This window comes from Marinobacterium rhizophilum DSM 18822 (assembly GCF_000378045.1).
GTDB classification, from domain to species: Bacteria; Pseudomonadota; Gammaproteobacteria; order Pseudomonadales; family Balneatricaceae; genus Marinobacterium_A; species Marinobacterium_A rhizophilum.
In genome coordinates this window covers 1-41,646 of the sequence record NZ_KB899120.1, presented here as the reverse complement: position 1 = coordinate 41,646, position 41,646 = coordinate 1, and the positions used below count along the sequence as shown (strand labels likewise).

Sequence of the window (41,646 nt, the reverse complement as noted above, 5' to 3'; positions counted from 1 at the left end):
CCCGCAATGCAGGCAGAGCCAGGGAGAACGGAGGAATTGAGATTGGAGGGGAGGATTCACCCAGCCTGGCTTCCGTTGCTCAGCTGACGATTTGCTTTATTGACGATCAAAACCCGGCACCGATCATCCATAGGTGCCTTAGCAGGCTGTTGAAAAGCTACCTGCGGTTGCTATCGCGGCGTTAAAAATCGGCTCACAGGCTTTGCCTGAACGCACTGTAGTGCGGCCCCGTAGGGGTGAGCGAAGCGAATAATTCGGTCATTTATAGACCATAAACTCCCTCGTTTCGCCGATTTTTGCCCGGGCGGCGCACCGCTTGCGCTAGCTGCCTCGCTAACGCTTTTCAAAAGCCTGCTCATCATGCCCAAGATCAGACACCTTGTCACCCCTGCAGGGCCGGATGAAGCACCACCGCCCCATTACCACCAATACGCCAGAACGGCTCTTGTATCCCCCTTATGAAGCCGGCGAGCACCGCGATTATGCTCCGATTAGACCCGAAGGGGCGAGACAGGGACTGTTGAGCCGCCGATTAGGGACATGGATGTCCCGCCCTTCACCTTGAAGGCAGTTCGTCCGGCGCGCAGTGGCGCCGAAGGCCGGCTGATGGGTGGCGCGCTTCCTTTGCACACTTCACCTTGTAGAAAGTCCTTGCCGCGCAACAAGGAAAGTAGGTCGCCGAGAGGCGAAATACAGCCTCTGAGAACCACGACAAATTTCCCACCTGCATCAAAGGTTCAAGGCCCATGATTCAAGAAGCGGTAGCGTCCACAGGTATCGCGCCATCCGTCATTCGTTATGGCCGCGAACTATTACCAACGCCAGCACCGAGCAGGTGCCCTCAAGCACGATCGGCGTCCCCGCCATCCGGATACTCAACCCGGTACAGCAGTGCATAAAGCACCGGTACTACTCCCAGCGTCATTGCGGTGGAGAGCAACAGGCCAGCCATAATGGCGATGGTCATCGGTTCCCACATCTCGCCGCCGCCGAGATAGAGCGGCACCAGACCCAGAATCGTCGTCGCCGTGGTCAGCAGAATGGGACGGGCGCGCTGCACCGCCGCCGAGACGATCGCCTGATGCGGCGTAACGCCGTTATCCTGCTCGATCTTGATCCGATCCAGCAGGACGATGGCGTTGTTGATGACGATCCCGGCAAGGGAGATGATGCCAAGGAAGGTCATGAAGCCGAAGAAGGAGTGGCTAAGCAACAGCCCGGCCGATACGCCGATCAGCCCCAGCGGAATGGTCAGCAGCACAATAAAGGTATGGCGCAGGGAGTTGGACTGGGCCACCAGCAAAACGAGGATGATCAACGCCGCTACGGGCAGCTTGTCGACGATCGACTGGTTCGCCTTCGCCGAGGATTCATTCTCGCCCCCCAGTTCGTAGCGTATGGCCGACCCCCAGTCCGCGCGCCTCTCCTCAAGCCAAGGTGTTAACTCGGCGAACTGTTCCGCGGCCGTCACGCCGGGTTGAAGCTGCGCGCCGACGGTGACAGTACGCACACCATTGCGCCGATAGATTCTGGCGGGCTGCCAAGCCACATCGATATCGGCGACCTGGGTCAGCGGCACGGATTTCCCGATACTCTGCACATATACAGACAGTGCTTCCACCTTGCCGATATCCTGCTCGGTGGCGGCGCGGGACCTGAGTACCACCGGAATCGAATCCTCGCCTTCGCGGTACTCGGTCAACTCGAGTCCACTCAAACCCGCCTGTAACGAGATGGCGATATCCTGGCTGGTCACACCGGCGCGCAGCGCACGCGGCTGATCGATACGGATATCCAGTTTCTTGATGCGTTGCCCCCAGTCATCGTCGATGCTGTCCAGCCCACCAATCTCGAGCATCCGCTTTTTCAGCGTGTCAACGGCGCCGGACAGCACCATCATATCCTCTCCAGACAACCTCACCTCAACCGGGTTCTCGATGGCCGGCCCGTTATCTATGCGTTTGACCTTGAGACTAAGGTCGGGGAAGTGCTCGAAGGCGTAGCGCTTAACCGCCGGCATCAGGCGATCCACCTGCTCTGGCGAGCTGACATTGACGATTATCAGTGCGTAACTCGGGTTCGCGGGTTTCGGATTGTGGGAGAGTATAAACTTGGGCCCGGCGTTACCGATGTAACTGATCCAGTTGGTGGCGCCCTCCTCGTCTGTACCGTTACCGGCAAGCCCGGCCCGTACGTAGTGCTCTATTTCAGACACCACCTGCTCGGTGCGGCCTATATCGGTTCCCGTCGGCAGCTCCATCTCCACCTTGAAATAGAGCCTGTCCGAGGGCGGAAAAAACTGGTTGGGGATATAGCTAAAACCCAACATCGCACACGCAAACAGCAGCAGCGTTGCCAATAGTGTCAGCAACCGGTGTTTGAGCATCCACAGCAGCCCCTGCCGGTATCGGCGGTACAGAGCGCTATCGAAGGTTTCGACTTTCGGGGGCACCTTCATGCAGTAGACGCAGAGCATCGGAATGATAGTCAGCGATATGACCCAGGAGCTCAACAGGGTGATTGTCACCACCTTGAATAACGATGCCGTGAACTCGCCGACGTTGGATTCGGCCAGATAGATCGGCAAAAAGGCGGCAGCCGTTGTCAGCGAGGCGGTCAACAGCGGAACCTGCAACTCCGCTGCCGAATCCACCGCCGCATCCAGTGCTCGCTTGCCCTGTTCCATCTGCACCATGATGCCTTCGGACATAACGATACCGTTGTCCACCAGCATCCCTAACGCAATGATCAGTGCCGCCAATGAGATCTGATCCAGGCCGATATCGAATAACGACATCACAATGATCGCCGCCAACATGGCCAGGGGGATCAAGCTCGAAACGATCAGCCCGGTACGCAGCCCCAGGCTGACGAGCATCACCAGCGTAACGACCGCCACCGCCTGCAGCAGGTTGATCACGAAGCCTCTGACCTTCTGATCCACCTCATCCGGCACGAAGTTGACGACATCGAATTCGATTCCATAGGGGTATGCAGGGCGCAGTTGCGCCAGCGACTCACGCACCTGCTGCCCCAGTTCAATGTTATTGCCTCCCTCGCGCATGGCAATACCGAGCGCCAGTGCCTGCGTACCACTGGAGTGAACGACCGACTGGGGTGGGTCGATATAGCCGCGGTGCAGATCGGCAATGTCCTCCAGGTAGATCAGTTGCTCACTCCCGGAGATACGCAGAATGGTTCTGCCGATATCGGCAACAGTCTCAAAATTACCGCTCGGTTCCAGCGCTATGCGCTCCCGGCCCAGCCTGATCGAACCACCGGGTATGACGATATTGCGCGCAGCCAATGCCTGCGACAGCTGGTAAGGGGAGATCCCCAGCTCGGACAGGCGCGCATTATCGAACTCGACGAAGATCCGCTCCTCCTGAGCGCCATATATCTCCACCTTCGCCGCATCGGGCAACTGTTGCAGCTTGTCCCTGACCTGTTCAGCCACCCGCTCCACTTCGGCATAACTAAAGCCCTCGCCGGTCACCGTGAGTACGATGCCGAACACATCGCCAAACTCATCGTTGACATAGGGGCCGATCACGCCGTCCGGCATATCGGCGCGCACATCATCCACCTTACGACGCAACTGATCCCAGATCGGCCGCATATCCTTGTAGCTTTCACTGATATTCACCGTAATGATCGACACGCCCGTACGCGATTCACTCTTAACAAAGTCGAGTTCGGGAATCTCCTTCACCACATCCTCCAGGCGGGCGGAGATCAGCTGCTCCACGCGCTGGGGGCTGGCACCGGGAAACTGGGTGGTAATCTGCGCCGTACGGATGATAAAGCCTGGATCATAGGCACGTGGCATCTGCAGGAAGATCTGAACTCCCGCGAACAGGATGCACAGGGTGATGACGAGCGTCAGGCGATTGTTCCTGATCGCAGCGAGCGTGATATTCAACGGCTCTCCCCCGGCAACAGGCGGACTTCCAGGCCCGGGGTCATTTTGCTCATACCGGCGATCACCAGCCGGTCACCTACGGCCAGTCCTGAAACCACCGCCAGCCCAAGACCAGTCAACTGGCCAGTTACCACCTCGCGGCGCTCGACGATGCCTTTCCCAGCCTCGGTTTCCCTGACCACAAACGCATAGCGTCCTCTGCCATCCTCGAGCACCGCCAGCGAAGGTACGTAGAGCACCTCGGCTGCCTGAAGCAGGCGCTCATCCGGTCGTGCCCGCACGGTAACCGACATCCCCGGCAGCAGGTTGTAGTCAGCGACCGACGGCAGAGACAGAGTGACCCCATAGGTATTGGTGCTTCGATCCGCCTGGGTCGAAACCTCCCTCACTGAGAGTGCAAAGCGTCGCTGCGGGATCTGGTCGAACTGTGCATAAAGCTCCGGCTCGGCTCCCCTCTGCGCTCGAATCATTACGCTTTCTGGAATATCGACATGGATACTCATTTCAGCGGTATCTTGCAGGGTGAACACCGCTTGCCGGGCCGACACCTCCTCATAGTTCTCGACATAGCGTTCGGCGATTCTGCCGGAAAAAGGCGCCCTCAACGAGGTGTATTCGATATTTTGCCGGCCAGCATCCAGCGCAGCCCTTGCAGACTCATACTGGGCTTTGAGCTTATCGAAGTCGGTACGCGCGATCAGGCCCTTGGCAACCAGCGTCTCCCCGCGCTTGAAATCAGCGCTCGCCTGATCGAACTCTGCCTGTCTGGCTTTGAATTCAATCTCGTAATCGGTCGCATCAAGCTGGGCAAGCAATTGCTCGGCTGCAACCGACTCGCCCTCTTTCACCAGGATACGCTCGAGCCTGCCGGCGACGCGAAAGCCGATATCTGCTGCTCTCGCCGCTTCAACGACACCGGCGAACTCTTTCCAGGCCCCCTCCTCAGGCAACGCCAGGGTCTGTGTTTTAACGGGGCGCAAAGGCTTCTGCTCGACAGGCTCGGCCCTCTCCTCACACCCTGATAGCGGCAATGCAACGATGATCAGAAAACAGATCGATAGTATCCCCGGCTTCGTCATGCTTCTAACACCCCGTTTAAAAGTGATGGTCCCTCTACAATCCTGACAGCCGCCGGCCAACGATTCATAACGCGCTATATCGAGAGCGCTCACCGGAGATAATGGGGGCAGGTCAGGTCTTGCCTTTTGCCTCGCGGATAATCCGGCTTACCCGCGAATAGTGCGGACCGAAGAACCCACCTATTGCGTTCATACTGTATCCGCCGCTTGCATAGGCATTAATGATAGCTTTGTTGCGCGATGACGCGACACAGACGCAGTACTCCAGGGGGTTCGCCAGCGGCCGCCGCTGTACCGATGGAGTACCGATGGGAGTGCCGATGAGATCTCAAGCAATTCGACTGCCGACCGGACCATTTCCGCCCGAACGGGACTGAGCCCGATATAGCGAATGACTTCAGGGTCACCAATCCACCGGCAAAGCCTTGATTTATCAACCTTGCTGGCAAATAGAGTCCCTCCCAAATTTGCCCGTCACCCCACAAAAACAGGCGCAAGTGCCCGGACGTGCTGCGCTCTTGCGGGAGCAGGTGTGGGGTTCACATTGGCCTGCGGCCAATGATGAAACATCCCTGTTTCATGTCTTAACCCGCCGGGTTAATAACTTCCCGATAGACAATAACTATCGATCCTTTCGGATTTTTATATTGGCAGCGGGGGAATGCGGCAGCCTATACCCTAAGTTACCGATAACAAGCACAAAGAATTGACGTAATACACTCGGTACTTGTTGTCGTTCCCACAACACAACAAAAGGGAAACGAAAAATGAAATCCAAGACGCCGAAAAAGCTGCTGACGATGGCCGTGCTCTGTGCGATAGGTGCCATGTCTTACGCGGCCGGTACCGAAACCATGCCGGACAATGACTACTGGTGGCCCAACCGCCTGAGCATCGAGCCGCTGCGCGACGCGTCCGTCTCGGCAGACCCACGGGGCCCCGGTTTCGATTACGCGCAGGCTTTTGCTGAGCTGGATGTCGAGGCACTGAAACAAGACATGAGAACGCTGATGCGAACCTCCCAGGACTGGTGGCCGGCGGACTTCGGGCACTACGGGCCCTTTTTCATTCGCCTGTCGTGGCACGCCGCCGGTACTTACCGCACGGTCGATGGCCGCGGCGGCGCCGACGGTGGTATGCAACGTTTCGCGCCCCTCAACAGCTGGCCCGATAACGCCAGCCTGGACAAGGCCCGTCGACTGCTGCAGCCGATCAAGCAGAAATACGGCAATGCCCTGTCCTGGGCCGACCTGATGGTGCTGGCCGGCACCCTGGGCATGGAAGACATGGGCTTTCCGATCATCGGTTTCGCCTTTGGCCGCGACGACGAGTGGCAACCCCAGGAGATGAACTGGGGTCCGGAAGGCAAATGGCTGACCGACCAGCGTCATAGCGGTGACCGGCAACTGGATGCCCCGTTCGGCGCGACCGAAATGGGCCTTATCTACGTCAATCCCGAAGGACCGCACGGCAATCCGGACCCGCTCGCTGCCGCAGAGGCCATTCGCCAGGCCTTTGGCCGCATGGCGATGAACGATGAGGAAACCGTAGCGCTGATTGCCGGGGGTCACACCTTCGGCAAGGCCCATGGCGCACACAAGGTGTCCGAGTGCGTGGGCGCGGAACCGGAAGCGGCCACGCTGGAGAAGCAGGGTCTGGGCTGGCGCAACAAGTGCGGTAGCGGCAAGGGCGCCGACACCGTCACCAGTGGCCTGGAAGGTGCCTGGACCATCAGCCCGGCGCACTGGACCCAGAATTACCTGCAGAACCTCTACGAGTTCGAGTGGGAGCTGACCACCAGCCCGGCGGGCGCCAAGCAGTGGGTACCCAAAGACGGCGCCGGGGCCGATACGGTGCCGGACGCCCACGACGCAGACGCGCGCCACGCGCCGATCATGCTGACTACCGACCTGGCGCTGAAAGAAGACCCGGCCTATCGCGAGATTACACAGCGCTGGCTTGAGAACCCGAACGAGTTCGAAACGGCTTTCGCCAGAGCCTGGTTCAAACTTACCCACCGCGATATGGGACCCACGTCGCGCTACCTGGGTACCTGGGCACCCGACGAACACTTTATCTGGCAGGATCCGGTGCCGGAACCCAACAGTCAGCCAATCACCGAGCAGGACATCGCCACGCTCAAAGCCACCGTGCTGGAATCGGACCTGAGCATCCCGGACCTGGTGAAAACCGCCTGGGCCTCCGCGGCGTCATTCAGGGTGACCGATATGCGCGGCGGGGCAAACGGAGCACGCATTCGCCTGGCGCCGCAGAAAGACTGGGCCGTCAACCAGCCCGAGGCACTGGCACAGGTGCTGAAGGTGCTCGAAGGCATTCAGAGCGACTTCAATAAGAACGTACCCGAAAAACAGGTCTCGCTCGCCGACCTGATCGTGCTCGGCGGTGCCGCCGCCATCGAAAAAGCCGCCGCGGACGCGGGCTACCGCATCACCGTACCGTTCCATCCCGGCCGGACCGATGCCACCCAGGAGATGACCGACGTCGACTCCTTTACCTGGCTCGAGCCCAAAGCCGATGGTTTTCGCAACTACCTGGAAGACGGTTACCCGAGACCGCCCGCCGAGGCACTGGTGGAGCGTGCAGCACTGCTCGATCTGACCGTGCCGGAAATGACCGTGCTGATCGGCGGCATGCGCGTACTGGACGCCAACGCAGACGGCAGCAAGCACGGCGTTTTCACCGATCGCCCCGGACAGCTCCATAACGACTTTTTCGTGCACTTGGTCGATATGTCGACCGAGTGGCGCAAGTCCGACAAGGTCGACGGTATTTACGAAGGCATGGACCGCGCCAGCGGCAATGTCAAATGGACCGCCACGCCGGTGGACCTGATCTTCGGCTCCAATTCCGAGCTACGCGCGATCGCGGAATACTACGCCTCGAGCGACAGCAACGAGCAGTTCGTGCAGGACTTCGTTAACGCCTGGAGCAAAGTGATGACGGCGGACCGCTTCGACCTGAACTGAATCGCACCGCAAGGGAAACGCCCTTGCTTCGATTTATGCTGAGCACCAGACCGGCGCACAACAGCAAAGGCCGCATCGGATGACGCGGCCTTTTATGTCTCAGCCTGCAACCCGCCTGACGGGTGGTCGGGACGCCCCGGTATCAAGATCACGACACCGCCAGCGCGGCGCGCCTGGCAAGCACCCGGCTGATGGCGGCGATGCCGAGGGCAACCACCATCAGCAGGCCTGCAACAGCGAAAGTCACCTGCATGCCGTCGGCGATGGCCTGCGGGTGGGCGGTGGTGATGTCGGTGGTCATCGAGGCGAATGCGAACAGCGCTCCCATGACGGCGGCACCGGTGATCAGGCCAACATTGCGCGACAGGCTCAGCAGGCCGGAGATAACGCCACGTTGGTCTGCGCCGACATCCAGCATCACCGCCGTGTTGTTGGCCGCCTGGAACAGTTGATAGCCGGGGGTCAGGATGGCAATGGCAGCCAGATAACCCGCAACGCCGAACAGTGCCGGCAGCGCGGACAGCGCAAAGGCGCCGGTCGCCATGGCGACGAGTCCGGCGATGGCCATGATGGGGGCACCCAGGCGGTCGACCAGGCGCCCGGCCGGCACACCGCTGAATGCCGAGATTATCGGACCGATCGACATGACAATGCCCACCAGCGCCTCGCTGAGCCCGAGCGATCGCGACAGGTAGAAAGGCCCGACCACCAGCGTCGCCATCATCACCGTCGCGACCAGCCCGTTCATCACCAGGCTCGCGCTCAGCAGGGCATTGCGCAATGCCGCCAGCGGAATCAGTGGGGATGCCGCCCTCGCCTGCGCCATGATAAAGAGCCCCCCGCCCAGGCCTGCTGCCAGCAACAAGGCCAGGTTGAGCCCATCGAAAGTGCCGCCGCCAACCGTTACGGCCAGCGCATAGGCGCCAAGCGTGAGGCCGAGCAGCAGCGTGCCCAACGCATCGAAGCCCGAGCGCCCGGCCTCGCCCTTGCGCCTGGAAACCGGCAGGTAGCGATACGCCAGCAGGACATTTAGGATGCCCAGCGGCACCATGATCAGAAAGATGGCGTGCCAGCCGGGCCCGGCCAGCAGGATGCCCCCCAGCGACGGTCCAAGCGCGGTGCCGATCGCCGACATGGTGCCGAGCAGGCCCATGGCGCTGCCGGTCCTTTCCTTGCTTGTGGTCTCGCGCACCAGCGCCACGGTCAGCGCCATCAGGATGGCGGCGCCCAGGCCCTGCAGCCCGCGGGCAACAATCAGCAGCCAGAGCGTGGGGGCCACACCGCACAGAAGCGAGGCCACCGTGAACAGGATAATGCCGGCCAGCAGCACCCGCCGGTGGCCCAGGATATCACCCAGGCGCCCGACACTGACGATCATGACGGTGATGGCAAGCAGGTAGGCAATGATGACCCACTGGACCTGCTGGAACGAGGCCGAGAAGGCCCCGGCCAGGGTCGGCAGGGCGATATTGGCGATGCTTATGCCCAGGGAAGCCAGCAGCATCGACAGGGCAAGGCTGCCCAGCGCCCACCTGCCGGGCGCTGTCGGCTCGCCGTTTGCCGTTGGCTCCGCGCCTGCTTCTGTCATGGCTCGCTTCATGCTGGAATCCGCCTTCTGGCTGCTGTCGACATTGAACTCCCTGTACTATATCCGTTCACTCAATATTGCGGCACACGCACGGCTTACACTTAATAAGTGCACAGAACGCCATGTCAGATTCCCCGCTGGGTGCTATGGTTGGCGGATGCAGACTCCCGATTTCAACTTGCTTGTCACCCTGGATGCGCTGCTCTCGGAAGGGAGTGTGGCGCGCGCCGCTCAACGCCTGCGGCTCAGCCCGTCGGCCATGAGCAGGGCGCTGGCACGGTTGCGCCAGGCGACGGGCGATCCGCTGCTGGTCAGGGCCGGGCGCGGCCTGGTGCCTACGCCACGGGCGCTGGAACTGCGCGAACGGGTGAGCCAACTGGTCGACGAGGTACAGGCCGTGCTGCGCCCGCAGGAAGCGCTCGATCCAGAACGGCTGGTGCGCACATTCACCCTGCGCACCGGTGAAGGCTTTGTGGAAACCTTCGGGCCGAACCTCATAGCCCGCGTCAGCGCAGAAGCACCCAAGGTGCGGCTGCGATTTGTGCCCAAACCCGACCGGGACAGCACGCCACTGCGCGATGGTACCGTGGACCTGGAAATCGGTGTTGTGGGCAGAACCATGGGGCCGGAGATCCGGACCCTGGGCCTGTTCCGGGATCGTTTCATCGGTGTCGTGCACAGGGGGCACCCGCTGAGCACCGGCAAGATCACGGCCGCCCGCTATGCGGCCGGCAGGCATATCGCCATCTCGCGGCGGGGAATCGACCGGGGGCCGGTGGATGAGGCCCTGGAATCGCTGGGACTGGAGCGCACGATCGTCACCATGGTTGGCGGCTTTTCAGCGGCGCTCGCACTGGCCCGAACCTCGGACCTGATTGCGACAGTGCCCGAAAAAACCACCGCCGCCCTGCGTGATGACATGCACAGTTTTGCGCTGCCCTTTGCACCACCGCAAGTCACCGTGTCACTGCTCTGGCACCCACGAATGCATGCGGACCCGGCGCATCGCTGGCTGCGCGGCTGCGTTCGCGAGGCATGCGCGCAGCAACTTGCGACGGCATCGACGGAGCAGGATATCAACTAAGACGGGGGAGGCGCCCAGGTAGCACTGCAATATCGCCGCACCATAACAGGCGCGCCGCCCGCTGACCTGCATCTATAAATGAACGCCCGCCAGGGAACCTACTCTCGAAATCCGGGTACTAACCGCTTGAAATTTGTCGACTTAACACCAGATAGGGCCTAGGGGCCGAAGAACAGCCGGGACTCATATACAGGCCCCATCCGCTCTCAGCAGGGAATCGCCACGACCATGACACCACTTCGCCAGTTTCAAACCCTTCAACAATGGATGCAATCCCAGATTATCGGCCAGCACAGCCTCATCGAGCGACTGCTGATCACCCTGCTGGCCGACGGCCACCTGCTGGTGGAAGGCGCGCCGGGGCTCGCCAAGACCAAGGCCATCAAGACGCTGTCACTGGCACTTCACGCCGACTTCCACCGCGTGCAGTTCACCCCCGACCTGCTGCCCGCCGATATCACCGGCAGCGACATCTACCGCCCCGAGACCCACAGTTTCGAATTTCAGCCGGGGCCGCTGTTCCATAACCTGGTGCTGGCCGACGAGATCAACCGCGCGCCGGCCAAGGTGCAGTCGGCGCTGCTGGAAGCCATGGCCGAACGGCAGATCAGTATCGGCCAGCAGAGCTATCCGCTGCCCGACCTGTTCCTGGTCATGGCGACGCAGAACCCCATCGAGCAGGAAGGCACCTACCCGCTGCCCGAAGCCCAGCTCGACCGCTTCCTGATGCAGGTCAACGTGGGCTACCCGGACCGTGAATCGGAGCTCGCGATCCTGCGCCTGGCGCGCCAGGAGGCCAGCACCGAGGTGGCAGAACCCCCGGCCCGCCTGAGTCAGGCAAGCCTGTTCGCCGCCCGCGCCGAGGTTCAGTCCCTGCACCTGGCCGAAGCGGTGGAGCGCTACATCGTCGAGCTGGTGATGGCCAGCCGCGACCCGCAACACCATGCCCCGGAGCTGGCACGCTGGATCGACTACGGCGCCAGCCCGCGCGCCACCATCGCACTGGAACGCTGCGCCCGCGCCCATGCCTGGCTGCAGGGGCACGATTACGTCAGCCCCGACGACGTGCAGGCAATCGCCCATGATGTGCTGCGCCACCGCCTGCTGCTGAGTTTCGAGGCCGAAGCCAACGGCCAGAGCAGCGACGCGGTCATCTCGCGCCTGCTGGACCAGGTACCGGTAGCCTGAGCGGAGCCGCAGCATGAATCGCCCACTCAACCCAGACGCCAGCGACCAGTTCCCGCTCGAGGGCGCCTACACCCGGCTCGACCAGTTGGTGGCGCTGCACCGCTTCGCCGCCCGCCTGAGCCTGAACGCCCGGCGCCGAAGCGGCAGCACGCTGGCCGGCGAATGGCGCACCCACCAGCGTGGCCGCGGCATCGACTTCGACCAGGTACGCGCCTACCAGTCCGGTGACGACATCCGCAGCATCGACTGGCGGGTCACCGCCCGGCGCCAGGCACCGCACACGCGGGTCTACCGCGAGGAGCGCGAACGGCCGGTGCTGCTGGCCGCCGACCTGCGCTCGCCGATGTTCTTCGGCAGCCGCCACTGCTTCAAGGCGGTGCTGGCCAGCGCCTTGATCGGCACCCTCGGCTGGATCGCCCTGGCCGGACGCGACCGCGTCGGCGGACTGGTGTTCGGCGACCAGGAGCACCGCGATGTGCGTCCGCGCCGCAGCCGCCACAGCGTGCTGGAGCTGCTGCAGCAACTGGATGCCTTCAGCCGTCGCCTGTCCACACCCTGCCCCGCCGAGGCGCCCGCGCCCCTGAGCCAGCTGCTCGACAAGCTACTGCATACCAGCCACCCCGGCACCGCCGTCTATATCGCCAGCGACTTCCACGACCTGGACGACGCCAGCGAACAGCGTCTTTACCAGCTCGCCCGCCACAGCGACCTGACCCTGTTCCTGATCAGCGATCCGCTGGAATACGAACTGCCCGACAGCGACGATCTGTGGATCGGCAACGGCCGCCAGCGTGCTGCGGTGAGGGACCTGCACCGCCCCGGCGAGCGGCTGGCACAGCGGGACCAGCGCCTGCGCGAGCTCTGCACCCGGCTGGCCATCCCGCTGCATCACCTCAGTACCGAACAGTCACCGCTGACACTGCTGCAACAACTCTATGGCCAGCGCAGCGGCGCACGGGGGCGCGCATGACCACCCCCTCCCCGCTAGGCCCTGCCACCGTACCGATGCCGGCCAGCCCGCCGTCGCTGGAACAGCTGCACGATCTGCAGCTGCCGTCCGAGGTCGGATTCTGGCCGCCGGCGCCGGGCTGGTGGCTGCTCGCCGCCCTGCTGCTGGGCGGGCTGGTCTGGGCCGGCCGCCTGCTGTGGCGGCGCCGACAGCGCAACCGCTACCGGCGCGCCGCCCTGGCGCTGCTGAGCGAATACCAGCGCCAGCTGCAACAGGACCAGGACCGGCAGCGCTACCTGACCCAGGTCGCCCAGCTGCTGCGCCGTACCGCGCTTAGCGCCTATCCGCAGCAGGCCCTGGCCGGGCTCACCGATAACGCCTGGCGCCAGTTTCTGATCGACAGCAGCGGCCTGGATGCCTTTAACAGCAGCACCGGCGACGCCTTGCTGCGCGGCCCCTACCAGGCTGCGATCGAATTCGACACCAATGCCGTTCTGCAGCTGGCTCGCGACTGGATTTTGCAGCATAAACGGAGGTGGCCATGCTGACCCTGGACTGGCCCTGGCTGCTGTTGCTGGCCCCGCTGCCCTGGCTGATCTACCGCTTCGCCCGCCCGGCACGGCGCCAGCAGGCGGCGCTGCAGGTTCCCTTTTTTGACCAGCTACAGCGCAGCGATGGCAAAGCACCCGCAGGCATTGCGCGCCACCTGCGTGCCCGCCTGGCACTGCTGAGCCTGATCTGGCTGGCGCTGCTGCTGGCTGCAGCGCGCCCGCAGTGGGTCGGCGACCCGCTGCCGGTGGCCCCCAGCGGGCGCGACCTGCTGCTGGCGGTGGATATTTCCGGCAGCATGGGCACCGAAGACATGCCGGTGGATGGCGAGCTGCTTGACCGCCTCACGGTAGTCAAGCAGGTACTGGCCCAGTTCGTCGAGAGACGCCAGGGCGATCGCCTGGGCCTGATCCTGTTCGGCACCCGCGCCTATATCCAGGTGCCGCTGACCTTTGACAGCCACGCCTTGGTGCAGCTGCTCGATGAATCGCGCATCGGCTTTGCCGGCGAAAAGACCGCCATCGGCGACGCCATTGGCCTGGCGATCAAGCGTCTGACCGACCGTGCGCAGCAGAGCCGGGTACTGATTCTGCTCACCGACGGCGCCAACACCGCAGGCCAGGTGCAACCGCTGGAAGCGGCGCAGGTGGCGGCCAAAGAAGGCATCCGCATTCACACCCTGGGGATCGGCGCCGACGAAATGCTGGTGCAAAGCCTGTTCGGCACTCGGCGGGTCAACCCGTCCGCCGACCTCGATGAAAAGCTGCTGACCCAGGTGGCCGAGACCACCGGCGGGCATTACTTCCGCGCCCGCGACCCCGAGCAGCTGGCCCAGGTGTACGCCGAGCTCGACCGGCTGGAACCGAGCGAGCAGGAACAGCAACGGGTACGCCCGCAAGAGGCACTGTTTTACTGGCCGCTGGGGCTGGCACTGATACTGTCGCTGCTGTGGGCGCTGATGCGCGTTTATGAACGGCGACCGGCCGTTGCCGTGCGGGAGGCACGCCAATGATCGACGCCTTTCACTTCCTGCGTCCGCTGTGGCTGCTACTGCTGATTCCCGCCGCCCTGCTGGGTTATCGATTGTGGCAACAGCAGGCTCAAGTCAGCGGCTGGCAGCGGCTGATCCCTGCCAGCCTGCTGCAGCCGCTGCTGGAACAGCAGCCCTGCCAGCGGCGCCGCGCCCCCGTGCTGGGCCTCGGCGCCGCCTGGCTTCTGGGTACCCTGGCGCTGGCCGGGCCCACCTGGCAACAGCTGCCGCAGCCGGTGTACCAGCCGCAAGCCGCACTGGTGGTGATCCTCGACCTGTCCCCGTCCATGCTGGCACAGGACCTCAAGCCCTCGCGCCTGATGCAGGCGCGCCTGCGCCTGATCGACCTGCTGCGGGCCCGCCACGAAGGGCTCACCGCACTGGTGGTCTACGCCGGCGATGCCCATGTCGTCAGCCCGCTGAGCCAGGACCGCCAGACCCTGCTGGCCCTGGCGCCGACCCTGTCACCGGCCATCATGCCGGTGCGCGGCAGCCAGGTGGAAGCCGCGGTGGAACGTGCGCTGGCGCTGCTCAACGAGAGCGGCCATTCGGACGGCCAGCTGCTGCTGATTACCGACGGGGTCACACCCGCGGCCGCCGATGCGGTGGCGGCGCAGTTGCAGGCCAGCGGCCAGCGGCTGTCGATCCTCGGGGTCGGTACCGCCGAGGGGGCACCGATCCCCACCGACGACGGCAGCTTTGCCCGCGACCGCGCAGGAAACATGATCCTGGCCAGGCTCGACGCTCAAGCGCTGATCCGCCTGGCCCGCGACAGTGGCGGCATCTACCGGGCGCTGAGTGCCAGCGGCGACGAACTCGATGACTTCCGAGCCCAGTTTGCCGAGGCGCGCATCGATAACGTCCTGGCCGAGCAGCCGCCGCTGGGGCAGTCGTTCGCCCAGTGGCACGAGGCCGGCCCCTGGCTGGTACTGCTTCTGCTGCCGGTGGCCGCCCTCGCCTTTCGCCGCGGCTGGCTGCTGAGCCTGCTGCTGGTCAGCCTGATCACCCCGGGTATCGCGCCCCGACCGGCGAACGCCGCCGAAAACATCACCCAAAGTACCGCCGAAAGCACCACCGCAACGGACAGCACCACATCCACCGCGCCGGCGGCAGACGCGAGTATTGCCGGGCTATCCGGCAATCTGTGGCGCAACCTTTGGCAGACGCCTAATCAGCAGGGGGCTGCTCACTACAAGGCGCAGCAGTTCGAACAGGCCGCCGGCCAGTTCCGCGACCCCGCCTGGCGAGGCAGCGCCCGCTACCGCAGTGGCGATTTCAGCGGCGCCAGCGAGAGCTTTCGCGAAGCCATTGCGCAGCAGGACAACGCCCGCAATCACTACAACCTCGGCAACGCCCTGGCCAAGGGCGGTCAGCTCAAGGAGGCGCTGGACGCCTATGATCAGGCCCTGCAGCGCGACCCGCAGCTGGCCGATGCCAGGGCCAACCGCGACCTGGTGGCGCAGCTGCTGAAACAGCAGCAACAGCAACAGCAACAGCAACAGAAGAACTCCCAATCCGGCCAGGGCAATTCCCAGGATAAGCGCCAGGACCAGAACCAGGACCCAAAAGAGAACCCGAACGGCACTCAGCAGCAGGACGCCAATCCGTCGCAAGGCGCCAATCCCTCACAAGGCAAAAGGCCACAGCAGGCTGACAGTCAGCCGCAGGACGGGGACCGAAATTCGGCCCCGGGATCGCCCTCAGACTCAGCAGCCAACAAGCCGCACCCGGCAAACAAGGCACCGTCCAAAGCGGACCCGAACAGCGCCGATCAGCCCGACGAGGCAACCACCGTCAGCGATGCCGACAAGGATGCCGGTAGGGATGAAAAGCAGCCGCCGGACGACGGCCAGAACGCGCTGGCGGCGAACGGCGATCCGTCACCGGAGCGATCACAGCAGCTCGAACGCTGGCTGCGTCAGCTGCCGGATGATCCCGGCGGGCTGCTGCGGCGCAAGTTTGAATACGAATATCAGCAGAAGCTGGAGGCCTATCGCCAGGGCCGCTGGACACCACCCGAGGAAACCCGATGGTAAGCATCACCCCGCTGTCACGGACCGCACTCCTGACCCTGTTATTCGGCCTGCTGCTGGCGCTGAACAGCGCCCTGCTGCGCGCCGATACGCTGAGCGCCAGCGTTGACCGCACCCAGCTGGCGCTGGATGAAACCCTGACCCTGAGCCTGCGCTTCGATTCCCGCGACACCCGCGCCGAACCCGATATCAGTGCCGTGGAGCCGTTCTTCGACGTGCTGGGTCGCAGCCAGAGTCGCCAGCTGCGCTCCATCAACGGCGAGACCAGCGCCTTTACCCAGTGGCAGTACAGCCTGGCGCCCAAGCAAAAGGGCCTGATCCAAATCCCGGCCTTTGAACTGCAAGGGGCACGCAGCGAGCCACTGCAGGTGCGAGTGACCGCGCCCCAGGTCAGCGCCAACGCCAAGGGCGGTGACTACTTCCTGGAGCGTGACCTACAGCCCCAGACCCTGTATCCGGGCCAGCAACTGCGGGTACGGGTGCGGCTCAATACCGCGGTCGCCTTGTCGGAACTGCAGATCACCCCGCTGACCGTCGACGGCGCCCGGCTGGTCGAGCTGGAGGATCGCCAGTACCAGCGTACCCTCAACGGCCGCCCCTACCTGGTGTACGAGAAGAACTATGCCCTGTTTGCCCGGCAACCGGGCGCCCTGCAGCTGCCGGCCCAGATGCTCACGACGGTCAAGGGCGGATCGCGCTCGGTGTTCGACCTCAACCGCGGCCAGGCGGTGCGGCTGCGCACCGAGGCGCAACAGATCGAGGTCAAGGCGCCACCAGCCAACGCCGGCGATGACTGGCTGCCCGCCGACAGCCTCAAGCTCAAGCAGTGGCTCGAAAGCGGCACGACCAGCGTCTATGCCGGTGAACCGGTCACCCTCAACCTGCGCCTGGAAACCGAAGGCGCCGATCCGGCGCGGCTGCCGGGCCTGACGCCACCAGCGCTCGATGGCGTGCGGGTGTACCCGGAGCCGGTCTACGATCAACAGCAGGCCGGCGCCGATGGCCTGCATATCAGCCGCAGCCAGCGCGTTGGCCTGGTCCCCACCCAGCCCGGCACCCTGACCCTGCCGGCAAGCCGGGTACGCTGGTGGAACAGCCAAAGCGGCGAGTTCAGCGAAGCCACCAGCGAGCCGATCACCCTCACCGTCCTGCCGCCGCGCCAGGGCAGCCAGCCGGCGCCCACCGCCCAGACTCCTGCTACCGCACCAGTACAGGCACCGGCTGTCACAACCGCGACCACAACTGCCGCCGTGACTGACGCTGAAACAGCAGCGGCAGCCCCCACGGCCAGCACGCAGAACAATGCGGACCTGTCCCCCGGGCTGCTGTCCCCTTGGCTGCTATGGAGCAACCTGGCCTGGGCCGGGCTCTGCGGCCTGCTGGCCCTGGGCTGGTGGCGCGCCCGCCAGCGCCCACGCCCGCCAAAGTTGCCCGCCGCCGAAAGGCACGACACACCCAACCGGCAGATCGCCGAACGCCAGGTACAGCAAGCCTGCCGGCAGGGGAATCCTGCCCAGATCCGCCGAGCGATCCTCGACTGGGCCGACGCCTGCCGGCTCACCGGCACCCAGCCACCGAGCCTGGCGCGCATCGCCGCGCTGGGCGATGCCGCCCTGCAGGCTGAACTTGCCGCGCTGGACCGCGCGCTTTTCGCACCCGAAGCGGCGTTAAAAGCCGCGCCTACGGTCAAGTCGAACACGCCGCCCGACGCCGGGTTACAGGACAGACCCGCGGTCAATGCCGAGCGGTTGTTAACCAGCTTAAAGGCGCTCGAGAGCTGTGCTGGTCGAGCACAACCCTCCCCACCGCTGGCCGAGCTCTATCCGCACTAGCGGGTAACGCCCGTCCGGGCCCGCATTAACCGGGGCATGCCAGGCGTGCTTTACGGTTTGGCTGCGCCTTCACCCGGTGCTGATTTGCGAATTTTTAGCCTTCGCTTGAGCGTTTTGGCTTAAAAGATACTTTGTCATACAACATGCTAGCGCTATCATGTGAAACCGCAGCTAGGCCCAGCCCCGGTTCTGCACTTAATTTTTCAGAGGCAAGGTCCATGCTGATCGAGTTTTTCTCCAGCCTTACACCGGTGCTGGTCTGCACCAGTCTTGGCTGGATCCTGAGCAAGCGTACCCGGCTGCTGGACAGCCCGGACCTAGGCCAGCTGGTGATGGTCATCGGCCTGCCGAGCCTGCTGCTCAATTCATTGCTGAGGATGGAGGCCGACATCGGCGTGCTGTCCGACATTGCACTGGCGACTGCCAGCATGCTCATTATTGCGGCGCTCATGGCCGCTCTGGCACTGCGCATCAGCGGACAACCGATGCGATTTCTGCTGCCGGTACTGGTCAACCCCAATACCGGTAACCTTGGCATTCCGGTGGTGTTTGCCCTGCTGGGACCTGAAGCGCTGCCCTACGCCGTGCTGACGTCCACCATCGTGGGGCTGAGCAACTTTACCTTCGGCGCCTGGCTGATGTCCGGCAAACTGAACCCCCGCGCCCTGCTCACCAATGGCTCGATCATCGCCTTGCTCGTGGGCGTGATCCTGTTGCTGACGGGCACGACCGTACCCGCGCCGATGCTCAATACGCTGGACATGCTGGCCGGCATCACCCTGCCGATCATGCTGCTGTTGCTGGGCCGCTCACTCGGTTCAATCAGCATCCGCAACCTGAGCGACCTGAAGCTGGTGGGATGCATCAGCGCCGGCCGGGTACTCATTGGCCTTATCGCGGCCTGGTTGGCCATACTGTTGCTGCCACTGCCCGACATGCTCGAAAAATCCCTGCTGATTCAGTCCTGCATGCCGGTGGCTGTACTCAGCTACATGATGACCACCCAGTACCAGGGCCCCAAAGACCAGGTGGCAGCAATCATCATGCTATCGACGCCGATATCGTTACTGGCGATTATGCTGCTGTCGGTGTTTTACCTCTGATCGGGGTCCTGGCAGTGCGCTGTTCGCCGGGTGGCTTTCTGATCTGGCGGCAGGCGCCTGAGCAATGACAAAGCTCAATTGCCGGGCGTAAATCTGCTAGCATGCCTGCCCAGTCAGCAACGGCGCACAGAGGATGAAGCGGCCATGGAAAAAAGCATATTGATTACCGGCTGTTCAAGCGGTATCGGCCACCACGTGGCACTGGGACTGCGCCAGCGTGGCTACCGAGTACTGGCAACAGCGCGCAAGCCCGAGGACGTGGAGCATCTCGAGCAACAGGGTTTCGAAGCCTGCAGGCTGGATCTTGATGATTCCGATTCGATCCGGCAAGCCGTTGAATGGGCCACCCGCCAAACCGGCGGCACCCTCTTCGCACTGTTCAACAATGGCGCATTCGGCCAGCCCGGTGCGATCGAGGACCTGAGCCGCGACGTGCTGCGGGAGCAGTTCGAAACCAACCTGTTCGGAACCCATGAACTGACCTGTCGCGTGCTGCCGATCATGCGCCAGCAAGGTTACGGCCGCATCATCCAGCACAGCTCGGTGCTGGGCCTGATCGCGCTGAAGTACCGCGGTGCCTACAATGCGTCGAAATTCGCCCTGGAAGGCCTGACCGACACCCTGCGCCTGGAGCTCAGGGGAAGCGGCATTCAGGTTTCACTGATCGATACGGGGCCCGTCCTGAGCCGCTTCAGGGAAAACGCCTACCTCAAGTTCAAGCAGAACATTGATACCCAGAACAGTGCTCACCGTCGAACGTACGCGGCGGTCGAGCGCCGCCTGGCCGCCGAAGGACCGCATAAGAAGGATCCGTTCACCAAACGGCCTGAAGCGGTACTGGTACAGGTCATCAAGGCACTGGAAGCACCACGCGCCCGCCCCCGTTACTATGTCACCACCCCGACCTGGATATTCGGCATCCTCAAACGCCTGCTTTCGAGCCGCGCACTGGACCAGGTACTGAATGCCGTGTCGAATCGCGAAAACAGGTAAGGACGCACTGGCCAGGTAGGCCGCGGGCCGGCAGCACAACCAATAGCTCAGACAGTACAAGCAGCCGGCTAACACCCAGCCGAGCCGCCTGAATGGCTGCGCACAGCAGCCCTTTCAGGCGGGTATGTGCGCCTCCCCCCCAGGATCACCCCGATAACCCCCGCCCTGCGATTGGAATTGACCGCCGGCGCTGATCGCATAAGTTAAGATGTTGAAATCGCAACATAGTAGATAACGGTATAAAGTATATTGTCTCTGCCATACAGTGCAGCGCCAGCAGCCCGGCTGAGCCGATGCTGTTATTCAGGCGGCGAGTGGTGGCAAAGACATGCTGCGGGGTGGACACTGACGGCGTGCAGGCAGCCGCCGGCCGAATACAGTGCGTAATCCGGCAGGCGGGATACTTTGTATCGCCGTTTGTAAGAGCCCGGATTCCTACAGATTTCCGGCACTGCGCCGGCTGACGATGTATGTGTCAGCCGGGTTAACATCAGACCTTGCTGACCAGCCCCCGACTGTCAAACACAGCCTCTATCTCGTCCAGACTGGTGGGATCATCGATGGTTGAGGGTACGCTGTAATCCTGCCCGTCGGCGATCTGGCGCAGCAGCTTACGCAATATTTTGCCCGAGCGGGTCTTGGGCAGGCGCTGCACCACCACGGCGCGCTTGAAACAGGCCACGGCGCCGATAGCTTCACGCACCCTGGCCACCAGCTCGGCTTCAAGCTGGGCTTCGTCCAGCTCCACACCGTCCTTGAGCAGCACCAGCCCCACCGGCTGCTGACCCTTGAGGTCATCATGCACACCAATCACGGCACATTCCGCCACCGCCGGATGTGCCGCGACAACCTCTTCCATCTCGCCGGTCGACAAGCGGTGCCCGGCGACATTGATCACATCATCGGTGCGCCCCATGATAAACACGTAGCCGTCTTCATCCTTGTAACCGCCATCACCGGACGAATAATAGCCCGGATAGTCCGACAGATAGCCTGAGCGAAAACGCTCAAAGTCACCCCAGATGGTCGGCAGGCAGCCAGGCGGCAACGGCAGCTTGAGCGCCAGTATGCCCTGTTCTCCGGCCGGCAGTTCTTCACCGGCAGGGCCGAGGATGCGCACGTTATAGCCCGGCACCGGCACGGTGGATGAACCGGGCTTGGGGGGCAGCACTTCAAGCCCCGTGGGATTGGCACAGATGGCCCAGCCCGTCTCGGTTTGCCACCAGTGATCCACCACCGGCAGACCGGTGACCTCCCGGGTCCATTCATAGGTGGGCGGATCCAGCCGCTCACCCGCCATGAAGATGGTTTTCAGGCAGGACAGATCATACTGGCCCAGCAAGGCGCCCTCGGGATCTTCCTTCTTGATGGCCCGAAAGGCAGTCGGTGCGGCAAACAGTGCCTTAACGCGGTGTTCGGCACAGACGCGCCAGAAGGCACCCGCATCCGGTGTACGCACCGGCTTGCCCTCATACACCAGCGTTGTGCAGCCGGCCAACAGGGGGGCATACACGATATAGGAGTGGCCGACCACCCAGCCCACATCCGACGCCGCCCAGAAAACCTCGCCGGGGCTCATGTTGTAAATGGCCTGCATCGAGTAGTTCAGCGCCACGGCGTGCCCGCCATTATCCCTGACCACCCCCTTGGGCTTGCCGGTGGTGCCGGAGGTATAGAGAATATAAAGCGGATCCGTCGCCCTGACCGGTACGCAATCGGCAGGCTGCGCCTGCGCCATGGCGGTATGCCAGTCCAGATCGCGCCCTGGAACAAGCTCGGCAGTGGCCTCGGGCCGCTGCAGCACAACACAGGCATCGGGGGCGTGCTGGGCACGTCGCAGTGCGTCATCCAGCAGCGGCTTGTACTGAATGACCTTGGCAATTTCGATACCGCAGGACGCGGTGACAATCACGCGCGGGCTGGCATCATCAATACGCACGGCGAGCTCCGGGGCTGCAAAACCGCCGAACACCACCGAATGCACAGCCCCCAGACGTGCCACTGCCAACATGGCGATCACCGCTTCGGCAATCATCGGCATGTAGATCAGCACCCGGTCGCCCTTGACGACCCCCTGCGCGCTGAGCACGCCGGCAAAACGCGCAACCTCGTCACGCAGCTCGCGATACGTGAATATCTTTTTGCTTTGGGTTACCGGCGAGTCATAAATCAGCGCGGCCTGCTCACCGCGGCCCTGTTCAATGTGCACATCCAGCGCCAGGTAAGCGGTATTCAGTTCGCCGTCGACAAACCAGCGATCGACGCCGTTTTCATCCCTGGAAAGTATCTCTTGCGGCGCCTTGAACCAGTGCAGCGCTGCGGCCTTTTCACCCCAAAACGCCTGCGGATTGTCGATCGATCGTGCGTATTCCGCCTGATATGTCATGCTGCAGCCCCTTTATTGTTATCCGCCTGTGGCCGTTAACAGCCAACCAGATTGTTGACACTTAACGAAAAACTCACAGCAAGCTTAATCAAAAAAGGGCAATTGTTAACCTAGACAAAAGGCTAAAACGGCGTAATACGTGATTTAAAGCAGGAATCATGCGATCAGCGACGCTTGAACCACCACAGCATTGTCGACAGTTTGTGGCAACGCGCGTTAGCTGACGGAATATTCGACACAGAGGGGAAAGCCGGCGCTGTGCAGCCTAAGCAGCCATGGCGGCACAGCAGGTCGCGGGTCGCCGCAAAAAAGTCGGCGGTTAAAGGGTGGAGGTTTGCGTCAATCGATGCAGCTCGACAATATCTTCATTGCCCGCCATGGCATCGACAATCTCGCGCTGTTCCTGGATCACGTCCTGCAGCACCGCATCGGTGGTCAGCGGATTGGCCAGCACGACCCGAAACACCGTAATCAGCTGATGCCCGTAGCAATCCGGCGTCAGCCGGGTGCGAGAGACAAAGGCCTTGCCGTGTTCGCGCTGGGTTTTCTGGATCATTCGGGTAATGCGGTTAAGCACATCGTTGATCTGCCGGCACTGCTCGGCATCGGCGTCACGCAGTGCGTCCTGCACTGCCGCCGGCACCCAGCGGTAGGTCAAAATATTGAGTTCGGGTTCTGAAACCAGTTCGAAGTCATCCAGCGCGTCGATACGGTCGGCGAACCGGCGTGCCAGGTCGATGCCGTTGTCGATCAGCAATGCATAGCCCCGCCGACCAATAATTTTCAGCGCCGAGTGCACCAGCATCGCCATCCCCGGACGCGAGCCTTCCAGGGTCGCGCTGCCCAAATCCTTGGAGCCCTTGCGGATAATGTACTGGGCATGGTGCTCGATACTGGCGAGTGCCGACGGGTCGCGGAACAGCACCAGCCCGACCCCCATGGGCACATAGAGCTGCTTGTGCGCATCGATGGTTACGGAGTCAGCCCGTTCGATGCCCTTCAGGCGCCCGCGATAGCGGTCGGAAAACAGTGTCGGCCCGCCCCAGGCGCCGTCCACATGGAAGTGAATGCCATGCTCCTCGGCGATATCGGCAAGCACATCCAGAGGATCAATATTGCCGGTCTCGGTGGTGCCGGCGATACCCACCAGCGCAAAGGGCCGAATATTTTGCTGCTTCAATTGTTCCAGCTTTGCCCGCAGGGCATCCGGGCGAATTCGGTTGTGACCGTCCGTTTCCACGGTCACGATCTGGTCGCGCCCGATGCCCAGCACATCGGCGGCCTTGGACAGGGAATAGTGGCCACGCTCGGAGACCAGCACGGCCATCCCTTCACAGCCATAGTGGCGCATGGCGGCAAATACGCCGCTGCGCGTGATGCCCGCAAAGTCGCCGTCGGGCCCGAATGCCCGGTTGCGGGCCGCCCAGAGCGCGGTAATGTTGGCGACGGTGCCGCCGGAACAAAAGGCCCCCAGGTGCCGATGGCTGTCGTGAAGCCAGTGGTCGTAGAAGTCATTCGGCTGTGCGTACACCAGGCGGTGCAACATGCCCAGCACCTGACGCTCCAGCGGCGTAAAGGCCTTGGATGTTTCGGTTTTTACCAGGTTCTGGTTCAGGGCGATCATGATCTTGGACAGCGGAATCATGAAATAGGGCAAGGCCGAGGTCATGTGGCCCACAAAGCTTGGCGACGAGGTATGAACGGACTGGGCAACCACCTTGTCGAGCAGGAACTGGGCCTGCTCTGACACGTAGACCGCGTCTTCGGGGATCTTGGTATCGTTGAAATCCCGCTCGATTTTGACCAGATCGGTCTCTTCGGCAACGATATTATCCTGCAGAAAACCGGCGAGGTTGGCCGAGATATCATTCTCCAGGCGGCTCAGTGTCGAGCCGGGCGCTTCGGGAACGGTAAAAATCCGCAGCAGGTTTTCCATGCTGACTTCCACGGCCGTCGATTTTTTATTCATGGATTGTCGTTACCTTTTGCCAAACCTGAACTGCCGCGCCGGGCGAGCCAATTCTACTGTTTTTCCGATCAGGACAAATCCTGGCCTGCGCCTTCCCCGCCGGGTCATCGGCAGCAAACCACCCTGCTCTATCCGCGCAGCCCGCCTCGGCGGGCCAGACAATCCTGAATGAATGCCGGGCGTTTGTGCGGTGCACATAATACTCGACTCATCGCCAGGAAAGAAATCTGAAACAAATCGGCCCTCGCAGCCTGTCGGGTTTGGCCGATCATAGCGAGGGAAAGACCGATTTGCGGCAGTTTTTGAGCTCTTTTGAGGCGAATAGTGGTTCTATTTAACAAAAAAGATTACATAAAATGACCAAATTCGGCTTTTCCGCAGTAGATCAGTGGTAAGCCCGACAGGCTGCTACATGCGACCCTTGACTGCGCCTGCGCGACCTCGTATCAGTTTTTTTCAACTGTTCATGAGCAGCCCTCAGGAAAAGAGACAAGCTTTTGATTTACAATAGCGCTCTTCGTAATGGATCCACAGAGTATCGGGGCCTAACAGGTGACAGACGCAAACACTTTCAAGACACTGCAGGACACGCTCAAAAAACGCATCATGATCATTGATGGCGGCATGGGCACCATGATCCAGCAGTACAAGCTTGAAGAGCAGGACTATCGCGGCAGTCGCTTTGCCGACTGGCATACCGACGTCAAGGGCAACAACGACCTGCTGGTCCTGACCCAGCCGGAACTGATTGCGGACATCTACCGCGGCTACCTGGATGCCGGCGCCGATATCCTTGAAACCAATACCTTCAACGCCACCACCATCGCCATGGCCGACTACGACATGGAGTCGATCAGCCATGAGATTAACCGTACCGCCGCGCAGCTTGCCCGCCAGGTGTGCGATGAAGCCCAGGCCAAGACACCCGGCCGGCCGCGTTATGTGGCCGGCGTGCTAGGCCCGACCAACCGCACCTGCTCGATTTCGCCGGACGTGAACGACCCCGGTTTTCGCAACGTCAGTTTCGATGAGCTGGTCGACGCCTACGTCGAGTCCACCGATGGCCTGGTGCAGGGTGGCGCCGATATCATCCTGATCGAAACCATTTTCGATACGCTCAATGCGAAGGCGGCAATCTTCGCGGTCGAGAAGTACTTCGACGACAACGGCGTGCGCCTGCCGGTAATGATTTCCGGCACCATTACCGATGCGTCGGGCCGTACCCTGTCCGGCCAGACCACCGAAGCGTTCTGGAACTCCATTCGCCATGCGCGGCCGATTTCCGTGGGCCTCAACTGCGCCCTGGGGCCCAAGGAGCTGCGCCAGTACGTGGAGGAGCTCTCCCGTATCGCCGATACCTTTGTTTCGGTACACCCCAACGCCGGCCTGCCCAACGCCTTTGGCGAATACGACGAAACCCCGGAAGAAATGGCCGAGGAAATCGGCGAGTGGGCCCGCTCGGGCTTCCTCAACCTGGTGGGCGGCTGCTGCGGCACCACACCGGAGCATATCCGCGCCATTCGCGAGGCGGTCGAGCACGAGGATCCGCGCGAGATTCCGGACATCAAGCCCGAATGCCGCCTGGCGGGCCTGGAGCCGATGAACATCGGTACCGACACCCTGTTCGTCAACGTCGGTGAGCGTACCAACGTCACCGGATCTGCGGTGTTCAAGCGCCTGATCAAGGAAGGCGATTACGAAACGGCCCTCGATGTGGCCCGCCAGCAGGTGGAAAACGGCGCCCAGATCATCGACATCAACATGGATGAGGGCATGCTGGATGCGAAGGCCGCCATGGAGCGCTTCCTCAAGCTGATCGCTTCGGAGCCGGACATTTCCCGCGTGCCGATCATGATCGACTCCTCCAAGTGGGATGTGCTCGAAGCTGGCCTCAAGTGCCTGCAGGGCAAGGGCGTGGTCAACTCCATCTCGATGAAGGAAGGCGAAGAAAACTTTATCGCCCAGGCCCAGCTGGTGCGCCGCTACGGCGCCGCCGTGATCGTGATGGCCTTTGATGAAACCGGCCAGGCCGACACCTTTGAGCGCAAGCGCGATATCTGCGAGCGCTCCTACCGCATCCTGGTGGACAAGGTCGGCTTTGACCCCGAAGACATCATCTTCGACCCCAACATCTTCGCCGTGGCCACCGGTATCGACGAGCACAACAACTACGCCGTGGACTTTATCGAGGCCACCGGCTGGATCAAGCAGAACCTGCCCCACGCCAAGATATCCGGTGGCGTATCCAACGTGTCCTTCTCGTTCCGCGGCAATAACCCGGTGCGCGAAGCCATTCACTGCGTCTTCCTGTACCACGCCATTCAGCAGGGTATGGACATGGGTATCGTCAACGCCGGCCAGCTGGCGATCTACGACGACCTGCCCGAAGAGCTGCGCGAACGGGTCGAGGATGTCATCCTCAACCGCCGCGCCGATGGCACCGAGCGCCTGCTGGAAATCGCCGAGAAATACCGCGGCGACGGCGCTGCCGCCGAAGCGCCCGAAGCGCAGGAATGGCGCTCCTGGGATGTGAATCGCCGTCTCAGCCATGCGCTGGTCAAGGGCATCACCGAGTTCATCGACGACGATGTCGAGGAATGCCGCCTGAATTACGACCGCCCCATCGAGGTCATCGAAGGCCCGCTGATGGATGGCATGGGCGTGGTCGGCGACCTGTTCGGCGCCGGCAAGATGTTCCTGCCCCAGGTGGTGAAATCCGCCCGCGTGATGAAAAAGGCCGTGGCCTACCTGATGCCCTTTATCGAGGCCAGCAAGGCGGACAACGTCAGCAGCTCGGCCGGCAAGGTGGTGATGGCAACGGTGAAGGGCGACGTGCACGACATCGGCAAGAACATCGTCGGCGTGGTCTTGCAGTGCAACAACTTCGAGATTATCGACCTCGGCGTAATGGTCTCGTCGGAGAAAATTCTGCAGACCGCCCGGGACGAGAACGCCGACCTGATCGGCCTGTCCGGCCTGATTACGCCGTCGCTGGATGAAATGGTGCATGTCGCCAAGGAAATGGAGCGCCAGGGCTTCTCCATTCCACTGCTGATCGGCGGTGCCACCACCTCCAAGGCGCACACCGCGGTGAAGATCGAGAAAGGCTACAAGCGCGACCAGGTTGTCCATGTCACCAACGCCTCGCGCGCCGTGGGCGTGGCCTCTGCCCTGCTGTCCGACAGCCGCAAGGCCGACTACGTGAAGGAAGTGCAGGCAGAGTACGAGGCGATTCGCGAGCGCCACGCCGCGCGCCAGAACGACAAGCGCCGCGTGTCGCTGCCGGCCGCCCGGGCCAACAAGTTCGCCATCGACTGGGATGCCTACACACCGCCGGTACCCAAGACGCTGGGTATCCAGGTGTTTGAAGACTACGATCTGGCGGAGCTGGTCGACTACATCGACTGGACACCCTTCTTCCAGGCCTGGGAACTGGCCGGCCGCTTCCCGCGCATCCTCGATGACGAGGTAGTCGGCGAAGAAGCCCGTCGCCTGTTCGCCGATGCCCAGGCCATGCTCAAGCGCCTGGTGGACGAAAAGCGCCTGCAGGCCCGGGCCGTGTTCGGCCTCTTCCCGGCCAACAGCGTCGGCGATGACGATATCGAGCTCTACACCGACGACAGCCGCACCGAAGTGCTGATGACCCTGCACCACCTGCGCCAGCAGACCGAAAAGGTCGCCGGCAAGGCGCACATGTGCCTGACCGACTTTATTGCGCCCAAGTCCAGCGGCAAGAAGGATTACTACGGCGCCTTCGCCGTGAGTACCGGCTTTGGCGTCGATGAACTGGTGGCGCACTACGAAGCGGATCACGATGACTACCACAGCATCATGGTCAAGGCCCTGGCCGACCGTCTGGCCGAAGCCTTCGCAGAACGCCTGCACAAGCGTGTGCGTCAGGAGTACTGGGGCTATGCGCCGGACGAGGCACTGGACAACGAAGCCCTGATCCGCGAGAAGTACCAGGGCATTCGTCCGGCACCGGGCTACCCGGCCTGCCCGGATCACACCGAAAAGGCGCTGCTGTGGAAGCTGCTGGACGTGGAAAAAGCCACCGGCATCACCATTACCGAGTCCTACGCCATGCTGCCCACCGCCGCCGTAAGCGGCTGGTACTTCAGCCATCCGCAGGCGCAGTATTTCGGCGTGGCCAAGATCGGCGAAGACCAGGTGTCGGATTACGCCCACCGGACCGGCATGGAGCAGAGCGTTGCCGAACGCTGGCTGTCACCGAACCTGGGTTACGAGCCGGACGAGAACTGATCCGGCCGGGCACGCCCTATACCAATGGCGCGGGCAGTAGCCGGGCTCTTCGAGCCTGGCTACTGCGCCCCCCACCGCCTGATGGCCGCCTGATAGACGCGCACCGCAAAACCATCGCAATCAGGTTCTGGCTTTCAGCCAGTTAACCAGACCACCCGCCCTAAGCTGATCGCACTGACGCTGCGACAGCTGATGCGCAAGCTCAACCACCTGCCCCCTGCCTTTGATACAGGCCTGCAGGCGCCTGCCCGGTGCCAGATCATGCAAGGCTTCCAGCACCATCACATCCCCCTGCGCCAGCTGGTCATAGTCGTGCGGGTCACACAAGGTCAGCGGCAGGACGCCGTAATTGACCAGGTTCTGCCAGTGAATGCGGGCGAAGGATTTTGCAATCACCAGCCGCAATCCCAGGAAGCGTGGCGCGATGGCGGCATGCTCGCGGCTTGAACCCTGTCCGTAATTTTCCCCGACCAGCAGTGCATGCCCGCCCTGCTCCCTGAGTATTCCTGCCTCCTCGACATAGGCCGGCGCCAGCTGCTCGAACACGAACTCGGCGATTTTCGGAATATTGCTTCTAAACGGCAGCACACGGGCGCCGGCCGGCATGATCTCGTCGGTGGAAACATCGTCGCCAAGCTTCAGCAGCACGGGCAGTTCGAGGCGCTGCGGCAGCGGGGCGAGTTCAGGCAGCGAGGCGATATTGGGTCCCTTGACCAGCTCTACCGGCGGACCGCCCTCGCTGGGGGGAACAAACAGGGTACTGTCGAGCTCCGCACCACTGGGCGGATCAATGTGCGGGTAATCCATATTGAGATCGCGCGGATCGGTAATGCACCCCTGCAGCGCAGAGGCCGCGGCGGTTTCAGGGCTGCATAACCAGACCTTGTCGTCGGCCGTACCGGAACGGCCTGCAAAGTTGCGCGGGGTCGTCCGCAAGCTGTTCTGACCGGTTGCCGGTGCCTGCCCCATGCCAATACAGCCGTTACACCCGGCCTGGTGCAGCCTGGCGCCGGCGGCAATCAGGTCCGCCAGATCGCCGCTTCGAATCAGGCGCTGCAGCAGCTGGCGTGACGTCGGGTTAATGTCGAAGGAGACCTCATCCGCCACCGTACGGCCGCGCACGATGGCCGCCGCGATGGCAAAGTCGCGAAACCCAGGGTTGGCCGACGAACCGATGTAGGCCTGATAAATCGGCTCTCCCGCGACCTCGGCCACCGGTACCACGTTGCCGGGGCTCGAGGGTCTGGCAATCAGCGGCTCAAGCGCGCCGAGCTCGATCAGCTCATGGTGATCGTAGTCACATCCCTTGTCTGCCTGCAGGTCACGCCACACCTGGCCCCGCCCTTCGCTGTCGAGAAAGCGCCGCACTTCGCCATCCGAGGGAAAGACGCTACTGGTGGCACCGAGCTCTGCCCCCATATTGGCAATCACATGCCGGTCCATCGCACTCAGGCCGGCCAGCCCGGGACCGTGATACTCGATGATGCGATTGACGCCGCCGGCAACACCGTGGCGGCGCAACAGCTCCAGGATCACATCCTTGGCGCTGACCCAGTCGGGCAGCGAACCGCGCAGTTCGATCCCCCACACCTCGGGCATCGCCAGATAGACCGGCTCACCGGCCATGGCCGTGGCAACATCAGCCCCACCGGCACCGAGCGCCAGCATGGCCACGGCACCACAGGCCGGCGTATGGCTGTCCGAGCCGATAAGGGCCTCCCCCGGCACGGCGAAGTTCAGCATATGCAGCGGGTGGCTGATACCATTGCCAGGGCGGCTGTACCACAGACCGAAACGCCGGGCGGCACTGAGCAAAAAACGGTGGTCGTCGGGGTTCTTGTTGTCTTCCTGAATCAGGTTGTGATCGACATACTGCACCGACAGCGACGTCTTCACCCGGTCCAGCTGCATCGCCTCCAGCGTCAGCATCACCAGCGTGCCGGTCGCATCCTGGCACAGCGTCTGGTCAAAGCGCAGGCCGATCGCCTCACCCGGCTCTGCCCGTCCATCCACCAGGTGTGCCTGTAGAAGTTTCTGTGCAAGATTCTGTTTCATCAGGGGCCTCCGGAGTCTGACTGCCCACAGGCCGAACACGGCGTTGCCACCCAATCGGCCTGATCCGTTGCAAGACACAACATTAGGCACTCATCGCCGCACAGGGTTTCCCTCGCGTCAACGGGGTCGCGAGAACAACAGGACCGGGATACAAGGCACCTGCCTATACTGAACGCCGCACAAACCAGCATGTCCACGCACCTGCGCCCACTCTTTTGAGTGAAAGGGCATGTGGCGTGATGTGCGAATAGGCAGGGAAGCTATTTTCACACCGGGTTAATAATCAGAAGGGAGGACTGGCCGGCGCTGAGCTGACATTAAAGCTTAACGGGCTGTTAAAACAGCGGAGGCGAGGCTGTTGAACATCACCACAATTCGCCGAAACGATCGCGGTGACACAGGTACAAGCGCAGATCGAACTCCAGCTGGTGGTAATCCGGCTCCATGTAACAGCAGAGCTTGTAAAACGCTTTGTCGTGATCCTTCTCGCGCAGGTGCGCCAGCTCATGAACCAGGATCATTCGCAAAAATGCCTCCGGCACCTTACGGAACAGGGAGGAGACTCGAATCTCGTTTTTCGACTTCAGCTTGCTACCCTGCACCCTCGACACATAGGTGTGCAGGCCCAGCGCATTGTTGATGACGTGAATCTTGTCGTCGTAGATCACCTTGCTGATCGGCGCGGAACTGCGCATAAACCGGCTCTTGATCTCCTGGGCATATGCATACAAAGCCCTCTCCGAGCCCAGCTCATGCGCCTGCGGATACTTCTTCAGCAGCCAGGCACCGGCCTTGTTGGTATCCAGCAACGCCTGGGCCTGCTGCTGTACCTGCGGACTGTAACAACTGAGGTAGTTGGATGTTTTGGACTGGCTCATGGGTAATGCACAACCGTACTGAACAGGGACGCTAGGAGGCTGTCCGAGAATGCTGGCCGTAGCGAGAGCCGACTGATTTGAGCGGTTTTTTGTCGTGTTTTAAGGCGAATAGTGGTTCTATTTAACACTTGGAACGAAGTGGAAAGAACCGCTTTAGCGGGGTCGCAGACCGAGGAGCCTGCGACGAGTAATAAACAGCACAAAAAACAGCCAAGCTCAGGTGGTTCGCAGTAGGTCGAGTGTTGTCGGACAGCCTCCTAGGTACAGTATACCCATTCCGGCTACGCCTTTCCCATGGCTCGCGAGCGTCTTGGGGCAAGTGCCTTTGCCGTCACACGCTCAAGATGCTCAACGAAGTCCGTGTTACCCAAAGGTCTGCCGATACTCGCATGCAGCTTGTTTGCCGGAGTGTCCTCTTCACGATCAGACGAAAGCTTAGCGGCCCACAAGCCCACGCGATCATGCATCGTAGGCTGAATCGCGCGAACATGTTTACTGTCCACGCAATTTCGCTTGCACGGTGGAGTTTGAAATCGAATATCATCGAAGTGCCCACTCGGGAACACCTCGTTTCGTCCATTTAGCGAACCCCATCTCTATGGCGGGTCCTGGCTCGCTATAACGACCGGATGAACTCTAATAATAGCTGGCACTAAAACAGGGAGGTTTACATTTTCTCCCACGTAAAACTGCCGGTATGCCATAACAGCATCGCTAGCAAATTCCTTGTCATCCGACATGGCTTGGGCAGACTCAGTGAGTCTTCTATTTTCGTAGTCGACACTCACCTGACGTTTGACGTGGGGACGGCTCCCCTTATGACGCCAGAGAGCACTGGCATTATTGGGCGATCAGGCCTGAAAGGTCGATACAGAGACTGTATCGACGCCGATTCCCAGTACTGAAAAGCAAAAGACAAGGCCTTACCCCGCGCCGCGGAGGCGGCATCTATACTGTAATTTGCCTATTACCCCTTTGTTCGATTGGCCGGGTACGTGCCGGCGGGACACCCTAAAGACTGTAATCGGGGATTAAACATATGAGCACCGGACTATCCGATGCATTGCATATTCTGGTACAACGGCAGTGCACGCCCAATCCGGCGCTCGCTATCCTGAAGCTGGATCCTGACCGTCCATTTCCCGAGGTCCTCAGTGAGGAACAATGTGAGCGCGTGACCTTTGTGCTCAATATCCATTCAGACCTCGACACAATCTTTGACGACCCCGAGGATGCGTACTGTTACTTTGTTTCGGCAAACTGGATTCGGACATCTAATCATCTTCGGTCCGATGAAAAAGGCATGACGCTCAGATGACCAGCCCATTTCGGCGCCGTCACGAACAGCACATTGCATCACGTCGCCGTAGAGCGAACTCGATGCCCCCACGAGACGACACAAAGGCGGCCGCTATTGCTGCCCGTATCAATGAGCTCTCCCACGCAGCGCGCCCGGTTTGGTTCATGCTGCTTGGTTACTTTGCCTTTGCCATTATCACGCTTCTCGGGGTCGAGGACGCGGACTTCTTTATCGACAGCCGACAAACGCAGCTCCCAATCGTCAACGTCTCCATTCCTACGTCCAGCTTCTTCCTGTTCGCACCTGCTCTGGGTACCGCCCTCTTTGTCTATTTTCACTTCCAGCTTTTAAAGCTTTGGGAAGCGCTCTCAGTGCCTGACGCCAGAATTGATGGCAAGCCGCTGACGGAGCACGTAACTCCCTGGCTCATCAATGACTTCGGATTGTGGTTGCGATCCGATGGCAGCACAGGTGACCGTGCGCTCAGCTGGCTTTCAAACATCATTGTCTTCACATTGGTGTTCGTGGCATGGCCCGCGGCGCTGATCGTCTTCTGGTTTCGCTCTTTCCCTGCGCACGACGAGCGCACGTCACTCGTAATAGGCGCAGCCCTGGTAATTGCGCTTACGGCGCTCTTTCAGAGCATTCTCTCGGCCTTTTCGAACTTGCGGCTGCACCGGGCCTATGGTGGCGGCAGGTGGCATCTCGTCGAGGTCATACTGATCACCGCCCTGGCACTTCCAATCGGTACGATCTCCTGGGTCGCTACCGAGGATAGCAGGGAGGTTTGGCCGATCAGCCTGTTCGACCGTGTGGCGCCCTCATGGATGGCAGCTATCCGCGATAGTTTTACACTTTGGCCCACCGATCTGGCGGAAGTGGACATCGTGCTCCGCTCCGCTGGCTTCCTTGAATACGACGTCCACCGCAGCAATTTCCGCGTCGAGTGGTGCCGTCGACAAGGCTTGTTAATGGAGATCTGTGGGCCCTATGTTGCGCGGGACGCTGCAACGCCACTCCATGTGGTCGATGCACGCAAGAAATGGTGCCTTAAGTGGGAGTTGCCTGACGATTGCAAAACTTACCTGAACATACTTAATAGCGATTTCGACGGCGCGTGGCGCATCGAGCGCCGTGCTGCAATCAACGCCCTCGAGTCCAGAAACCTCAGGGAAGCCGACCTAAGAAACGCCAGGTTGGTCCTTGCATCGCTCATCGGGGCGGATCTGCGCAGGGCGCGACTGGCCGGGGCGGACCTGAGTGGGGCCCAGCTGGAGGGAGCGGATTTGCGCGCAGCGCAACTGACGGGGGCGAAACTCACTTGGGCGAAGCTGGAAGACGCGAACCTGCGGGAGGCAGATCTGGAGGGGGCGCATCTCTTCGAGGCAGCGTTGGAGGGGGCGAACCTCCGAGCCGCAAAACTGAACAGGGCAGACCTCCGCGCGGCACGACTGGCGGGCGCCGAGCTTCGCTCGGCACAGCTTACGGGAGCGGCCCTCAGCTGGGCAAATCTGGAGGGGACGGACCTCCGCGGGGCAACGCTGATGAGGGCGAATCTCCAGGCGGCAAAACTGGACGGGGCGGATCTCTTCGAGACAGGACTGGAGGGCGCGGATCTACGCGCAGCACAGCTGGCGGGCGCGTACATCAACCGGGCAAAGTTCGAATCCACTGATGTGAAGGCTGCAACGTTCAGCGGCGCGGCCCTTAGATCTGTGAATTGTATAGACATGCTAAACCTTGTGCCTGACCAGATCATCTCAGCCTTTGGCGATGGCTCGGTCACACTGCCCGACGGCTGGGACTGGCCCACACACTGGCCTCGCGAAAATTTGGGCGAAGCATTCTATGGCCGTTGGCGCTATTGGCGGGAGGCTCAGGACCTGCCCTGGCCACCACCAGGCAAGGCGCTTGAAAGGCTCGCTCGCTTCGAAGCCGTAGCGCCCGAATAACAGCCTTTCCCCGGGGGATCCAAGCTGATAAGCCGTGCTGACTGAAGTACGCTGATGATGTGACGTGCGAGGTACACTCTCTGGCTACCTATATTCATCAGCGGGCAATTCATCTGCGGGGAAGTCGATATGGATGTGATTGGCCTCCGGATCCCAGACATTGAGCTGAGTCAGCTTGTTGGTTGGCAGAGCCACGCGGCAATAGTGCACACCCATGGGCTAATCGGCCCAGCGCCCAGGGGCAAACGGCAAGACCTGCCCCCCCAGGCCCCCTCTTTTTTGGCTCATCGCGCTATAGCGGGAAAAACAGCGGGAAAAACGTCATTCGCAGGATGGGTGGAGCGACGCCTCGGCACGGCGTATCCGTCACTGATGCGGCCAAGGCGTCGTGCACCCCATCTTGGGTGTCGGTTCGGCACTCTGCTTGCAGCCGACGCATTGATAGGTTGCGCCGCGTCAACCGCGCCCAAAGCGTTAAACAGGGTGCCAATGCGGCTCCTCCCACCCTGCTTTTGGCCCCCGCTTTCACGCTAACCTGCGAAGCACCTTTTTTACGCGCGCGTTGGCCGCTGCCACAGGCCTCTCAGGCTTTGTTACAACGGCTTGTAACAATTGAAATTTTATGGAAATGAGGCAGTAACAATCTCGTGCTGCTATCCCTGCGGCGCGGTGTTTCCGGCCCTCCCCCGATCAGTGACGGGGAGGGCCTGCCGGTGTCGTGCGGGGTACTGCATCCGGAAATTACAATAACAAATCAGGATAGATACAGCATGAGCAGATACAGCAAGCCGATCGCGCTGATGCTCGGCATGGCGGCGCTGGCCGCCGCCACACCGTCGCATGCCGAAGAACCCACCTACCGGGAGCGCTTCCGCCCCCAGTTTCACTACACCCCCGCCCAAAACTGGATGAATGATCCCAATGGCCTGGTGTATTCACCCAATGAAATATCGACAGCTTACCTCGCATGACAAACATCGCCTGTGTGCCTTCAAAAACAAGGCTGCTCGATGCAAAAGATAGCCGAGTGTAAAGCTCCCTGTTTTAGCGCCCTGAGTAAGGGCCAGCAAATGTGGAAGTTGTCAGCGGATGCTCAACAAAACACATCGGCGTCAGGTACCCTCAGCTTTGATCATGGCAGCTGCGAACTGCGCGGCAAGCTTGCCACCGCATTCAGCTTGCAGCTCTTGTAGACCTTGCTTCAATCGCACGCCATTACCGGCTTCCCATTCATCACGACTGAAGAAATTTCCATCAAACGCCTCGGCGGTGCAACGCCCCTCCCAGGCCGACGTACGCAGGGCAATGGGGCCTTTACCTGCAACAACCTGCCCCAGAGGGATGACTTTCGCTACCACGCCCATACGCAGCTTGTTCATAAAAAGGTTCGGCGGCATCCGTCGGTAGATCAGCGCCCAACTGGAGGTAAAGTAAAGTACCGGGGTGTCAGGATCACTGGAAAGGCTGGCTGCCTCCTTCGGCGTCATGATCTTCACACCAGGCAAGCCTGCAGTTAAGCTGAAATCCCTCATGAGCTGCAGTACCGGAGGTTCAAAATCAAACTTATCGCTGAATTCCTGCCCCAGACCAGCCGAACCAAAACGATTATCTTCCCAGGTCAGCGATGACGGCCAATAAAACAGCCAATGCTCCGGCTGATTGACAAAGGAAGCAAACACCGTCTTTCGGCTTTGTTCGGGAAGCGTCGTAGAACACCCGGCCAGCAAATATCCAGCCAGTATCAGCAGAGGAAAGAGGCACCGTTTATTCATAACTTTTCCTATTAAAAACAGACAGGATCAGGCCTCCCATTTCCCATATCCGTACGTGTAGCGTGGGCAATGGGGTCACCCATTAGCCCATAAATCGGCATACTTTTCCCGGAACTCGCCAATCGTAACGGTCTGGCCGTCCTTGGCTCTTTACCGGATATTGAATAACGAGTATAGAACTCATACGAAGGCAGTGAGCTTTAAGTCGTGCCCCACAGGGGCAAAAGGCAAGATCTGACCCCGAGCCCGTTCGCTGCTAAAGTGCGCCATAACTTATAAAACCTTAACGTCTCAAACACCGGCTTGGTGAAGTTGGCAGCTTTTTTGCGCACGTATAAAAGGTGACAGCTTTACCAAGTCCGCGTGCTTTGGCTTGTTACATGTGTGTTAGGCACTGTCCTTAATTACACCGACAAGTTCTCCAAATGCCGCCTCACCTATATCATCAAGGTAGCAGTTTATTGCGACAGCCCTGAAGTAATCATTATTTGCTGATGCTTCATGTGCTAGGCATCGAGTAAAATAATGATGATCAACAACATCGCGTAGCGCCAATGTATTGTCGACATCTACACCAAAGCTATTTTGTATCATCTGCCTAACAGAATCATTTTGGTAGACCTCATTTTCAGGTGGCATTTTTCCAGGAAACGAGTATAGCTTTTCCTTTACGCTTGGGCCTGTGTCTGCATCTCGAACAGCGAGGCTTTTTTTGCCAATTTGATCCATGAGCTTAACCGCATTACGAACAGCTTTAGTATCCCCAACAGGCTCAATATTAATCGCGTTTAAGACCTGTTGATCAATACGCCTAATCATTTCTGTTAGTAATAGAGCTGCGAAGTCATCTTCAACGAAAATTATAAGCTCCTTTTGTTATCCAAACGAAAGCATAGCCCTTGCCCTAGTTGAAGATAGCCCTTCGAAGCTACTAACCCCATTGATGTCGCGATATAACATTAACCTAGCTTCCGATGGCATCGCTTTCAGCATCCTATCGGAGTGTGTAGTAAATATTATCTGATGATGTTTGCGGTTACAGACATCAATGAGATATTTTGCAAGCTCATATTCTGCATGTTCGTGTAATGATGTTTCTGGCTCTTCAATCACGAACAAACTTCTGTCAGGTGATCTTTCCAGAAGATCTACCATATAGAATGTTCTACCTTCACCAAATCCCATGTTGTTTTCTGAGTAACTTGCACCATAACGAGAGGCTATGCCTAGCTCTGCTTTATTTTTTCCATGCCGAATTCCTTGAAAGTGCAATTCATCATATTGCTGCCCGAGTATTCGGCCAACCTTGATTTTTATATCATCGGGAATATCACGTCGCTGGGTAAGTGCAAATGAGCTTCCTTTGTAGATGCTCAAGTCTTTTCGTTCAACTTTTGGTATGTAGACCGTAAACCCAATATAAAAGCACTTACGATGCGGTTGGCGTTTATAACCACTCCACTCCTTTTGGTTTCGCTTAACGGTTAGCTCTTGAGGAGAATCCTTGTCGTCAGTCTCGTAGTGAAACAGTACACTAGCATCGGGGTTGAATGGATTGGGATCAGCAGCTGAGGCTGGAAAGAAATCTCTTACATAGTATCTTTTGTAGCCTTTCTCTACATTGTCTGGCTTTCTATAGCCACTAAGACATATCTGGCCAATAGTGCTCTTACCTGCACCATTTAATCCTGAGATTGCAAGAATCGGGTAGTTCATCTCGACATCAAGGCCGTTTACACCTCGAAAGCCATTTACAGTTATTTTTTTAATAGTTTCCCCAAAATTGGCATATCTATTATCGAGTGTGTATTTTTTTGCCAGCTGCTTTCTTGGATCAGCCATTATCTATTTTCTCCAAATTTATCATGTAACGCCAGTGGAGGTCCCAGCCGCGACAGCGGCGAACATCACACTTTTGTTATGCTTCACTTATATGACCTTCCGATAGCTGTCTCTATCCATGTCTACAACTTCAACAGTTATTGAAACATCATTGTATGCTAAAGCTACCAACTCTTTGATGACAGCATTGGAAAGACTTAACTTCTGCTCAGATGTTCGACCGGATAGTATTTTCAAAGCCACATGAATGAAGTCTGTTTTTTCGGACCTGTCATATAGCTTGAGTATCCCTGCGCTCTGACTTTTATATCACTCCCATCAGGTTCGAAAAGTCCGCTACTTAATGCGCCCTGAAAAACTTGTTCTACCAACAGATCACTGTCGAGGTTTATCGAGTGTTCTATTACACAATGTGGCATTTTATTTTCTTTTTTAGCATAACGCTGCCAACAGCGGCCGAGCGTAGCGAGGTCCAGCGCACGAAGTGCGCGATGCTGCTTGGCCTTGTTATACACTGACTTTATTATTCTTCATCCAGAGCGGAACCAGATTGTTCGCTAGATCGATAACACAGTGTGCAAGAGAAATGATAAACAATATATTAGAACCTATCTGTGTAGGGTTATGCCCTCTTAAAATAGTAAGCTTCTCACATTCATTATCATCTAGGTGCGCGCCTCCGTCTTGATCTGCTACAGATCTGATAATGTCATTTAATGTCACCTCTGGATGTAGTTCGACGATTTGCTTTCTCCATTCAGATAGCGGAAGGTAACTATATGGAACCGCAATATCTAGTTTTGCATCTACGACGCCATCTGCGCGGGCTGTAATAACATATGGCGCCGATGCAACGCTTATTGGCCCACCAAGATCTTCAAACTTTATTTCTTTAAAGGCTAATAGTCTTATATTCGGATGAATTCTATTCATCAACGAGTTATCTTTGCGTTTTTTAGTATCGCAAAACAAAATACGTAGCTGCGCAGATATTGGTTTGTACATGTGTACTTGACCATCAAAATATTGCTTCAAACAACTATGTATAATTTTGATGCAATCTATAGCCCCAAGCACTTGCTTAACTTGCGCGTCACTAAACTTAGTTGAATCAAACTCTTCAATTTGAAAAGGCAAAACATCGTTTGGTCTTTCGTGGGCACCCATTTTAATGGGAATTTCGATATTCATGTATATCTATCCTATGTACGTATAACGCCGTACTAAAGGGCCGAAGCAGCGAAGCTGCGAAGGTCCCAGTGAGCGGAGCGAACGATTTTAAGTGCCTTGTTAGCTGCTTTTTCATTAAGCATAATACTTTTCCGCTAACTGTTGGATTGACTTATTAATTTCAGCCAGCTCATCCTTACTCTCGGATAGCAGTTTTTCACCACGATGCTCCTCAAAAAACACTGCTGATCCGTGCCCCATTCTGGATGATGCATAGAGGGATATTAAAGAGTTATTTGTTGATTGAAGACTGTTTCGTTTACCATTTTCCACTTCATCATTGAAGTTGGAAACACAACTATAAATTACATCAATTGATTTTCTTTCCTTTCTACTAAAGAAAGGGGCAACATCCGCATAATATCTCTCGTATATTACAGATGAGATAACCGAAGGCGTCCAAGAACCACTTACCTCTACGTTATTTATTTCATGAAGAATTGTTTCTATCCGAGAAAATCTCTCAGCGAATTCTTCACAAATATCAGATATTTCATCAACAACACCTTTCTTTTTTCTATGGATAGCCCACCTGTATTTTATAAAGTCTACTGCTTGCCCAAGGATGAAGCCTAGTAATAAGGTCGAAACTGCAATTTCAAATTTTGACATAGTTTCTCGATAATTAACCAGTAGAAGCTAACAGTTTGTTAATGAGGCCTTCGGCCTCATAATAATTATTAGAAGGTATACCTTTTAATCATTATCACGAAACAGAAAGCTTACGTAACACATTGATATCCATATAAAATAACCTCTTCAAAACTTCAATGGGATGTTAAAAAGGTATTTTTCCTCGACGTCAGCCCGCCTAAAAGGTATTAGTATAGGTTCTTCTGAACATTTCATGGACGAGGTGTCGAAGATGACTAAGTCTCCTTTTTCGAGTCCGTTGAGGCTTTCATGCGGGTTCACCGCTACAGTCGGCGAACCATCGATTCTTACCTGTACTGGATCAAGCGCTTTCTGACCTTCCTCGCGACTGAGAGAAACGTTGCTGCTGGCACCCAGGCCCTGGCATTGAATGCGATCGTATTCGCAAGACCGTCTCGTGCCATACCCTGCGCCACTCCTTTGCCACCCATTTACTCCAGTCCGGCGCAGATATCCGTACCGTTCAGCAGCAGTTGGGACACACCGATGTTAAAACAACTGAAATCTACACCCATGTCCTGAATCAGGGCGCGCAGGGGGTCAAAAGTCCGTTAAGCACTCTGTAATCGGTTCGTCACGCTTACGGGAAATAGACCAGGTTGATACTTGGGCGCAGCGCTGCTTGGTCAAGGGATATCTGATCCATACGTAACTTGAGATTCTGGCCTGCAAGGCCGTTTACTCCGCACGCAATCGTACAATTTCTACAACTAATCCACTGACCGAACGCTTCTAAAAACCACGCTACCGCCCTAACGATGACCAAATACAGTCCCGCAATGCAGGCAGAGCCAGGGAGAACGGAGGAATTGAGATTGGAGGGGAGGATTCACCCAGCCTGGCTTCCGTTGCTCAGCTGACGATTTGCAATATTGACAATCAAAATACCGCACCGATACTCCCTTGGTGCCTTGAGCATAATGCCCAAAACAGGTCCAAGTTGAAAGGATAAAGGCCGCAGGGGCAAGGTTAAAGAAGCAACAGCACCGTAACCTGGTGCAATCCACA

Annotated in this window: 28 protein-coding genes and 1 pseudogene; 17 read left to right on the top strand and 12 right to left on the bottom strand. The window is 59.4% G+C overall.

The window, feature by feature from the left end; genetic code table 11:
* A partial coding sequence (locus tag F451_RS28245; RefSeq protein WP_205624063.1) for a hypothetical protein occupies positions 1 to 185 on the top strand: 185 nt, incomplete at its 5' end.
* Between the two features lie 656 nt (positions 186 to 841).
* Here F451_RS28245 and F451_RS0123090 read toward each other — a convergent pair.
* On the bottom strand, positions 842 to 3,922 hold the full coding sequence (locus F451_RS0123090) for an efflux RND transporter permease subunit (protein WP_020683795.1): 3,081 nt from the start codon (positions 3,920 to 3,922) through the stop codon (positions 842 to 844).
* Positions 3,919 to 5,001 (bottom strand): efflux RND transporter periplasmic adaptor subunit, encoded by a 1,083-nt coding sequence (locus F451_RS0123085; RefSeq protein ID WP_020683794.1) that lies wholly within the window; start codon positions 4,999 to 5,001, stop codon positions 3,919 to 3,921. The genes F451_RS0123090 and F451_RS0123085 overlap by 4 nt, the downstream gene beginning before the upstream one ends.
* 767 nt (positions 5,002 to 5,768) lie before the next feature.
* Between F451_RS0123085 and katG the strand changes: the two genes are divergently transcribed.
* On the top strand, positions 5,769 to 7,988 hold the full coding sequence (gene katG / locus F451_RS0123080; protein WP_020683793.1) for a catalase/peroxidase HPI: 2,220 nt from the start codon (positions 5,769 to 5,771) through the stop codon (positions 7,986 to 7,988).
* A 148-nt stretch (positions 7,989 to 8,136) separates the two neighbouring features.
* Here katG and F451_RS0123075 read toward each other — a convergent pair whose 3' ends face one another.
* Entirely contained in the window at positions 8,137 to 9,588 is a 1,452-nt protein-coding gene (locus F451_RS0123075; RefSeq protein ID WP_020683792.1) for an MFS transporter, read from the bottom strand.
* A 145-nt stretch (positions 9,589 to 9,733) separates the two neighbouring features.
* Here F451_RS0123075 and F451_RS26365 point away from each other — a divergent pair, with 145 nt between their 5' ends.
* From F451_RS26365 to F451_RS0123030, 9 genes are all read left to right on the top strand, one after another.
* Complete coding sequence (locus F451_RS26365; RefSeq protein WP_040880362.1) at positions 9,734 to 10,660, top strand: LysR family transcriptional regulator; 927 nt, start codon at positions 9,734 to 9,736, stop codon at positions 10,658 to 10,660.
* Positions 10,661 to 10,888: 228 nt separating this feature from the next.
* Positions 10,889 to 11,848 carry an AAA family ATPase gene (locus tag F451_RS0123065; protein WP_026292008.1) on the top strand — a complete coding sequence of 320 codons (960 nt, stop codon included), beginning with the start codon at positions 10,889 to 10,891 and terminating at the stop codon, positions 11,846 to 11,848.
* Between the two features lie 13 nt (positions 11,849 to 11,861).
* Positions 11,862 to 12,818, top strand: a complete 957-nt coding sequence (locus F451_RS0123060; RefSeq protein WP_020683789.1) for a DUF58 domain-containing protein — start codon at positions 11,862 to 11,864, stop codon at positions 12,816 to 12,818.
* Complete coding sequence (locus tag F451_RS0123055; protein WP_020683788.1) at positions 12,815 to 13,345, top strand: DUF4381 domain-containing protein; 531 nt, start codon at positions 12,815 to 12,817, stop codon at positions 13,343 to 13,345. Before F451_RS0123060 ends, F451_RS0123055 begins: the two co-directional genes overlap by 4 nt.
* The gene (locus tag F451_RS0123050) at positions 13,339 to 14,358 is read left to right on the top strand and encodes a vWA domain-containing protein (RefSeq protein WP_020683787.1); all 1,020 of its coding nucleotides are present in this window, start codon (positions 13,339 to 13,341) and stop codon (positions 14,356 to 14,358) included. The genes F451_RS0123055 and F451_RS0123050 overlap by 7 nt, the downstream gene beginning before the upstream one ends.
* Positions 14,355 to 16,412 (top strand): VWA domain-containing protein, encoded by a 2,058-nt coding sequence (locus F451_RS0123045; RefSeq protein WP_020683786.1) that lies wholly within the window; start codon positions 14,355 to 14,357, stop codon positions 16,410 to 16,412. The genes F451_RS0123050 and F451_RS0123045 overlap by 4 nt, the downstream gene beginning before the upstream one ends.
* The gene (locus tag F451_RS0123040; protein ID WP_020683785.1) at positions 16,406 to 18,241 is read left to right on the top strand and encodes a BatD family protein; all 1,836 of its coding nucleotides are present in this window, start codon (positions 16,406 to 16,408) and stop codon (positions 18,239 to 18,241) included. The genes F451_RS0123045 and F451_RS0123040 overlap by 7 nt, the downstream gene beginning before the upstream one ends.
* A 218-nt stretch (positions 18,242 to 18,459) precedes the next feature.
* The gene (locus F451_RS0123035) at positions 18,460 to 19,344 is read left to right on the top strand and encodes an AEC family transporter (RefSeq protein WP_020683784.1); all 885 of its coding nucleotides are present in this window, start codon (positions 18,460 to 18,462) and stop codon (positions 19,342 to 19,344) included.
* Positions 19,345 to 19,488: 144 nt separating this feature from the next.
* Complete coding sequence (locus F451_RS0123030) at positions 19,489 to 20,337, top strand: SDR family NAD(P)-dependent oxidoreductase (RefSeq protein ID WP_020683783.1); 849 nt, start codon at positions 19,489 to 19,491, stop codon at positions 20,335 to 20,337.
* A 490-nt stretch (positions 20,338 to 20,827) separates the two neighbouring features.
* Here the strand turns inward: F451_RS0123030 and F451_RS0123025 are convergent, their stop codons facing one another.
* Positions 20,828 to 22,723 (bottom strand): propionyl-CoA synthetase, encoded by a 1,896-nt coding sequence (locus F451_RS0123025; RefSeq protein ID WP_020683782.1) that lies wholly within the window; start codon positions 22,721 to 22,723, stop codon positions 20,828 to 20,830.
* Between the two features lie 319 nt (positions 22,724 to 23,042).
* Positions 23,043 to 24,692, bottom strand: a complete 1,650-nt coding sequence (gene panP, locus F451_RS0123020) for a pyridoxal-dependent aspartate 1-decarboxylase PanP (RefSeq protein WP_020683781.1) — start codon at positions 24,690 to 24,692, stop codon at positions 23,043 to 23,045.
* A gap of 552 nt (positions 24,693 to 25,244) precedes the next feature.
* On the opposite strand from panP, the gene metH reads away from it, so the two are divergent.
* A complete protein-coding gene (gene metH / locus F451_RS0123015) occupies positions 25,245 to 28,955 on the top strand; it encodes a methionine synthase (protein WP_020683780.1) in 3,711 nt (1,236 codons plus the stop codon).
* A gap of 120 nt (positions 28,956 to 29,075) precedes the next feature.
* Here metH and F451_RS0123010 read toward each other — a convergent pair whose 3' ends face one another.
* Positions 29,076 to 31,010 carry an aconitate hydratase gene (locus tag F451_RS0123010; RefSeq protein WP_020683779.1) on the bottom strand — a complete coding sequence of 645 codons (1,935 nt, stop codon included), beginning with the start codon at positions 31,008 to 31,010 and terminating at the stop codon, positions 29,076 to 29,078.
* A 365-nt stretch (positions 31,011 to 31,375) separates the two neighbouring features.
* Complete coding sequence (locus tag F451_RS0123005) at positions 31,376 to 31,888, bottom strand: M48 metallopeptidase family protein (protein WP_020683778.1); 513 nt, start codon at positions 31,886 to 31,888, stop codon at positions 31,376 to 31,378.
* Positions 31,889 to 32,927: 1,039 nt separating this feature from the next.
* Between F451_RS0123005 and F451_RS27945 the strand changes: the two genes are divergently transcribed.
* From F451_RS27945 to F451_RS0122990, 3 genes are all read left to right on the top strand, one after another.
* Positions 32,928 to 33,206, top strand: a complete 279-nt coding sequence (locus tag F451_RS27945) for a hypothetical protein (RefSeq protein ID WP_156826609.1) — start codon at positions 32,928 to 32,930, stop codon at positions 33,204 to 33,206.
* A gap of 62 nt (positions 33,207 to 33,268) precedes the next feature.
* A complete protein-coding gene (locus F451_RS26960) occupies positions 33,269 to 35,140 on the top strand; it encodes a pentapeptide repeat-containing protein (protein WP_020683776.1) in 1,872 nt (623 codons plus the stop codon).
* Positions 35,141 to 35,910: 770 nt separating this feature from the next.
* Positions 35,911 to 36,111 carry a hypothetical protein gene (locus F451_RS0122990; protein WP_020683775.1) on the top strand — a complete coding sequence of 67 codons (201 nt, stop codon included), beginning with the start codon at positions 35,911 to 35,913 and terminating at the stop codon, positions 36,109 to 36,111.
* A 141-nt stretch (positions 36,112 to 36,252) separates the two neighbouring features.
* Here the strand turns inward: F451_RS0122990 and F451_RS0122985 are convergent, their stop codons facing one another.
* From F451_RS0122985 to F451_RS27935, 5 genes are all read right to left on the bottom strand, one after another.
* Positions 36,253 to 36,912 carry a hypothetical protein gene (locus F451_RS0122985; protein WP_026292006.1) on the bottom strand — a complete coding sequence of 220 codons (660 nt, stop codon included), beginning with the start codon at positions 36,910 to 36,912 and terminating at the stop codon, positions 36,253 to 36,255.
* A 387-nt stretch (positions 36,913 to 37,299) separates the two neighbouring features.
* On the bottom strand, positions 37,300 to 37,641 hold the full coding sequence (locus F451_RS27940; protein WP_156826608.1) for a hypothetical protein: 342 nt from the start codon (positions 37,639 to 37,641) through the stop codon (positions 37,300 to 37,302).
* Positions 37,642 to 37,788: 147 nt separating this feature from the next.
* On the bottom strand, positions 37,789 to 38,754 hold the full coding sequence (locus tag F451_RS26355; protein ID WP_156826607.1) for an ATP-dependent nuclease: 966 nt from the start codon (positions 38,752 to 38,754) through the stop codon (positions 37,789 to 37,791).
* Positions 38,755 to 39,261: 507 nt separating this feature from the next.
* On the bottom strand, positions 39,262 to 39,945 hold the full coding sequence (locus F451_RS0122975) for a hypothetical protein (RefSeq protein WP_020683772.1): 684 nt from the start codon (positions 39,943 to 39,945) through the stop codon (positions 39,262 to 39,264).
* A 114-nt stretch (positions 39,946 to 40,059) separates the two neighbouring features.
* Entirely contained in the window at positions 40,060 to 40,596 is a 537-nt protein-coding gene (locus tag F451_RS27935; RefSeq protein WP_156826606.1) for an SNARE domain-containing protein, read from the bottom strand.
* Between the two features lie 279 nt (positions 40,597 to 40,875).
* On the opposite strand from F451_RS27935, the pseudogene F451_RS28880 reads away from it, so the two are divergent.
* Positions 40,876 to 40,950 (top strand): annotated as a pseudogene (locus F451_RS28880) (hypothetical protein); the annotation flags it as partial.
* Positions 40,951 to 41,003: 53 nt separating this feature from the next.
* Positions 41,004 to 41,204, top strand: coding sequence for a tyrosine-type recombinase/integrase (locus F451_RS27400; protein WP_205624064.1), 201 nt, complete (start codon positions 41,004 to 41,006; stop codon positions 41,202 to 41,204).
* The last annotated feature ends 442 nt before the right edge of the window (positions 41,205 to 41,646 follow it).

Bases quoted from the DNA above. Each gene is read 5' to 3' on its own strand.
- F451_RS0123085 (WP_020683794.1), bottom strand. From the start codon at position 5,001: ATGACGAAGCCGGGGATACTATCGATCTGTTTTCTGATCATCGTTGCA.
- katG (WP_020683793.1), top strand. From the start codon at position 5,769: ATGAAATCCAAGACGCCGAAAAAGCTGCTGACGATGGCCGTGCTCTGT.
- F451_RS0123075 (WP_020683792.1), bottom strand. From the start codon at position 9,588: ATGAAGCGAGCCATGACAGAAGCAGGCGCGGAGCCAACGGCAAACGGC.
- F451_RS26365 (WP_040880362.1), top strand. From the start codon at position 9,734: ATGCAGACTCCCGATTTCAACTTGCTTGTCACCCTGGATGCGCTGCTC.
- F451_RS0123065 (WP_026292008.1), top strand. From the start codon at position 10,889: ATGACACCACTTCGCCAGTTTCAAACCCTTCAACAATGGATGCAATCC.
- F451_RS0123060 (WP_020683789.1), top strand. From the start codon at position 11,862: ATGAATCGCCCACTCAACCCAGACGCCAGCGACCAGTTCCCGCTCGAG.
- F451_RS0123055 (WP_020683788.1), top strand. From the start codon at position 12,815: ATGACCACCCCCTCCCCGCTAGGCCCTGCCACCGTACCGATGCCGGCC.
- F451_RS0123050 (WP_020683787.1), top strand. From the start codon at position 13,339: ATGCTGACCCTGGACTGGCCCTGGCTGCTGTTGCTGGCCCCGCTGCCC.
- F451_RS0123045 (WP_020683786.1), top strand. From the start codon at position 14,355: ATGATCGACGCCTTTCACTTCCTGCGTCCGCTGTGGCTGCTACTGCTG.
- F451_RS0123040 (WP_020683785.1), top strand. From the start codon at position 16,406: ATGGTAAGCATCACCCCGCTGTCACGGACCGCACTCCTGACCCTGTTA.
- F451_RS0123035 (WP_020683784.1), top strand. From the start codon at position 18,460: ATGCTGATCGAGTTTTTCTCCAGCCTTACACCGGTGCTGGTCTGCACC.
- F451_RS0123030 (WP_020683783.1), top strand. From the start codon at position 19,489: ATGGAAAAAAGCATATTGATTACCGGCTGTTCAAGCGGTATCGGCCAC.
- F451_RS0123025 (WP_020683782.1), bottom strand. From the start codon at position 22,723: ATGACATATCAGGCGGAATACGCACGATCGATCGACAATCCGCAGGCG.
- panP (WP_020683781.1), bottom strand. From the start codon at position 24,692: ATGAATAAAAAATCGACGGCCGTGGAAGTCAGCATGGAAAACCTGCTG.
- F451_RS0123010 (WP_020683779.1), bottom strand. From the start codon at position 31,010: ATGAAACAGAATCTTGCACAGAAACTTCTACAGGCACACCTGGTGGAT.
- F451_RS0123005 (WP_020683778.1), bottom strand. From the start codon at position 31,888: ATGAGCCAGTCCAAAACATCCAACTACCTCAGTTGTTACAGTCCGCAG.
- F451_RS27945 (WP_156826609.1), top strand. From the start codon at position 32,928: ATGAGCACCGGACTATCCGATGCATTGCATATTCTGGTACAACGGCAG.
- F451_RS26960 (WP_020683776.1), top strand. From the start codon at position 33,269: ATGCCCCCACGAGACGACACAAAGGCGGCCGCTATTGCTGCCCGTATC.
- F451_RS0122990 (WP_020683775.1), top strand. From the start codon at position 35,911: ATGAGCAGATACAGCAAGCCGATCGCGCTGATGCTCGGCATGGCGGCG.
- F451_RS0122985 (WP_026292006.1), bottom strand. From the start codon at position 36,912: ATGAATAAACGGTGCCTCTTTCCTCTGCTGATACTGGCTGGATATTTG.
- F451_RS27940 (WP_156826608.1), bottom strand. From the start codon at position 37,641: ATGGATCAAATTGGCAAAAAAAGCCTCGCTGTTCGAGATGCAGACACA.
- F451_RS26355 (WP_156826607.1), bottom strand. From the start codon at position 38,754: ATGGCTGATCCAAGAAAGCAGCTGGCAAAAAAATACACACTCGATAAT.
- F451_RS0122975 (WP_020683772.1), bottom strand. From the start codon at position 39,945: ATGAATATCGAAATTCCCATTAAAATGGGTGCCCACGAAAGACCAAAC.
- F451_RS27935 (WP_156826606.1), bottom strand. From the start codon at position 40,596: ATGTCAAAATTTGAAATTGCAGTTTCGACCTTATTACTAGGCTTCATC.